Raw genomic sequence first — 47,187 nt, forward strand, 5'->3', positions numbered from 1 at the left:
ACCTGAGGCCCGGGGCCGGGTTCCTGGCGAAGGTCCTGCCCGACGACATGAAGGACTTCGACCCCGCGTCCCTGGCCAGGACGATGAACGAGCAGAGCCAGGAGGCCGTGCAGGGCCTCGTCGGCGGCGAGGACTCCGAAGCCCGGGGCGAGGATTCCCCCGGGATGAAGGAAAAATCCATGGAATTGTTGCAGAAGATGGGCGACGTTCTGAAAAATCTCAAAAAAGACGACAGCAAGTAGACATGACCGCAGCAAAGGATGAATCGGCCCCCGAGGCCGGGGCCGCCCTGCAGAAGCTCATGGGGGTCATCGACTCCCTGCTGGGCGAGGGCGGCTGCCCCTGGGACAGGGAACAGACCCCCCAGACACTTACCGACTACATCATCGAGGAAGCCTTCGAACTGGTGGAGGCCATCCGCGCCGACACCCCGGAGCGCTCCACCGAGACGACCCGCGCCGAGGTCATGGAGGAGCTGGGCGACGTGGCCTTTCTCCTGTTGTTCGTGGCCGCGCTGCACGAGCGGGCGGGCTCCTTCACCCTGGCCGATTCCCTGCGCTACGGCGCGGCCAAGATGATTCGCCGCCATCCCCACGTGTTCGCGGACCTGCATCTCAATTCCCAGGAGGAGCTGCTCTCCAACTGGGAGCGCATCAAGCGCAACGAGAAGACCAGCGAGGACGAGGCGCCCAAGCGCGTGTACGGCAGCCTGCCCAAGGGCCTGCCGCCCATGCTCAAGGCCTACCGCATCCATTCCAAGGCCGCGCGCGCGGGCTTCACCTGGGAGAACGATCAGGACCAGGAGGGCCAGCTGGCCGACGAATGGCGGGAATGGAAGGAGGCCGAGGCCTCGGGCGACGCCGCGCGCATGCAGGAGGAGTTCGGGGACTACCTGTTCAGCCTGGTGGAATACGGGCGCAGGCGCGGGCTCAAGGCCAACATGGCCCTGGACGTGGCCAACAACAAGTTCCTGGCCCGCTTCAACGCCATGGAGGAGATCGTGCGCGCCCGGGGCAGGGACGTTGCCGATCTCAGCCTGGACGAACTCAACGCCGTGTGGGACGAGGTCAAGGCCGGTTGACCCGGCCGGAACCTGGTTCGCACTCCCGGAGACCGCATATGAAGCTCATGAGCTCCTCATTCGACGAGGGCCAGCACATCCCCCTGCAGTACACCTGCGACGCCAGCGACTTTTCCCCGGCCCTGGAGTGGGATGACGCGCCCGAGAACACGCGCTCCTTCGCGCTCATCTGCGACGACCCGGACGCGCCGGGCGGCACCTGGACCCACTGGGTGATCTACGGCATCCCCGGGGTGGTCTTCCAGCTGGCCGCCAAGATGCCGCGCATGGACGCGCATCCCTCGGGCCTCAAGCAGGGGCTCAACTCCTGGGGACGGCTGGGGTACAACGGCCCCTGCCCGCCGCCCGGGGCCCCGCACCGCTACTTCTTCACCCTCTACGCCCTGGACGCGGACCCGGGCCTCAAGCCCGAGGCCTCGCGCGAGGAGCTGGAGGCCGCCATGCAGGGCCACGTGCTGGCCACGGCCCAGACCATGGGCACCTACAAGCGCTGAGCAAGGCGCGAGAGAAAACGCAAAGGCCCCGCCGCGCGATGCGCGGCGGGGCCTTTTTGCGCGGAAAATGCCGGAAGACTCAGTCGGCCAGGGCGAATTCCACGGCGGCCAGGGCGTGCTCGCGCGTGGTGTCGATGAGCGGCAGGCACGAGTCCCCGGGGCCCACCAGGAGCGGGATTTCCGTGCAGCCCAGGACCACGGCCTGGGCACCGCGCCCGGCCAGATCCGCTATGATCTCCACGTAGCGGGCGCGGGAGTCGTCCCTGAGTTGGCCCTTGACCAACTCGCCGAAGATCACCCGGTCCACGAAGGCGCGATCCGCGTCGTCCGGGACGAGCACCTCCATGCCGTATTCCTTGGCCAGCCGCCCGGCGTAGAAGTCCATCTCCATGGTGAAGCGGGTGCCGAGCAGCCCCAGGCGTTCGTATCCGGCCGCCCTGGCCGCGGCCCCGGCCGCGTCGGCGATGTGGATGAGGGGCACGGAGAGCGCCGCCTGCACCGCGGGGGCCACGTTGTGCACGGTGTTGGTGCAGATGAGCACGCAGTCGGCCCCGGCCCGCTCCAGGTCCCGGGCCGCGTCGGCCACGCGGTCGGCCAGCCCGTCCCAGTCCCCGGCGTGCATGGGGTCGTAGATGGTCTGGAAGTCGAAGGAGCGCATCAGGATGTCCGCCGAATGCACGCCGCCCAGGCGCGCGGCCACCTCGCGGTTGATGATGCGGTAGTATTCCACGCTGGATTCCCAGCTCATGCCTCCCAGGAGTCCGATGGTCTTCATGGCTGCTCCTTGGTTTGCGGATGCTCGTTCTGCACCACGTCCACCCATGTGGCGTCGGCCAGCTCGGCCAGCCGGAGGGTCTCGATGCGCACGGCCGCGTTGGGCGCGCCGCCCGCCGGGAAAACCTCCTGGAAATCCTTGAGGGATTCGTCGCAGTAGATGGCGAAGGGCTCCTTGAGGCCGAAGGGGCAGACCCCTCCCACGGGGTGCCCGGTCCTGTCCTCCACTTCCGAGGCCTCCAGCATCTTGGCCTTGGCGCCGAATTGCTGCTTGTACTTGCGGTTGTCCAGGCGGGCGTCTCCCCTGGTCACCAGGATGATCACGTCGTCGCCCAGGCGCATGGACAGGGTCTTGGCGATCTGCCCCTCGGCCACGCCCAGGGCCTTGGCCGCCAGGGGCACCGTCGCGGTGCTGGCGTCGAATTCCACGACCTCGAGGTCGGGCGCGTTCTCGGCGAGATAGTGTTTCACTGATTCCACGCTCATGAATCGTCTCCGGCGAAGTGTACGGTTTCAGGTGGCGGCGGAGCGGAGTGCGCAGCCGTGTGGCCCCATGTCATCCCAGGAAATAGTAGGCCGCGCCCACCACGATGATGGTGGCCACGCGCAGGCTCTGGTTGGCCGCGATGAGGCGCACGGCCACGCGCGGGCGGAAGATGCCCGCGTAGTAGGGGAACTGGTGGCGGAAGGCGCGCATGGGCGAGGACAGCACGTTGCCCAGGAGCAGCGCCAGCACGATCTCCCGCGTGCCCAGGCTGCCGTCGGCCAGAAGCGCCCCGGCCGTGGCCAGCCCGGCGGTGAACTCCGCGGCCACGTGGAAGACCACGATGCCCAGGGCCTTGGGCGGCAGCCAGGAGAACACGGACACGTGCTCGGCCATGAACCGCTCCAGGAACGAGAACGCGCCCAGATCGTTCAGGAAGAAGATCAGGATGTAGATGGGCACGGTGATGCGCAGGATCTTCCTGATGCGCTTGGTGAAGCGCTCCCAGGTGCGCGTAAGCGCCTCGCGCCAGGTGCGGGACTGCTGCTCGTCCAGGCGGCAGACCACGCAGCCCGGCTCCAGGGGCGGCAGCAGCGCCCGGGACAGGACCACGATGCAGGCCGTGCGCAGGAACGCCGCGCCCAGGGTCAGGCCCACGTAGACCACGGCCGCGTGGCCGATGAAGGGCGCGGTGATGAAGAACATGGTGGGCAGGTGCAGGAAATAGGTGGGCAGGCTGTTGAAGAGGTTGGACAGGGTCAGCTCCCTGTTGGTCAGCGTGCCCTGCTCGTGGGCCTCGGCCAGCATGGTGTTGGCCGTGACGCCGGAGAAGAAGGCGATGGAAAAGGCCGCGCCCGTGACGTCCTTCAGGCGCGCCACGCGCGTCAGGGGCTCGGCCACGCGCGCCACGGCGCGGGTCCAGTTCAGGGCCTCGATGAGGTTGCCGACCATGAGCCCCACGGAGATGAAGAAGATCAGGCGCAGAAGCGGCCAGCCCAGGCCGTGCCACAGGGCGGGAAGGGAGAGGTCCATGGCCGCCTAGTCTTTCTTGGGTTCGGGTTGGCCGGGCATGGGGAAGCTGTGCTCCGGGCCGGGGAACACGCCGTCCTCCACCTCGCGCTTGTAGGCCTGCATGGCCTGGATAGCCAGTTCGCCCAGCTCGGCGTAGCGCTTCACGAAGCGCGGGGTGAAGCGGTCGAAGAGACCGAGCACGTCCTGGGCCACCAGCACCTGGCCGTCGCAGTGCGGCCCGGCCCCGATGCCGATGGTGGGGATGGACAGGGCCTCGGTCACGGAGCGGGCCAGGGGCGCGGGAACGGCCTCCAGCACCAGGCTGAAGCATCCGGCCTCCTCCAGCATGCGCGCCTCGCCGAGCAGGGCGTCGGCCGCGTCGCCGGTCCGGCCCTGGACCTTGAAGCCGCCCAGCTTGGCCACGCTCTGGGGCGTGAGGCCCAGGTGGCCCATGACCGGGATGTCCGCCGCCGCGATGGCCCGGATGCGCGACAGCACGCGCGCCCCGCCCTCCAGCTTCACGGCCTGGGCCCGGCCCTCGGCCAGGAAGCGGCCCGCGTTCAGGACGGCGGCCTCGTCGCTCTGCTGGTAGGACAAAAAGGGCATGTCGCCCACCACCAGGGAGTCGCCCGCGGTCGAGGCCACGGCCTTGGTGTGGTGGATCATGGCCTCCATGCCCACGCCCAGGGTGTCGGGCTGGCCCAGGGCCACCATGGCCAGGGAATCGCCCACCAGGATCATGTCCATGCCCGCGGCCGAGGCCAGGCGGGCGAACACCGCGTCGTAGGCCGTGAGCATGGTCAGCTTGCGGCCGCCCTTGCGCGCGGCCACGCCGGGCACGGTCATTTTCTCGCCCATGGCTTCCTCCTTGGTCTGGATGGTAGCAGCGGCGCGCGGCTTCCGGCAAGCCGGGGCGCGTCAGTCCGCCCGGGTCACGGCCATGATGGCCTCGAACACCCCGTCGATGTCCAGGGCGCCGGTGTCGATGATCTGGGCGTCGTCGGCCGGGCGCAGGGGGGCCACGGCGCGGGTGCGGTCCTGGTGGTCCCGGGCGCGGATCTTCTCGGCGATCTCGTCGATGTCGGCTTCCAGGCCCATGTCCCGCAACTGGCAGGCCCGGCGCTGGGCGCGGATCTGGGCGGCGGCGTCCAGGAACACCTTGCAGCGGGCCTCGGGGAAGACCACGCTGCCCATGTCCCGGCCTTCGGCCACCAGGGAGGTGTCCCGGCCCACGGCGCGCTGCGCGTCCTTCAGGTACGCGCGCACCACGGGCATGGCGCCCACGGCCGAGGCCAGGGCGGCCACCTCCTCGGTGCGGATCTCGTCGCCCAGGGCGCGGCCGTTCATGGACAGCACGCTGTCCGCGCCGGAGCCGGACAGGGAAAAGGACAGGCCCGCCAGGCGGCGGGACAGCTCGTCCTCGGGCAGTTGGTCCGCGCCCGGGCCCAGGAACAGGCCCACGGCCCGGAACATGGCCCCGGTGTCCAGGTAGGAGATGCCCAGGGCCTCGGCCACGCGCTTGGCCAGGGTGGTCTTGCCCACCCCGGCGGGGCCGTCCAGGGTCACGATGTACGGCGCGCCGCTCATGCCAGAAGTTCCTTCATGGCGGCGATCAGGGCGCTGTTCTCCGATGCGTCGCCCACGGTGACGCGCAGGGAATGGGGCAGGCCGTAGCTGGTCAGGGGGCGCAGGATGATGCCCCGCTCCAGGAGCGACTGGAACAGCTCCCCGGCGTCCGGGCCCGTGCCCGGCAGGTCGAAGAGCATGAAGTTGGCCCCCGACGGGTGCACCGTGCAGCCCAGAGCCGCGAGCTCGTCCGCGAGGTAGGCGCGCCCCGCGTCCACGGCCTCCAGGGTGGCGTTCACGTAGGTGGCGTCCGAGAGGGCGGCGATGCCCGCCAGCTCGGCCAGCACGTTCACGGAAAAGGGCAGCTTCACGCGCAGGCAGTAGTCCGCCAGCCATTCGGGCAGCACCCCGTAGCCCAGGCGCAGCCCGGCCATGCCGTAGAGCTTGGAGAAGGTGCGCAGGATGGCCACGTTGTCGAATTCGCCCAGGCGCGGCAGCAGGGAATAATCCTGAAGGGGCCGGGCGAAGTCCATGTAGGCCTCGTCCACCACCAGCAGGCACTGGGGCGGCAGGGCCCGGGCCAGGGCCTCCAGGTCGGCCACGGGCGGGGTGAAGCCCGAGGGGTTGTCCGGCGTGGTCACGAAGCACAGGGCCGTGTTTTCGTCGGCCAGGGCCAGGAGGTCGTCCCAGGGGAAGGAGAAGTCCGGGGCCACCGGGGCCTGGCGGAATTCCACCCCGCAGAGGCGGGCCTGGATCTTGTAGATGGAGAAGCACGGGGAAAAGGCGATGATGTTGTCACTGCCCGGGCGCGCCTTGATGCGCACCAGGAGGTCGATGATCTCGTCGGAGCCGTTGCCCGCCACCACGCGCGAGGCCGGAACGCCCAGATGCGCGGCGATGGCCGCGTTCAGGCGCGGGGTCCCGGCCTGGGCGTAGCGGAAGGCCAGGCCCGCGTTGTCGCGGATGACCTGCTGCACCACGGGCGAGGCGCCCAGGGGGTTCTCGTTGCTGGCCAGCTTGATGACCTTGCCCAGGTTGTATTTCTCCTGGATTTCCTCGATGGCCATGCCGGCGGTGTATTTTTCGAAGTCCGGAATCTCCGGGCGCACCGTGCGCAGGTCGTTCATGGGGGCGCTCCTTGTATCGTCAGGGCCCCGGGCCGTGACCCGGGGGAAATTTATGTGGCTGTCGGGTGCGAAGGGTCTCCCGACATCATAATTCATTCTTCAGGCTGTTCAAAAATGTGCGGGCGCAAGGCGCAAGGGAAATTGTCGGTCAGCCTTCCTGGCTGGCTGCCCTGCGGGCGACGCGCTACGCCGCGTCGACCAATTTTTCTTCCTCCGAAAAATTGTCAAGTCCGACGCGTATCCCAACACGCGAGGGTTTTAATTTTCCGCAGCAACGCGGCGAACGTGCGTTTTTCAACAGCCGGCTACTTTTCGCGTAGAATTCCATGCACGTGGGTGGCCATCCAGTCCATGACCAGGGCCGGATTGGCCGGGGTGGACAGGCTCAGGGCGTCCTGGGCGTGGGCCAGGGTCAGGTCCACCTGCTTCAGGGGCCCGGGGGCCATGCGCGCGAAGCCCCGGCTCATGTCCGTGGCCGCGTGGCCGGTGAGGGCCCGCGCGTATTCGCGCTGGCAGGAGAGCACCAGGCGCATGGCCAGGGTCTTGTCCAGGGCGCCCTTGGTCCCGCTCAGCTTGAACCAGCCCTTGCCCGTGCGCCAGAACTGCATCAGGGCGTCCTTCCAGCGGGCCACGTCCTCGGGCTCCCCGGCGGCCCGGGGCCAGGCCAGGGTCAGGACCCAGCTGCGCGAGACCAGGGTGGGCAGCAGCCACTCGCGCTGCGGCGTGAGCAGCATGAACACCGTGCCCTGGCAGGGCTCCTCCAGGGATTTGAGCAGGGCGTTGGCAGCCGACGGGGTCAGCTCCTGGGCCTCGTGGAAGATGACCACCCTGCGGCCGTCGCCGCGCGGGGGCTGGCCGAACAGGGGCTTGAGCTCGCGCACTTCCTCGATCTTGATCTTGGCCTCGCGGCCGTCCAGGATGCGCAGGTCCGTGTGCGCCAGGTCGCGGATCTGCACGCAGGACGGGCACGTGCCGCAGGCCCCGTTCCCGCACGTGCAGTTCAGCAACTGCGCCCAGTACAGGGCCAGGGCCTCGCGCTCGTCCGGGGTGCCGCCCTCCAGGAGCAGCACCTGGGGCGGGTCCTGGGCCAGCCTGTCCATGAGCGTGGCCACGCGGGCCTGGTGTTCGGGTATCTGCATGGGTTTGTCCTCGGCGCGTTCCGCCTTCCGGGAATTACCCCAGCCGGGGTTGTATGGCAAACCCGGGATTGATAGGTTGGGGGCATGACGGATGCCCTGAACGAACTGATTGCGGACCTGGGCCGGTCGCTTGCGGCGCGCGGCCTGTGGCTGGGAACCGCGGAATCCTGCACCGGCGGGCTCATCGCCGCGTCCCTGACGGACGTGGCCGGGAGCTCGGGCTGGTTCAGGGGTGCGGTGGTGGCTTACGCCAACGAGGTCAAGCAAGGCCTGCTGGACGTGCCGCCCGGGGACCTCGCCGCCCACGGGGCGGTGAGCGAGCCCGTGGTCCTGGCCATGGCCCGGGGGGCCTGCGCGGCGCTCGGCGTGGACTGCGCCGTGGCCGTGTCCGGCGTGGCCGGGCCCGGCGGCGGCACTCCCGACAAGCCCGTGGGCACGGTTTGGATCGCCTGGAAGGCGCCGGGCCGGACCTGGGCGAGGCGTTTTTCCTTTGCCGGGGACCGGGCGGCCGTGCGCCGGGCCACGGTGGAGGCCGCGGTCAGGGGGCTGTGCGGGGCACTGGAGGTGGAGCATGGGGACCATGCGCCTGTTCACGGGGCTGGGGCTGCCGGGTGAGTACCAGGAGATCCTACGGAACATGACCGGGCGCTGGGATCCGCGCCTGGAATCCCGGGTGACCTGGACCAGGCCCGGCAACTGGCATCTGACCTTGAAATTTCTGGGCGACGCGCCCGAGGAGGCCGTGGCGGACATCCGCGCGGCCCTGGCCGGGGTGGCCTTCGGGCCCTTCAGCGTGCGCGCCGGGGGCGCGGGGTATTTCCCGCCCCGGGGGGAACCGCGGGTCTTCTGGGTCGGCCTGGCCCTGGGGGCCGAGGCCGTGGCCGGGCTGGCCGGAGAGGTGGAGCGGGCGCTGGCGCCCCTGGGCTTCGAGCCCGAGAGCCGGGCCTACAGGCCGCACCTGACCCTGGCGCGGGTGCGCCGGGCGCGCGGCGACGACTGGAGCGGGATGTCGCGGGAGGCCTCTGAAATGCGATGGCCCGCATTCGAGGTGCGGGCCTTCACGTTGTGGCAAAGCGTTCTCGGACCCTCCGGGCCCTCGTACCGTGTGATCGCCGACTTCGGGGCCACGTCCCTGTAGTCCCCGCGCCGGCCGGCCGGTCCTGCCCCGCCGTCCTGGAGGGGCGGTCCGGGTTTGCGGGCTAGATGTAGTCTCCGCGGTTGAACTTGATGCGTTCGGTGACGGCGAGGATCTCCACCTCGTCCAGGACGGCCTTGAGTTCGCCGTCCGCGTCCTTACCGGACATGGTCTCCTTCAGGGAAGCCACCTCGCTCTCGATGTTCTCCAGGGCGCCGTTGGCCTGTCGCAGGCTGGCGCCGCCGGCGGAGCCGAGGCTGGAGGCGTAGGTTTCCCAGTCGCCCAAGAGACTCTCCAGACGTTCCATGACTTCTTGCCCTGATTCCGAAGGTTCGCCCGAGGCTGCCTGCGCCGCAAGGATGTTTCCGGAGAGCGCCGTTCCTCCCAGTGGCGGGAGGGCCGCGCTCCGGGCCGCGTCGCCCGACGCGCTTCCTTCGACTTCCCTGGCGAGCAGCTCCCCGAAGCCCTTGTCGGCCTGCTGGGCAGACTTGGACTTGGCCTGCTCCTGTTCCAGGGCCTGCAATTGATCAGGATGGATCTTCATCTTGCTACTCCTATCCTGCTGGTTTCCAGAGGTGCTGCAAAAGCCTTGCCAAACGTCTTGAGTTTTTATGACAGCGAAATTCTTTGCTTTTTCATTTCGGCCCCCGGCATTTTTTACCGGCCTGCCCGGGGGGCCTCGTGCGTGCAAAGCAAAACATACGTGAGAAAAAACCCCTTGTCTAATGAGCCCGGCGGCGGTACAGATTGGCTAGGAGAGGAGAATTTTGTTCATGGATTATGGGCATATTCTAGGTGGGAAGCGGACCGGACCAAGGTCCGGCCAAGGAGGACAGCATGGCTGAGATCAAGAAGATTCTATGCGCCATAGATTTTTCCGATTCCAGCGTCCAGGTCGCGGAATACGCGGCCCATCTCGTGACCAAGCTGAATGCGGAATTGGTGGTCCTGTACGTGGCGCCGTCCCTGAACCAGTACGTGGGCTTCCACGTGCCGCCGTCGAGCATCGAGAACTTCGTGGGCGGCATCGTGGACGGAGCCGAGCAGACCATGGAGGTGTTCATCCAGGACAATTTCCAGGGCCTCGGCGTCAGTGGCAGGGTGGCCACGGGCTACGCGGCCGAGGAAATCCTGGGCATCGCCAAGGAGGAAGGCGCGGACATGATCGTCATGGGCACCCACGGCCGCAGGGGCATCGACCGCATCCTGTTCGGCTCGGTGGCCGAGAAGGTGGTCAAGAGCGCGGAGATTCCCGTGCTCACCATCCGCCCCAGCTAAGGGCGGAGGTTGGTTTCGCACGCAGGGCCGCCGGTTTCCGGCGGCCTTTTTCATGGCTTTTCGGAGGGCGCGGACGCATAGACGCAGGCCGGGGGGCCGTCCTGGCGCGGCCTGGGGGCCACGGTGCCGTAGCAGTGGTCCTCGCGCAGGCCGATGTCCATGCAGAGGATGAAGTCGTGGCCCTTGGCGTCGGTAAATGGCGAGGAGATGGTGATGCACAGGTTGCCGCTGGCCAGGGAGATGTAGGGCTCGGTGGTGAAGCGGGGCAGCCCCGCGCGCAGGGGCAGGTAGTATTCCTTGAGGGAATGGTCCGCGCCCTTGGGGGCCGGCTGGTAGAAGAAGCGGCGCTGGAGCGGGATCGCGTCCGGGTTGCAGAGGGTGGTGCTGACCTGGCGGCCCTGGGTGTTGAGCACGTAGAGGCATTCCAGGTCCGGGTGGCTGCCCAGGGCCGAGGCCAGGCAGGCGTCGAACTGCGGCGGGCGCGCCCGGCCCAGCTCGCCCAGCACGTGGGCCAGGGCCTTGCCGTAGGCCGTGTGCATCTCGCCTCTGCGGCTGATGGCCTCGATGGTCAGCTTGCGGAAGCGCTTGGCCACGTCGGCCAGGCGCGGGGGGCGGACCGGGGGCAGGCCGTCGGACACGGCCGGGGGGCTGAAATAGAATCCCTGGAAGGTGTCCACGCCCAATTCCAGGAGCCTGAGGACCTCCTCCTCGCGTTCCACGCCCTCGGCCACGATCATGGCCCCGATGCTGCGGCCCAGGCGGGTCAGGGCGCGGGCGATCTCGAACTTGTGGTATTCCTTGTGGATGTCCTTGATCAATCCGCGGTCGATCTTGATGATGTCGGGTTTGATGACGAAGATGCGGTCCAGGTTGGAGTGCCCGGCGCCGATGTCGTCCAGGGCGATGAGAAAGCCCTTGGCCCGGTGGGCCTTGATGAAGTTCACCAGCGCGCCCATGTCCCTGACCCTCGACTCGATGATCTCGATGACCACGTTCTCCGGGGGCAGGCCCGCGCCCCGCGCGGCCTGGGAGAAGCGGCCGGACCCCAGGGCCCTGCGGTCCACCAGGGACATGTCCAGGTTCACGGTGAGCAGCAGGTCGCGCCGGGCGGTGTGCATGGGCGCGAAGCGCAGCATGGCGGTTTCGCGGCACAGGCGGTCCAGCTCCAGGGCCTGGGCGGCGTCCTCGGGCAGGCTGAAGAGCTTGTCCGGCGTGAGCACCGCGCCGTTGCCGGGCAGGTAGCCCCGGGACAGGGCCTCCACCGCGATAACCCGTCGGTTCTTGATGGACACGATGGGCTGGAACAGGGTCTGGATGTGCTCCGGCCTGGCGATGGTCTGGTAGTCGATGGCGAGTGGGGGCATGGCGTTGGCGGGTTTGTGTGGTTCGCCCCCGAAAGGGGGTCCGGACCGGCGGGTGGGGTCGCCGGTCCGGACCGGGGTGGGGTATGGAGTGTTAGGGAGCGGTCCTGGTGGCGCCCACGGCGTCGATGTCCGTTTCACCCGTGCGGATGCGCAGGGAGCGGCCGATGTCCAGGACGAAGACCACGCCGTCGCCTTCCTTGCCGGTCTTGGCGCCATCCTGGATGGCGGCCAGGGCGGGCTCGAGGAAATCCTCGTTGACGCCGATCTCCAGGCGAATCTTTTTCAGGAGGTTCACTTCCATGACCACGCCGCGGTAGGTCTCGGTAAAGCCCTTCTGGCGGCCGGAGCCGAGCACGTTGGTCACGGTCAGGCTGTAGATGTTTTTGGCGTACAGAGCCTGCTTCACCGCGGTGAGGCGCTCGGGCCTGATGTATGCAATGATGAGTTTCATAGTTCTTGTCCCTCGCTTACTCGTTGGAGAAGATCTGGAAGCCGCTGTAAGCCTCCATGCCGTGTTCCGTGATGTCGAGACCCTTGAGCTCTTCCTCTTCGGTCACGCGCACGCCCATGATGGCCTTGACCACGGAGAAGGCGATCCAGCCGGCGCCGAAGGCCCAGACGAAGACCGCGGCCACGCCGATGAGCTGGGTCACGAGCTGCCCGGCGCCGCCGCCGTAGAACAGGCCGGTGATGCTGCCGAAGCCCGGGGCCGCGAACAGGCCGACCATGATGGTGCCGTAGGCGCCGCACACGCCGTGCACGGAAATCGCGCCCACCGGGTCGTCGATCTTCAGGACCTGGTCGACGAAGACCACGGACAGGACCACCAGGATGCCGGCGCCGAGGCCGACGACCAGGGAGCCCATGGGGGACAGCTCGTAGCAGCCCGCGGTGATGGCCACCAGGCCGGCCAGGGCGCCGTTGAGGGACATGGACGGATCGGGCTTCTTGAACTTGATCCAGGAAGTGAGCAGCGCGCCGAGCATGCCGGTGCAGGCGGCCAGCGAGGTGTTCACGGCGATGTAGCCGATGGTGCCGTCGGCGGTGGTGGTGGAGCCGGGGTTGAATCCGAACCAGCCGAACCAGAGGATGAACACGCCCAGCGAGGCCATGGGAATGTTGTGGCCGGGAATGGCGTTGGCCTTGCCGTCGGGGGTGTACTTGCCGATGCGCGGTCCCACGACCATGGCGCCGGCCAGGGCAACCCACGCGCCCACGGAGTGGACCACGGTGGAACCGGCGAAGTCGGCGAAGCCCATGGCTTCGAGCCAGCCGCCGGACTCGCCCCAGAGGCCGCCCCAGCACCAGTGTCCGGAGATGGGGTAGATGATGCCGGTGACGATGATGCTGATGATGATGTAGGAGCCGAACTTGGTGCGCTCGGCGATGCCGCCGGACACGATGGTGGCCGAGGTGGCCGCGAACACGGACTGGAAGAACCAGAAGGTCAGGGTCCACATCCCATCGGCCGTGGTGGCGTCGGCGCCGCCCAGGCCGAAGCCCGTGCCGCCCACGAACCCGCCGATGGAGTTACCGAACATCAGGGCGAAGCCGAACAGGAAGAAGGCCACGGCTCCGGCGGAGAAGTCCAGGAAGTTCTTCATGATGATGTTGCCGGCGTTCTTGGCGCGGGTGAAACCGCACTCGACCATGGCGAACCCGGCCTGCATGAACATCACCAGGACGGCGGCGAGCAGGGTCCAAAGAATGTTGGCGTTGTCCTGCGACAGCATGGCAGGGGCGTCCTGCGCCAGGGCATAGCCCGGGGCGGAAAAAAGGGTGGCGAGGGCTGCGGCCGTGAAGAACGGCTTTGACAGCGGCCGGTTCCAATGAAAACGTTTCTTGAGCATCTGAGACCTCCTCATGCTGGCGACAGCGTGGATTTGAAATGTGCTGGGCACGGCAGCCAAGAGGCAAGACCAGTGCCAAACAGCGCAAAAGGCTGTTTTTACAGGACAAGGTGTTTCAAATGTCGGAACGTGACTTGCAAAAGTATTAAAATTGGCAAAAATGTAGCTATTCATTTTAGGTTTTCTCTTCAAAAATGTTAATTATATGCTTTTGACAAGCCGAAAGCTTGGGGTTGTGTTGCCAGTTTTATCATATTTGTTAATCTAAGGCCTTTTTTCGGGCTCAGATCCAGGGACTGGCCCAACCTGCCCGCTACGCGGGCCAACATATGTGTCCGGGAAAAAGAACTTGACAGCACATGGGGGCGGCGGATAGTTCACTGCCCATGATGAGCTTCACCCTGTCCGTCACCCGCTTTGCGACCTCCGAAAACACCGGGATCTTTTCCTGGCTGTATTTTTGGTTTTTTATGCGGGCCTGCGGTCAGGGTGCGGATCGTCCGTAGTTTACGGATACAAAAAGAGATTCCACCAGGGCCGCGGGCAGACAAGCTCGCGGCCCTTTTTGTTCTTCGGCCGCCTGCTGACCGACCGCCGCCCCCGGTGGGCAAGGGAACCAAAAGGAGAACAGCAATGATCCTGGGCAAAGTCGTTCGATCGGAAAGGATATTCAACCGCAACACCGGCCGCACCATCATCGTGCCCCTGGACCACGGCGTCACCGTGGGGCCCATCTACGGCATCATCGACCTGCGCGACACCGTGAACCAGATCGCCGAGGGCGGGGCCAACGCCGTGCTCATGCACAAGGGCATGCCCCGCTGCTCCCACCGCGGCTCGGGCAAGGACGTGGGCCTGATCATCCACCTTTCCGCCAGCACTTCCCTGTCCCCGTTCCCCAACGCCAAGACCCTGGTGGGCACGGTGGAGGACGCCCTGCGACTGGGCGCGGACGGCGTGTCCCTGCACATCAACCTGGGCGACGAGACCGAGCGCGACATGCTGAGCGCCCTGGGCGAGGCCACCACCCAGGCCTCCTATTGGGGCATGCCTGTGCTGGCCATGGTCTACGCGCGCGGCCCGCGCATCAAGAACGAGTACGACCCCGAGGTGGTGCGCCACTGCGCCCGCGTGGGCCAGGAGCTGGGCGCGGACGTGGTCAAGGTGCCCTACACCGGCGACATCGAGAGCTTCTCCACGGTCACCGAGAGCTGCTGCATCCCCGTGGTCATCGCCGGCGGCCCCAAGCTGGACTCCACCCGCGACCTCTTGCAGATGGTCCACGATTCCATCCAGGCGGGCGGCTCCGGCCTGTCCGTGGGGCGCAACGTGTTCCAGCACAAGAACGTCACCCGGCTGCTCAAGGCCCTGAACGGCATCGTGCACGAGGACTGGGACCTGGACCAGGCCGAAGACTTCATGGGCGAGGACATGTAGCCATGAAGGAAGTTTTTGTTCAGTGCATCCCCTTTGACAAGAAGGTCGTGACCCTGGCCCTGGAGTCCGGGGTGGACGGCCTCATCGTGGAGCCCGGGGACGTGGACAAGGTCCGCGCCCTGGCCAAGGCCCGGGTCCTGACCCCGGCGGACTTCGCGGTCGTCGCGCTCGCGTCCAAGGACGACGAGGCCGCCGCAGTCAAGGAACTGCAGGCGGGCCGCCGGGTCATCCTCAAGAAGGGATGGGAGATCATCCCCGTGGAGAACATCCTGGCCCAGGGCGAGGGCCTGGGCCTGGAGGTCGCGGACCTGGACCAGGCGCTGCTGGCCGCGGGCATCCTGGAGCGGGGCGTGGATTTCGTGGTCGCCCTGCCCGAGGCCGTGGCCGACGTGAAGGCCATGGTGGCGCAGCTCAAGCTCAGCCAGGGAGTCCTGGAGATGGAAAAGGCCGTGATCACCGGCATCGAGAACGGCGGGCTGGGGCACCGCGTGTGCGTGGACACCACCAGCATGCTGGCCACGGGCCAGGGCATGCTGGTGGGCAATTCCAGCGCCTTCACCTTCCTGGTGCACGCGGAGACCGAGTCCAACCCCTACGTGGCCGCGCGCCCCTTCCGCATCAACGCGGGCGCGGTGCACGCCTACGCCGCCCTGCCCGGGGACAAGACCTGCTACCTGGAGGAGCTGGCCGCGGGCCGCGAGGTCCTGGTGGTGGGCGCGAAGGGCGAGACCTCCCTGGCCGTGGTCGGCCGGGTCAAGGTCGAGGTCCGGCCCATGCTGCTCATCTCGGCGCGCGCTGAATCCGGCGCCGAGGGCCGCATCTTCCTGCAGAACGCCGAGACCATCCGCCTGGTCAGGCCCGACGGGTCCCCCGTGTCCGTGGTTTCCCTGGCCGAGGGCGACGAGATCCTGGTGCGCACGGACCAGGCCGGCAGGCATTTCGGCATGCGCATCACGGAAGACATCAAGGAAGGCTAGGATGGGCAAGGATACGAACAAGGCGGCGCGCATCGAGGACCTGCGCGGGGAGATCGACAGCATCGACCTGCAAATCCTCGAATTGCTCAACCGCCGCGCCAACTGCTCCCTGGAGGTCGGCCGCACCAAGGCCGAGGCCAGGGACCTGATATTCAAGCCCTTCCGCGAGAAGGAGGTCCTGGCCGGGCTGCTCAAGGCCAGCAAGGGGCCGCTTCCCGAGGAGCACCTGCGGGTCATCTACCGCGAGATATTCTCCTCCTCGCGCCGTCTGCAGCGGCCGCAGCAGGTGGCCTACCTGGGGCCCGAGGGCACGTTCTCGTATTTCGCGGGCGCCGAATTCCTGGGCCACAGCGTGGACTTCCTGCCCATGCCCGGGTTCCCGGAGATCTTCGAGGCCGTGGCCCACGGGGACACGGAGCTGGGCATCGTGCCCCTGGAGAATTCCCTGCACGGCACCGTGGGCCAGAGCCTGGACCTGTTCCTGCGCCACGAGGTCTACATTTTGTCGGAGCTGTTCTGCAAGATCAGCCACAACGTCCTGTCCCTGGCCCCGCGCCTGGCGGACGTGAAGCGGGTCTACTCCCACCCGCAGCCCCTGGCCCAGTGCGAGCGCTGGCTGCGCAACAACCTGCCCAGCGCCACCCTGATACCGGTGGAGAGCACGGCCGCCGCCGCCCTGCGCGTCACCGACGACCCCGAGGCCGCGGCCATCGGGCACAAGAGCCTGGCCGCCATGTTCGGCCTGGGGGTGCTGGCGCGCGGCGTGGAGGACCTGCCGGACAACTGGACCCGCTTCGTGGTCATCGGCCGCGCCCCGGCCACCGAGGGACACCGCGACAAGACCTCCATGGTCTTCACCCTGCCGGACAAGCCCGGCTCCCTGGTCAAGGTGCTCTCGGTCATCGCCTCGGGCGACATCAACATGAAGAAGCTGGAATCCCGTCCCCTGCGGGGCGAAAAATGGAAATACGTGTTTTTCGTGGATGTGGAGTGCGACCTCGGGCTCACGGAATACGCCCGCGCCCTGGCCGAGGTCGAGGCCAATTGCCATACCCTGCGCATCCTCGGCAGCTATCCGGCCGGGCCGTCCCTGGACGTGTCCGCGGCCGAAGCCGAATAATTCAACAGGCCCAGGCCGAGCCGGGGCGCAAAGGAAACCACTGATGCAAGTGCATTACGACCCCGCCAACGACGTGCTCAAGATCGTGCTCTCCTCCACCCCGGTGAAGAAGTGCGAGTACGACATGCCCGGCGTGATCCTGGGCTACGGCGGCGACGGCTCTCTGGTGAATTTCGAGATCCGCGAGGCCTCGCGCCGCGTGGACGACCCCAAGACCGTGGACCTGTGCGTCAACGGGCGCAGCGTCCAGGGCATGAAGCTCCTGTAGGCGAACCATGAACAGCGTCGTCACCATCCAGGCCCCGGCCAGCAAGTCCATGTCCCACCGCGCGGTCATGGCCTCGGCCCTGGCCCGTGGCCGGAGCCTGCTCTCGGGCGTCCTGGACAGCGACGACCTGACCCGCACCATGGGCTGCCTCGCGGCCTGCGGCGCGGGTTTCGAGCGGCGGGCCGACGGCCTGCTGGTCACGGGCGTGGGCGGCAGCCCACGGGGCGGAGCGCCCGGGGAGGAGCCGGCGGACCTGTACATGCACGAGTCCGGCACCACCTGCCGCCTGATGACCGCCGTGGCCGCGGCCGGGACCGGTTCGTTCCGCGTGCGCGGGGTGGCCCGCCTGCACGAGCGGCCCATCGGCGCCCTGGCCCGGGCCCTGGAGGCCCAGGGCGTGGTTTTCCAATGGGAGGGCGGCGCGGGCTTCCCGCCCTTCGTGATGCGCTCCTCCGGTCTTTCCGGCGGCCAGGTGGCCGTGGACGTGGGCGAGTCCAGCCAGTATCTTTCGGGCCTGCTGCTGGCCGCGCCCTGTGCAGCGGCCGAGACGGTGATCGGCATCGTCGGCGACAAGGTCGTGTCCTGGCCCTACGTGGCTCTGACCCTCGCGACCCTGGAGGACTTCGGCATCGACTTCGCGGTGCGCAGCCTGGAGTCCGGCGAGCCCCGGGAGGTCCCCTGGAGGGACGTGACCTGCGTGCGCCCGGGCAGCCATCAGTTCCTGGTGCGCCCCGGGGCCTACGCGGCCGGGCCGCGCCGGGTGGAGGGCGACTGGAGCAACGCCTCGTATTTCCTGGCCGCCGGGGCCGCGGGCCTGAGGCCCGTGCGCGTGGAGGGCCTCAGGCGCGACTCCCTGCAGGGCGACATGGCCATCCTGCTTATCCTGGAGCGCATGGGCGCGGGCGTGGAGTGGGACGGCGACGCCGTGACCGTGTCCTCGGGGGCCGGGCTTCGCGGCGTGGACGTGGACATGGGCGCCTGCCCGGACATCGTGCCCACGGTGGCGGCCCTGGCCGCCTTTGCCGAGGGGCCCACGCGCATCAGCGGTGCCGCGCACCTGCGCATCAAGGAATGCGACCGCCTGGAAGGCACGGCCGAGACCCTGCGCCGCGCCGGAGCCGGGGTGGACGTGACAGCCGACGGCCTGGTGGTGCATCCCGCCCCTCTGGACGGGCAAGGCGAGTTGGCCGTGGCCACCCAGGGCGACCACCGCATGGCCATGAGCGCGGCCCTGTTCGCCCTGGCCGGGCGCACGGTGGTCTGCGACGATCCCGGGTGCGTGGCCAAGTCCTTCCCGGGGTTCTGGGACGAATGGAACAAGATTGTTTCGTAACTTTTAATGACATTACGAATGGTTGAAGGTGTTATGAACATTGGCGACATGGTCATAGTGGGCTCGGAGGGCCGCATGGGACGGATGCTCGGTGCGCGCGCCGAGGCCGCCGGACTCGCCGTGCGCGGCGTGGACCGGCCCCTGACGCCCGAGTCCGTGGCCCGGGCCGTGCGCGGCGCGGACCTGGTGCTGTTGGCCGTGCCCGCCGAGGTCCTGGGCGAGGTGGCCGACCTTTGCGCCTCGGCCATGGAGCCTGGCCAGGTGCTGGCGGACATTTGCTCGGTGAAGGCCCTGCCTCTGTCGCAGATGCTGGCCGCGCATTCCGGGCCCGTGGTGGGCACCCATCCCCTGTTCGGGCCCGAGCCCCAGGGCGACGACCTGCGCGTGGCCGTGGTGCCCGGGCGCGACGACCATGCCGCCGAGGCCGTGGCCGCGCTGATGCGCACCCTGGGATTCACGCCCTTCGCCGCCGAGGCCAAGAGCCACGACAAGGCCATGGCCCTGATCCAGGGCCTGAACTTCGTGACCACGGTGTCCTACCTGGCGACCCTGGCCAACCATCCCGAGATCGTGGACTTCGCCACCCCCAGCCTGCACCGCCGCCTGGACGCGGCGCGCAAGATGCTGACCCAGGACAGCGAACTCTTTTCCGGCCTGCTGGAAGTGAACCCCTACACCCAGGAGGCCGTGCGCGGCTTCCGTTCCATGCTCAACATCGCCGCCGGCGGAGACATCGAGCTCCTGGCCGAGCGGGCCAACTGGTGGTGGCAAAACGAGCATACGAGGGGAGACGTGTAACCAAAAAACACGCCGGTCTAGGTCTTGAAGCCGCGTCTCCCCCAAAGGAGGCGCGGCTTTTTCTTTTATAATGTTATAAAAACCTTATTCCAGGTGGTTCCAAAATGTGCGGATGCAAGGCGCAAAAGAAATTCAAGGCCGACGCGTATATGGACATACGCGAGGGTTTGAATTTCTTGCAGCAACGAAGCAGACGTGCGTTTTGGGGCCGCCTGCGGTGAAAACCGGATCTTAGAAGGAGGAACCCATGGAACCGGTGAGACTCAAGCAGCACGGCACGTGGCTGCCGGCGGACATCCAGACCCCCATCAGCCTGTTTCTGGGGCTCGTGGGGCACAAGCAGGGCATCCTGTTGGAGAGCGCGGAGGTGGACGGGCGCTTCGGCCGCTATTCCATCATCGCCTACAACTTCGCCCTGCGCCTGTCGTGCAGGGACGGCAAGCTGGACGTGGGCGTTCGCGACGCGCGCCTGGAGGGGCTCAAGGCCTTCAAGGACATGCCCTTCATGGACGGGGTGCGCGAGGTCATGCGCCATCTGACCATCGAGCCGGGCGAGGGCTTCGAGGACCTGCCGCCCATCACGCGCAGCCTGGCCGGGTACTTCGGCTACGGTGTGGCTGGCATGTTCGAGCCCAAGCTCTCCAGGCTGCTGGACCCCAGCGACGCCGAGGCCTGCCTGGTGCTGCCGGGCAACGTGGTCATGTTCGACCACCTCTACCACAAGCTCTGCTTCCTGACCCTGAACAAGGGCGTCAAACCCCAGGCGGACCTGGGCAGCATCACCCGCCAGCCCGTGCCCACGGACATCGGCGAGACCAAGGCCGTGACCGGCGAGGCCGCGTACAAGAAGGCCGTGGCCGACGCCATCGAGCTCATCCGCCAGGGCGAGTGCATCCAGACCGTGCTCTCCACGCGCTTCAGCGCGCCGTTCTCGGGCGACTCCTTCACCCTCTACAGGCGGCTGCGGCAGATCAACCCCTCGCCGTACATGTTCTACATGCGCCTGCCCAAGGTGGAGCTGTTCGGCTCCTCGCCGGAGATGCTGGTGCGCTGCCGGGGCGGCGAGCTGACCACCTGCCCCATCGCGGGCACCCGGCCCAGGGGCGAGAGCCCGGCCGAGGACGAGCGCCTGGCCGAGGAGCTCTTGGCCGACCCCAAGGAGCGCGCCGAGCACGTGATGCTCGTTGACCTGGGGCGCAACGACCTGGGCCGCCTGGCCGAGCCGGGCAGCGTGACCGTGGACAAGTTCATGCAGGTGGAGCGCTTCTCCCACGTGATGCACATGACCTCCTACGTGAGCGCCAAACTGAAGCCCGGGCAGGACGCCCTGGACGTGCTCGGGGCCACCTTCCCGGCGGGCACGGTGTCCGGCGCGCCCAAGGTGCGGGCCATGGAGATAATCTCGGACCTGGAGCGCCTGCCGCGCGGGCCGTACGCCGGGGCCATCGGCTGGATGGGCCTGGACGAGGGGCGCGTGGACCTGGACACGGGCATCACCATCCGCAGCATGTGGGTGCGCGACAACGTGCTCTCCTGGCAGGCTGGGGCGGGCATCGTGTTCGACTCGGACCCGGACAAGGAATGGGCGGAATGCATGGGCAAGTCCCAGGTCATCCGCGAGACGCTGAGCGGAAAGGGAGGCTGTGATGTTCTTGCTGGTTGATAACTACGACTCCTTCACCTTCAACCTGGTGCAGGCCTTCCAGCGCCTGGGCAAGGACCCCCTGGTGCTGAAGAACGACGACCCGCGCATCCTGGACCTGGCCGCGTCCGGGGACCTGGACCTGGCCTGCCTGTCCCCGGGGCCCAGCCGCCCGGAGAACGCGGGCCTGTGCCTGGAGTTTCTGGCCCGGCTGCCGCACACGGTGCCCACGCTGGGCGTGTGCCTGGGGCACCAGACCCTGGGGCACTTCGCGGGCGCGCCCGTGGTCCAGGCCGAGCGCATCATGCACGGCAAGATCTCCATGATCGAGCACGACGGCCAGGGGCTGTTCGCGGACATGCCCAACCCCGTGGAGATCGGGCGCTACCATTCGCTGCTGGTGGACGTGGACGCCGCGCCCGAGGAGGCCAAAAAACTCCTGCGCGTCACCGCGCGGACCAGGGAAGGCGAGGTCATGGCCATGACCTACACGGACCGCCCCTGGGCGGGCGTGCAGTTCCACCCCGAGTCCGTGCTCACGCCCGAGGGCATGAAGCTGCTGGCCCGGTTCCCGGAAGGCTTGGCGTAGGAAGAAGTTTGCCTCCGGCGGGCGGGGTGAATGATTCCCCCCGCACCCCCTCAAGGGGGCGCATGGATAGAACCACCCACCCCATATAAGGATTCTCAAGGGGATTATCCCCTTGAGCGAGGAGCGCGAGGGGTGGAGCCCCTCGCAAAAAAAGGAGACGAAAATGGCGATGCATATGGCTGACGTTCTGGAGCTTCTGGCCTTCCACAAGGACCTGCCCCAGGACATGGCGGACGAGAGTTTTTCGCGGCTCATGGACGGCACCATGACCCCGGCCCAGGCCGGGAGCTTTCTCATGGGCCTGAAGACCAAGGGCGAGACCGCCCTGGAGCTGACCTCGGCGGTGAACGCGGCCCTGGGCCAGGCCCGGCTGGTGCCGGGGCTGGGCGGCCCGCGCATCGACACCTGCGGCACGGGCGGCGACGGCACGTCGAGTTTCAATTGCTCCACGGCCGTGGCCCTGACCCTGGCGGGCATGGGGCACCAGGTGGTCAAGCACGGCAACCGATCGGTGTCCAGCACCTGCGGCAGCGCCGACGCCCTGGAGGCCCTGGGCCTGTCGCTGACCACCAAGCCCGAGGACGTGGCCGGCGAGCTCGCGCGCTGCAAGTTCGCCTTCCTGTTCGCCCCGGGCTACCACCCGGCCTTCAAGCACATCATGCCCGTGCGCCAGGAGATCGGCTGCCGCACCCTGTTCAACCTGCTGGGCCCGCTGCTCAATCCGGCCCGGCCCACGCACCAGCTCCTGGGCGTGGCCATTCCGGGGTTCGTGGCGCGCATGGCGCGGGTGCTGGCGGACACGGGCGTGGGCCGCGCCTGCGTGGTGCACGGCGCCGGAGGATTCGACGAGCTGACCCCCTTTGGTGTAAACCACGTCGTGTGGGTTCGCGACGGCTGGTTGCGCGAGGAGGACCTGGACCCCGCGAAGCTGGGATTCGCCGTCTCCAGGCCCGAGGACGTGGCCGTGAAGGACAAGGACAGCGCCGTGGCCGTGCTCAAGGATATCCTGGCTGGCGGCGGCCCCGAGGCCATGCGCGACATGGTGGTCCTGAACCTGGGCGTGTGTCTGCACCTGTTGGAAGACGGGCTGGAACTGGCCCCGGCCATGGACAAGGCGCGCGCGGCCCTGGCCTCGGGCGCGGGAAGGAAGGTCCTGGATGCTTAGGAAGTTCGCCGACGCCAAGCGTTCGGAGATCATGGACCTCCTGACCCTTGACGCGCGCGGGGAGATGCCCGCGCCGCAGGCGGGGCCCAGGCCGTCCTTTTCCGGGGCGCTCAGGGCCGCCGGACCCGGCGCGGTCATCGCCGAGTACAAGCGGGCTTCGCCCAGCCGCGGGGTCATCAACCTGAACCTCACGGCCGGGGACGTGGCCCGGGCCTATGCGGACGCGGGCGCGGCCTGCGTGTCCGTGCTCACGGAAACGGATCACTTCCAGGGCTCCCTGGACTATCTGGACCAGGCGGCCCCGGCGGGGATTCCCTTGCTGCGCAAGGACTTCCTGTTCCATCCGCTGCAGGTGCGGCGTTCCGCCGCCACCCCGGCCTCGGCCATCCTGCTCATCGCGCGCATGATGGAGGGCCGGGAGCTCGCCGACCTTCTGGCCCTGTGCGCCGAACTGGGGCTGGAGGCGGTGACCGAGGTCTTTGACGAGTCCGACCTGGTCATGGCCCGCGAGGCCGGGGCCGGGATCATACAGGTCAACAACCGCGACCTGGACAAACTGACCGTGAACCTGGACGTGTCCCGGTCCCTGGTGGGGGGCAAGCGTCCGGACGAATTGTGGATCACGGCCAGCGGTATTCACCACGGGTCTCAGATCGCGGAACTCGTGGCTTTGGGGTTCGACGCCGCCCTGGTGGGCACCTTCCTCATGGAGGGGGACGATCCCGGAGCCGCGCTCGCCAAACTGCTGGAGGAACGAGACTCATGACCCAGACTTCTCCGCTCATCAAGATCTGCGGCATCACTCGCCAGGCCGACGCCGACGCCTGCGTGGCCGCCGGCGTGGACATGATCGGCTTCATCTTCCACGAGGACAGCCCGCGCAACGTGCAGCCCGGACAGGCCGAAGCCCTGTCCACGGGCGGGGCGCTGCGCGTCGGCGTGTTCGTGCGCCAGACCCAGGCCGAGGTGCTGGATATCATGCACCGCGCGCGCCTGGACCTGGCGCAGCTGGCCGGGGACCAGGACTGGTCCTTTTGCCGCGCCGTGGGGGCCGAGAGGGTGATGCGCGTGTTCTGGCCGCAGCGCCACAGGGTGCGCGTGGCCCTGGAGGATGAGCTGAGAAGATTCGAGGGTTTCGCGGGGTTCGCCCTGCTGGACGCCGGGCTCTCCGGCGGCGGCCACGGCCGGGCCCAGGATTTCGGGTTCCTCAAGGGGCTGTCCTGCCCCATGCCCTGGCTGCTGGCCGGGGGCCTGTCGCCCGAAACCCTGCCCCAGGCCATGGACCAGTGCTCGCCCGTGGGCTTCGACCTCAACTCGGGCCTGGAAAGCTCGCCCGGGGTCAAGGACCCGCAGCGCATCGCGCGCGCCGTGGAGATGATCCGCGCCCGGCCCTAAGCCGCAACCACAACCAACCGGGCCCCGAGGGGCCCAAGGGATAGATCATGAAACAAGGCTATTTCGGCGAGTTCGGGGGACGCTTCTCCCCCGAGCTGCTCATGCCGCCGCTTCTGGAAGTCGAGGACGCCTACAAGACCATCGCCAAGAGCAAGCCCTTCCTGCAGGAATTCGGGCGCATCCTGGCGGAGTACGTGGGCCGGTCCACGCCGCTGACGTTCTGCCCGACCCTGTCCGAGGAGCTGGGCTTCAACCTGTACCTCAAGCGCGAGGATCTGGCGCATACGGGCGCGCACAAGATCAACAACTGCATCGGGCAGGCGCTCCTGGCCAAGCACATGGGCAAGAAGGTGCTCCTGGCCGAGACAGGGGCGGGCCAGCACGGCGTGGCCACGGCCACGGCCGCGGCCTACATGGGGCTCAAGTGCATCATCTACATGGGCGCCACGGACGTGGAGCGCCAGGCCCACAACGTGCGCCGCATGCGCCTCTTGGGGGCCGAGGTCCACGCCGTGGAGTCGGGCACCAAGACCCTCAAGGACGCCATCAACGCGGCCTTCCGCTACTGGATCGCCAACCAGGCCGACACCCACTACTGCTTCGGCACGGCCGCCGGGCCCCACCCCTACCCCTCGCTGGTGCGCGACTTCCAGTCCGTCATCGGCCACGAGGCGCGCCAGCAGGGCGTGGAGCTGTTCGGCTCCCTGCCCGACGTGGTGGTGGCCTGCGTGGGCGGCGGATCCAACGCCATCGGCATCTTCTCGGCCTTCTTCGAGGACCGCGAGGTGCGCCTGGTGGGCGTGGAGGCGGGCGGCACGGGCGAGCCGGGCTGCTACCATTCCGCGGCCATCGGCAAGGGCACGCCCGGCGTGTTCCACGGCGCCCGCACCGAACTCCTGCAGACCGAGGACGGCCAGATCGAGCCCTCGCATTCCATCGCCCCGGGCCTGGACTATCCGGGCGTGGGCCCGGAGCACGCATGGCTCAACGCCTCGGGCCGCGCGGAATACGTCACGGTCTACGACCACCAGGCCCTGGCCGCCTTCCAGAAGCTGGCCCGGGCCGAGGGCATCATCCCGGCCCTGGAGTCCTCCCACGCGGTGGCCTACGTGCTGGAGCACCGCGAGGACATGGACCCCGGCTCCAACGTCATCGTCAACCTCTCGGGGCGCGGCGACAAGGACATGGGCATCATCGAGGAAAAGCTCGGCTAACCCGCTACCCGGCCGGTATTCCCGGCATGGAGATATATCATGGCATCAAGACTGACCCAGGCCATCGAGAAGGCCAACAGCGAGGGCCACAAGGCGCTCATCCCCTATCTTCCCGCTGGGTTCCCGGACCTGGACGCCTTCTGGGAAGCCCTCAAGGAACTGGACAGGAGCGGGGCCGACGTCATCGAGATCGGCGTGCCCTTCTCGGACCCCGTGGCCGACGGCCCCACCGTGGAAATGGCGGCTCTGGAATGCCTGGAGCGCGGGGTGACCCTGCGCTGGATCCTCGCGGAGCTCAAGAAGCACCGGGCGGAGATCGACGCGGCCATCGTGCTCATGGGCTACCTGAACCCCTTCCTGCAGTACGGGCTGGACAACCTGGCCCGCGACGCGGCCGAGGCCGGGGTCAACGGGTTCATCGTGCCCGACGTGCCCCTGGAGGAGAGCGGGGATTTCAAGGCCGCCATCGCCCCCAAGGGCATGGACTTCGTGTACCTCGTGGGCCTGAACACCCCGGCCGAGCGCCTCGAGGCATACGGCGCGGCCGCCTCGGGCTTCGTGTACCTGGTGTCCGTGATGGGCGTCACGGGCGCGCGGGACAGCCTGCCCACGCAGGTCAAGGACAAGATCGCCGAGGTCAAGGCCGCCATCCACGCGCCCCTGGCGCTGGGTTTCGGCATCAAGACCCCGGACCAGCTCAAGCAGTTCGGCCAGGGCCCCGACGCCGTGGTCATGGGCTCCGGGCTCATCGACCACATGCGCGCGGGCGGCGCGCCCGCCGCGTTCCTCGCGCCCTGGCGGGCGTAGGGCGGGGAGGGATCGGGGGGCGCCGCCCCCCGGCCCCCCGGCAAGGGGGTAACCCCCTTGCATCCCTGTAGGGGTTGTGTTTTTGTTTGCGCCGGGCGACTGGTCCGCCCGGCGCAAAAAATAAGGATTCCCAAGGGGATTATCCCCTTGGGCGGGGGTATGGGGGCGGAGCCCCCATTGCCTCAAAATGGAGAGAGACGATGCTGCCGACCTACGACCTGCACCACTGGCTGACCTTTTTCACCGCCGCAGTCCTGTTGAACCTGTCGCCGGGGCCGGATTTGGGCTTTATTTTGGCGCACACGGTGCGCCGGGGCCGCGCGGGCGGGTTCGCCGCCATGTTCGGCATCTGGGCCGGGGCCATGGGCCACGTGCTGTTCGCTGCGCTCGGCCTCTCGGCCATCATCGTGGCCTCGGCCACGGCCTACGGCGTGGTCAAGTACGTGGGCGCGGCCTACCTCATCTGGCTGGGCATCCAGGCCCTGCGCTCCAAGGGCGGATTCCACGTGGACGCCCAGGCCGTGGAGCCCTCGCCCCTGTCGAAGATATTCACCCAGGGCGTGCTCATCGACCTCCTGAATCCCAAGGTGGCCATCTTCTTCTTGGCCTTCTTGCCCCAGTTCGTGGAGCCCGGCGCGGGGTCCGTGCCCATGCAGCTGATGCTGCACGGGGTGCTGATCATCGTGGTGGCGGCGTTCATCGAGCCGTTTTTCATCCTCTTGGGCGACCGCATCGGCGGCGGCCTGCGCACCAACCCCCGCGTGGCCCAATGGCTGGATCGCGGATTGGGCGGCTTCTTCGCCTTCCTGGGCCTGCGGCTGGCCTTCTCGGAGCGCTGATAATCCCTATCCCAAATGGAAAAAGGTTTGGGGAGAGAGGGGATGGGGGTCCGGGGGAAGGGGGGAGAGGGGGATTTCCTGAAAATCCCCCTCTCCCCCCTTCCCCCGGCGGCTAGACGACCCGCAGGTACCACATGAGCACGTCCCGGCCCCAGAGGATGGCGAGGACGGCGGCGGCGCAGAGGAACGGGCCGTAGGGTACGGGGGTTTGCAGGGCGGAGAGTTCGTCGTAGTCGATGTCGTCGTCCTCGAAGGTGTCCGGGCGGTGGCGCAGCATGACCACGCTGGCCAGGATCAGGCCCACGCCGCTGACCATGACCACGAAGGGCAGGTTGGCCACGCCCACCAGCGGGCCGATGAGGAGCATCAGCCAGATGTCGCCCTCGCCCAGGCCCTCGACCCCGCGCAGGCGCTTGTAGAGGAAGCGCACCAGCCAGAAGCCGCCCGCGCCGAGAGCCGCGGCCAGGGCCGCGTCGGACAGGGGGATGTCCAGGACCAGGGGCGCGCAGGCCAGGGCGGCGGCCGCGCCCGCGATCATGGGGTACAGGGGCAGGGTCATGGTGGCCAGATCGATGAAGGCCAGCACCAGCAGCAGCCCGCAGAACCCCGTGTAGGCCACGAATTTCAGCCCCGGGCCGAAGCGCACGGCCAGGGCCAGGCAGATGAGCCCGGACAGGGCCTCCACCAGGGGGTAGCGCGGGGAGATGGGCGCCTTGCAGCCGTGGCAGCGGCCGCGCAGCAGGGCGTAGGAAAGGAGCGGGATGTTCTCCCACCAGGTGAGCGTGCGGCCGCACAGGGGGCACTTGGAGCGCGGCGGGTCGACCACGGATTCGCCGCTCACGGTGCGGTGGATGCAGACGTTGTAGAAGCTGCCCAGCACCAGGCCGAGGATCACGGCCAGGATGCGGAACGGGAGCGTGTCGTTCATGCCGCGCGCCTCGGGTTGAAGGGTGGGGTGATTTGGGGCATGGTGTTCCGGCTTTGCCGGACCAGGGATACTGGATTTTCCCGGCGCGAACAAGGGTGCGCGCCGCAGGGCGGAGCAAGAAAGGCCCAAACAAGGAGTGGCCGAGATGGAATACAAGGACAGGTTCATCCCGCTGCTGAGCGAGGAGCAGATCGCCGAGCGCCAGGCCGAGGGCCTGAAATGGACCGTGCGCCACGCCTATGCGGGCAGCCCGGCGTACCGCGCCCGGCTGGACGCGGCGGGGATCAAGCCTGACGACATCAAGGGGCTGGACGACCTGGCGAGCCTGCCGTTCACCTCGGTGGAGGATTTGCGCGACGGCTATCCCATGCCGCTGTTGTCCGTGCCCGAGGAGGAGCTGGTGCGCATCCACGCCTCCAGCGGCACCACGGGCAAGCGCAAGGTCCTGGTCTACACCCAGGGCGACGTGGACGCCTGGAAGGTGATGATGGCCCGCTGCTTCGAGCTGGCCGGGCTCTCGCGCAGGGACCGGGTGCAGATCTGCGTGGGCTACGGCCTGTGGACCGCGGGCGTGGGCTTCCAGATGGGCTGCGAGCATTTCGGGGCCACGGCCGTGCCCGTGGGGCCGGGCAACCTGGAGATCCAGATGCAGCTCATCGAGGACATGGGCACCACCTGCCTCTGTTCCACCGCGAGCATGGCCCTGCTCCTGGGCGAGGAAGTGGAGAAGCACGGGTTGCGCGACAAGCTGAAGCTCAAGCGGTGCATCTTCGGGGCCGAGGCGCACACGCCCAAGATGCGCCGGCGCTTCGAGGAGATGCTGGGGCTCGAGCACAGCTTCGACATCTCGGGCATGACCGAGCTCTACGGCCCGGGCGCGGGTCTGGAGTGCGAGGCCCACGACGGCATCCACTACTGGGCGGACTATTACATCCTGGAGATCCTCGACCCGGCCTCGGGCAAGCCCGTGGCCCCGGGCGAGGTGGGCGAGATGGTGGTCACCACCCTGTGCAAGGAGGGCTCGCCGCTGATCCGCTACCGCACCCACGACCTGACCAGGATCATCCCGGGGCGCTGCTCCTGCGGCGTGACCATGCCGCGCCACGAGCGCATCATGGGCCGCAGCGACGACATGATCATCTTCCGCGGCGTGAACATTTACCCCGGCCAGGTGGCCGAGGTGCTGGAGGGCTTCCCCGAGGCGGGCAGCGAATACCAGGTGCGTTTGACGCGCTCGGGCGGGCGCGACAGCATGCGCATCAAGGTGGAGCGCGCCAAGGGCGCCACGGCCGGCGGCGACCAGGCTCTGGGCGAGGCCGTGGCCGACACCCTGCACCGGCGCATCATGGCCCGGGCGTCGGTGGAGATCGTGGACTTCGGCTCCCTGCCCCGGTCCTTCGGCAAGACCAGGCGCGTGGTGGACGAGCGCGACGAATAGCTGCGGTCTCGGGCGCGAAAATTAAGGCCCCCGTCCGGCACGCTGCCGGGCGGGGGCTTTTGCTTCGTGGAAGAGGGGGCTAGTTGGGTCTGGATTCCCCGAGAATCCGCATGGTCCAGTCCATGGCCTCGGTGTACAGGGGCGTGGCCTTGTCCGCGGACACGTTGTGCCCGCCCAGCAGCTTGGTCGCGGTGGGCAGGTCCGCGCGTTCCAGGGCCATGGCCAGCTCAAGGCAGTCCTCGAACTCGTTCTTGGTGCCCGTGAGCGCGGCGGCCACGTTCTCGTCCAGGGGCACGTGGGTCAGGATGTCCTGCATGGGCTGGCCCAGCAGGGCGTCCAGGAGCGAGAACAGGCCCAGCAGGAACATGGTCTCCGGGGCGTGGCTCTCGGGACAGTGGCGGGCCAGGAGCTCCAGGAAGCGCGCCCTGTGCACGGAGAGGAAGGCCACTTCCTGGCCTTTCCGGCTGGGCGCGAGGTCGGACATGATGACCACCCTGAGCCACTGGGAGAGCTGGCGCTGGCCGAGCAGGGTGATGGCCCGGGTCACGGATTCCACCTTGTTGGCCACGCCCATGCCCACGGAGTTGATGTAGCGGAACAGGCGGTAGGACAGGGACGGGTCCAGCTGGATGATCCTGGACAGCCGGTCGACCTCGAATTCCGGGGATCCCAGTTCCTTGAGCAGCTGGAGCTTGGATATCTCGTTGGAGGAGATTTTCTTGCCCGGGATGATCTCCGGCTTGGAAAAGAAATAGCCTTGGAACAGGGTGAAACCAAGCTCCTTGCACAGCTCGTAGACGTCGTTGTCCTCCACCTTTTCGGCCAGCAGCCGTCCCGTGAAGTTGCCGCCCACGGTGCTCATGATCGTGCGCAGCCTGTCCGCGTTGGCCGCGCCCTCGGGACCCAGGATGCCCAGGATGTCCACCTTGAGGATGTCCGCGATCTCCAGGAAGGGCACCAGCTCGGGCTCGCCCATGAAGTCGTCCATGGCCACGGTGTAGCCCGCCTCCTTGAACTCCCTGAGGGCGTCCATGACCTCGGGCTCCGGGCGCACGTCCTCCAGGATCTCCACCACGGCGATGTCGCTGGGCAGGGCGAAGGCGAACTGCTGCAGGATCAGGTTCTGGGGGAAGTTGATGAGCGCCCGCTGGCCGGGGCGCATGCCCGACGCGGCCATGACGAAGCCGTCGGCGATGACCTTGGCCGTGGCCATGTCCTCGTCCGTGACCTCGGCCTGCAGCGCTTCACCCGAGGCGCGGAACAGGAGCTCGTACCCCCAGACCTCCAGGTTGTCGTCGAAGATGGGCTGCCTGGCCACATAGATGGACTCGTATATTTCGTCCGAAGCTTTTTGTGTCATGGCGTTCCTGTCCTGAGCGAGGGGTGTCCCATGCTGTGCAGGGAATTGTGCAGATAAGCTACACGATACCAAGGGTGATGTTTTTTGCACAGCGGATTTTTTCCGCACGGGGAGTAGGGGATTCACCGGACGGAAGAAAGAACAAGGGCGCGGGCAATGCCCGCGCCCTTGTTGAAGGCTGTTTGCGGCGCGCCGTCAGGGCACCAGGGGGACGAAGTTCAGCCCGCTGTCCACGGGCAGGCCGAGCATCAGGTTGGCGTTGGCCACGGCCTGGCCCGAGGCGCCACGGCAGAGGTTGTCGATGGCCGCCACGGCGATGAGCCGCCCGGTGCGCGGGTCGGACACCAGGCCGATGTCGCAGAACATGGTCCCGCGCACGTGCTTGGTCTCGGGCAGCTGGCCCGGGGCCAGCACCCGCACCCAGGGCGCGCTAGCGTAGGCCTCGCGGTACAGGTCCACTGCCTCGGCCGTGTCCGCGCCGCGCGTCAGCGTGGCGTAGCAGGTGGACAGGATGCCCCGGTTGAGGGGCAACAGATGCGGGTTGAAGGACACGGTCAGCGCCGAGCCCGCCGCCAGGGACAGCTCCTGCTCGATTTCCGGGGTGTGGCGGTGCGTGCCCAGGCCGTAGGCCTTGAAGCTGTCGGACACCTCGCAGAACAGGGAGCCCACCTTGGCCCCGCGCCCTGCGCCCGTGGCCCCGGACTTGGAGTCGATGACGATGCCCTCGGGCCGGATCAGGCCGGTTTTCAGGGCCGGGGCCAGGGCCAGGATGGCCGAGGTGGGGTAGCAGCCAGGGTTGGCCACCAGCCGCGCCCCGCGCACCCGGTCCGCGTAGAGCTCCGGCAGGCCGAAGACCGCGTCGGCGATGAGCTCGGGTTGGCGGTGTTCGAGGCCGTACCACAGGGCGTAGACCCCGGGGTCGCGCAGGCGGAAGTCCGCGGACAGGTCCACCACGCGCGCGCCGTGCTCCATGAGTTCGGCGGCCATGTCCATGGCCGTGCCGTGGGGCACGGCCAAAAAGACCACGTCGCAGGTCCTGGCCAGGTCCGCCGCATCCGGCTGGCTGACCACGAGCCCGGCCAGGGGCGTGCCCGCCAGGCCCGGGAACAGGTCCGCCAGGGACTTGCCGGCCTCGGAGCGCGACGTGGCCCGCACCAGCTCGATGTCCGGGTGCCAGGCCAGGATGCGCGCCAGTTCCATGCCGGTGTAGCCGGTGACGCCCACCAGCCCGGCCTTGTATTGCTTCGCCATGGTCGTGTCCTACTTCTTCTTCATCACGTACTTCATGCGCAGTTCGTAGAGCAGGCCCTCCAGGAGCTTGGCCTCGTCCGCGTCCAGGCCCTTGGCGGTCTTCTCCTTGAGCATGGAGAGGATGTCGATGGTGTGCTTGGCCACGGGCAGGTTCACGCCCACCGCGCCGGTTTCGGGCTCGGGCACTTCGCCCAGCTGCACCAGGGCCGAGGAGGCCAGGGACATGACGAAGGTGGAGAAGGTCACCTGGGGCAGGGTGCAGCCCAGGGTCTCCGCCGCGCCCTCGGGGCATTCTTTCTCGTGTTCTTCGGGCATCTGTCGCCTCCGTTATGCTTTGGCAGGCCGCCCGGAAACCGCAATTCCCGGACGGCCCGCGCAAGATGGCTATTGCAACGGTCCGCTAGAGCGTGGGGGCTCCCGCTTCCATGGCGGCCTCGTAGGCGGCCATGGCGCGTTCCATGTAGTCGTCGGATCCGCAGTGGCCTCCGGCCAGGACCAGGCCCCGGCCCATGGCGTAGAGCCCGGCCAGCACGTCGGCGAAGTCCACGTAGCCCATGTGGCCCAGGCGCACGATCTTGCCCTTGAGGGCGTCCTGGCCGCCGGCCATGACCACGCCGTACTGCTCCATGGCGACCTTGAGCACCACCCCGGCGTCCACGCCGGCGGGCATCCTGATGCTGGTCAGGCCCCAGGTGTAGTTCTCCTTGGCCAGCAGCTCCAGGCCCATGGCCTCGGCGCCCGCGCGGGTCATCTGGGTCAGGGCCCACTGGGTGGCGTAGAGGTTGTCCAGCCCGCGCTCGCGGAACAGGCCCATGCTGGTGGACAGGCCCATGAGCAGGTTGATGGCCGGGGTGAAGTTGGTCTGGCAGTTCTTGTCGATCTTGGCCTTCTCGCCCAGCAGGTTGAAGTAGAAGTTTGTGGGCTTGACCTCGGCCACGCGCTCCCAGGCGCGGGCGGACAGGGCCAGGAAGGCCAGTCCCGGAGGCAGCATCAGGCCCTTCTGGGAGCCCGTGAGCAGGCAGTCCACGCCCCACTCGTCCATGGGGCAGGGGGAGATGCCCACGGCGGAGATGCCGTCGGCCACGAGCATGATGTCCCGCTCGCGGGTGTAGGCCGCGATCTCGCGGATGGGATGCAGTACGCCCGTGGAGGTCTCCGACGCCTGGATCAGGATGCCCTTGGTGTCCGGGTGGTTGTCCAGGGCGGTCTTGATCTTGTCCAGGGTCACGGTCTGGCCCGAGGGCACCGTGAGCTCCAGGACGTCCAGGCCGTGCTGCTGGGCGATCTTCACCCAGCGCTCGCCGAACTTGCCGCCGTTCACGGCGATGACGCGCTCACCCGGGGCGAAAAGATTGGTCACGGCCGCGTCCATCGCTCCGGTGCCGGAACAGGCCATGGGCACCACGGGCTGCTCGGTGCCGAACAGCCAGCGCAGGTCCTTCTGGACTTCCTGCAGAAGCTTGGTGAAGCCTTCCTTGCGGTGGTGCACCATGTCCAGGGCAAGGGTCAGGCGGACGGATTCGGGCAGCGGCGTGGGGCCCGGGGTCAGGAGTCGTGTCTTCATGGTGATGCCTTTGTTCCTCGGGGGGCTCTCCCCCCGGCCCTCGCGATCCCGGCCGCTTTGGCGCGGGCGTGCGGGGGGTTGGATGTTCGTGGCCTCGGGCCCCGGCTAGTGGGCCTCGGCCCAGGTGGCCCCCACGCCGTGGTCCACGGCCAGGGGCACAGTCAGGTCATAAATCCGGGCCATGATTTCTTCAAGTCTGCGTGCGGCGGCCCGGGCGTTTTTCTCCGGGGCCTCCAGGAGCAGCTCGTCGTGCACCTGCAGGATCAGCCCGGCGTCCAGGGCGGCCAGTTCCTCGTCGCGGTCCACGGCCAGCATGGCCAGCTTGATGAGGTCGGCGGCGCTGCCCTGGATCAGGGTGTTGATGGCCTGGCGGCGGGCCTGGGCCTGCAGGTTCTGGTTGCGGGAGTTGATGTCCGGCAGCAGGCGGCGGCGGCCCGCCAGGGTGGTCACGAAGCCGTGCTCCCGGGCCCCGGCCTCCACGGATTCGTAGAAGGCCTTGAGCCCGGCCAGGCGCTCGAAGTAGCGGGCGATGAACTCCTTGGCCTCGGCCAGCTTGATGCCCAGGTCCGCGGCCAGCTTCTGGGGGCCCATGCCGTAGATCAGCCCGAAGTTGATGGTCTTGGCCGTGCCGCGCTGGGCGCGGGTCACGTCCCCGGGCGCGGTGTCGAAGATCAGCGCTGCCGTGCGCGCGTGGATGTCCTGGCCCTGGCGGAAGGCGTCCAGCAGGGTGGGCTCGGCGCTGAAATGGGCCAGCACGCGCAGCTCGATCTGCGAATAGTCCGCGCCCACCAGCAGGTTGCCGGGGTCGGCCGTGAAGCAGGCCCGCATGCGCAGGCCCATGTCGCTGCGGATGGGGATGTTCTGCATGTTCGGGCCGGAGCTGGAGAGCCGTCCCGTGGCCGTGGCCAGCTGGTTGAAGGCGGCGTGGATGCGCCCGTCGGGCCCGGCGGCCCTGGGCAGGGGCTCCAGGTAGGTGGAGCGCATCTTCTCCAGCTTGCGCCAGGCCTGGATGTCCGCCACCACCGGGTGATCGGCCTTGATCTTCTCCAGCACGGCGAAGGACGTGGAGGGCACCCCGCCCGGGGTCTTGCCGCGCGGCTTGAGCCCCAGGTCCGTGAACAGGACCTCGGCCATCTGCTGGCTGGAGCGCAGGTTGAATTCGCGGCCCGCGCCCTCGTAGATTTTCGCGGTCAGGCCTTCCAGGTCGCGGCTGACCTCGTCCAGGAAGGCGGCCATGGCCTGCTGGTCGATGCGCACGCCGCGCTCTTCCATGCGCGCCAGCACCGGGATGAGGGGGGTCTCCAGGTCGCGCATCAGGTCCCCGAGCCCGGCGCTTTCCAGGCGCGGGCGCAGGGCCTCGGCCATGGCCCGGGCCGTGTTGCCCTGCCCGGCCACGGGCGCTTCCAGGACCTCCGGGGCCAGGCGGCGGGAAAGGTGCTCCCAGGAATAGCTGCGGTCCTCGGGGGAGAGCAGGTACGCGGCCAGGCCCAGGTCGAACCAGGCCGCCTCGGGCACGGCCCACCAGGCCGCGTCCGCCCTGAGCAGGCTTTTCACGTCGGGCGCGGCCACGCTGGCGGCCTTGGCCAGGGCCGGGGCCAGGGCTGCGGCCGGGCCGGTGTATAAATGTTCCTCGCCGTCCAGTCCCAGATAGAAGCCGCCCTCGGCGGGCACCAGGCCCACGGCCCTGCCCGCCAGGTCCGGCAGGTCCCCGGCCGTGGCCGCGCGGCGGATGTCCGCCTCGGGCGCGGGGCTCGTCACCGGGCTCATGTCGAAGAGCGTGCCCTGGGACTGGCCCGCGGGCGCGGGCCTGGCCGGGGCCTTGTCCGCCGCCGCCTTCGGGGGCTCGGGAGCCGGGGCCTCGGCCAGGCCCGGCGGCACCACGCGCGGCAGCTCCCTGAGCAGGGTGCGGAATTCGTATTCCTCCAGGAAGGCCTGCACCCGGCCGTGGTCCGCGGGCGCGCGCCGCAGGTCCGCGAGGGTCACGCCCGCGCAGGCCGTGAGGTCCAGGCGCGTGAGCTTGCGGTACAGAAAGGCGTCCCCCAAGTGCGTCTCCAGCTGGCGGCGCACGGACTTGGTGAAGTCGCCCCTGCCCTCGACCACGGCGGTCTGCAGCTCCTCCAGGGTGGGGAACTGCTCCATGATCTTCACGGCGGTCTTGGGCCCGATCTTGGGCACTCCGGGGATGTTGTCCGCGGAGTCGCCGATGAGGGCCTGGAAGTCCGGCCACTGTTCCGGGGTCAGGCCCGTGTCCGCGTTGAAGTCCGCGAGGCTGGTCAGGGATTCCTTCTTGGAGCCCGGATCCCAGAGGTACACGCCCTCGTCCAGGCACTGCTTGAGGTCCTTGTCCGCGCCCACGATGACCACGGGGCGCTCGGTCTTGAGGCGGGCGGCCAGGGCCGCGATGCAGTCGTCGGCCTCCACGTTCTCGGACACGGTGACCGGGAAGCCCATGACCTCCACGGCCCGGCGCACGGGCTCGCTCTGCGCGGCCAGGTCCTCGGGCATGGCCGGGCGCTGGGCCTTGTAGGGCGTAAACATCTCGTGGCGGAAGGTCTTGCCCTTGCCGTCGAAGAAGAACCCCGCGTAGACCGGGTCCTCGTCGCGCACCAGGCCGAAGAGCATGCGCAGAAACATGTAGATGGCGTTGGTGGGAAAGCCGTCGGAGCGGCGCATGTCGCCGTAGGCGTAGAAGAAGCGGTACAGGAAGGCGTGCCCGTCAACAAGGAAGACGGGATCCTTGTCCAGGCCGAGGCGGTCCTTGAGGGACATGAACTACTCCTGGTCGGGCCGCGGCGCGTCGTTTTTCCTGGCGCGGGCCTTTTTGGTGTGCAGGCGTTTCCAGAGAAAGGATTCGGGCGAGGGCGAGTCGATGGCCGAGAGCGGAATCTCCGCGCGGGCCGCGCCCTTGTGCCCCCCGGCGGAACCGACGTCCCCGAGGCAGCGGGCCGCGAACTTGCCCATGTCGCGGCGCAGGCCGTCGCCCCGGAAGATGGCCACGACCTTGTCGCCCGCCACCCCGCTGACCACGGTCCAGGACGCGCCGTGCACCCGCAGGAACAGGTCCGCGATGATGACCAGGATGTCCGGGCTTTCCACGTGGTCCAGGTGGGCGAAGATGCCCTGGCCCAACAGCCGCATCTTGAAATAGGCCTGGCAGAAATAGCGCAGCCACTCCATGTGGAATTCGCTGCGGTAGATCTTGCGCAACAAGAGCGGGCTGGCGAACTTGTTCAGGAACTGGAAGGCCCTGAGGTCCGCCTCGATGAAATCGCGCTCGAATGACGAGGTGTCTGTCTTGATGCCGTATTGCAGGGCCGTGGCCAGGAGCTTCCCGGGCCGGATGTCCAGGTTGTAGAGGTATTCCGTGAACAGGCTGGAGGTGGCCCCGTAGGTGGGCTCGATGTGCTTGAAGGCCGCATTCACGGGGTGCTCCGCGGACAGGGGGTGGTGGTCGATGACCACGGAGAAGTCCAGGCCCGCGAGCCCCTCGTGGTGGTGGGGCTGGGAGTCCACCAGGGCGAAATGGTCGTACTGCGCGCACAGGGTGGGGGTCAGCTTGCGCGTGGGGATGCGCAGGGAGTGGATCATCTCCAGGTTGTCGGGCCGGGAGATTTCGTTGACGCGGGCGATGCCCACCTCCTGCGTGCGGTGGGCCATGATGCGCTTGAGCGCCATGGCCGAGGCCAGGGCGTCGGGGTCGGCCACCACGGCGATGAGCCAGCGGTCCTGCTTGCGCAGCAGGGCCAGCAGGTCCTCCAGCCGGGGCAGGGTGCGGAAAAAGGCCATGCGTCTACTCCGGGAGCCTCAGGGCTCGGCCCGCCACCACCAGCTCCACCACGGAGCACAGCGCGGCTAGGCGTCTGTTGAGGCGTCCCATCCCGCGCACAAAGGCCCGGGTTTCGGCGTCGGCCGCCACCGGCCCGAGGCCGGTCTCGCAGGACACCAGGATCAGCCCGGTGCCCGCGGCGCCGCGCACCGCGTCCTCCAGGGCCTGGATGCGTTCTTCCACGCGGTCCGCCATGGCGCAGGCATAGAGCCAGTAGTCCAGGCCCTCGGCCAGGATCGTGGCGTAGGTCCCCTTCGCCTCGGCCAGGGCCTCGGGCAGCTCCAGCCCCACCTCGCGCACGGGCGTCTCCGGCCCGCGCTCCACGCGGTGGCGCATGATGCGTCGCCTGAATTCCGGGTCCAGGGCCTGGGCCGTGGCCACAAGCAAACGCGGGCCCGGGGCCGAGGCCAGGAGGTCCAGGGCGCGGTCGGACTTGCCGGACCGTTCGCCGCCGAGCACGAGGCGCTTCACGCCGGGTTCCATAGGGCCGTCCATTCTGCCAGCAGCCGTGCGGAGTCCATCAGCCCCCGCTTCTGGAACACCTCCAGAGTCACGGTGCCCCCGGGGCGCAGGCTGCGCACAAGGGTTTGCAAAAGCGTTTGGCCGTCCGCATCCAGTTCCATGAGGGGCAGGTGACGGTGGCCTTTTCTGTCCTCGGGCCGTGTCTCAAGTTTCCATGGCGCGTAGACATGCAGCATGCGTACGCGCTCCCAATCCACGGCCTGCGGCAGGAAGTGTTGTTCATAAGCCATCAGATGCCCCAAGTCCAGGCACAGCCCCAGGCCCAGGCCGTGCGCCGCGTCCAGCACGGCGGACAGGTCGTTGCCCTCCACGTTCTCCAGAAGCAGGCCGCCGGGCGTGTGCCCGGCCCCGGTCCAGAGGCGCGCGAAGCGGGCCAGCTCGTCCGGGGTGGCCGGGGGGTGCAGCACGTAGCAGCGGGGCTCGAGGTGCGCGACCTTGGCGGCCACGGCCAGGGCCGCGCGGGCGGCGGCCTCCGGGCCCCGGCCCCAGGGCAGGTCCAGGGGCAGGTGGGCGTGGAAGGTCAGGTTCGGCGGGGCCTCGGCGGGCAGGTCGTCCGGGCCGTAGGCCAGGCAGGCCCCGGTCTCGTACAGGCACAGCCCGACCTCGGGAAACAGGCCGCGCAGGAAGCGGCAGTTTCCGGCCACGGTGTCCGGGACGACGAAGGATGGGGCCGCCACGGTAAAGGGCAAACCCTTCAGCTTCCCGGCCGTGGACCGATAAGAAGGGTAGGAACTTCCTGCTGCGGATTTTGCCGGGTTTCCGGCGCCGGACTGCTGGCTCATGCGGGCCCTGTGGCGGAAGTCGTTCAGGAGTTTCGGGAAACGGTCCGGGGCATGGAATTTGCTGCTGCATTCCCGACCGGACGGAGAAGAGTATGGCGGTATTCAGACGCTTCCTGCAACATCATTTCAATCCCCTGCACGTGTACTGCAGGCTCCGCGACGTGGGCGTGCGCCCGCGCCTGACCACCCGCGTATGCACGCTCTACGAGCGCTGGGTCTACAGGTTTCTTTCCCTGTAGTCCTGTCGGGGGGAATCCTTCCTTGGCTGAAATCCCTATTTCAGGCCCGCTCGCCGCGCGCGGCGTGCGTTTCCCAGTAGCCTAGAGCAGCCCGAGCTGCTTTTCCTGGCGCACCTTGCGGCCCACGAGCCTGGTGCGGGCGAATCCGTCCTCGGGCAGCTCGGCCAGGTAGCGCGAGGGATCCAGGGCCAGCTCCTTGCCGTACAGGGTGCGCTGTATGGCGTGGGACAGGTAGAGGCGGGTCTTGGCTCGGGTCATGCCCACGTAGAGCAGGCGGCGTTCCTCGTCCTCGGCCCCGGGCTCCAGCTCGATCCGCGCGTGGTTCCCGGCCGTGAGCGCGGCCCCGGCGAAGGGCAGGATGCCGTCCTCCAGGCTGGGCAGGAACACAGCCTCGAATTCCAGGCCCTTGGACGCGTGCAGGGTCATGATCTGGACCTTCTCGGCCTTGGCCCGAACCGTGTCCAGCTCGCTCTGCAGGTGCACCTGGTTCAGGAGCTCGGGCCAGCCTCCGCATTCCGCGTGCATTTTTGAGAGCTTCTTGAACTCCGGGCCGGTCCAGAAAAGATGGTCGAAGGGCGGGTTGCTCTGCAGGTACGCGGCCAGGGCCACGGGGCCCCGGAAGAGCACGCGCTCGGGGATGTCCAGGCCCGCGTCGGCCTCGTCCTCCTCGTCCTCCTCGGCCCCACCCGCGATGCCCAGGGTGCGCCCGGCCGCCGCCAGGATGGCCGCCACGCGGGGCTCCAGCCAGAAGGCCTCGGCCTCGGGCACGGAGCAGGGCAGACCCAGGCGGTCCAGGGTCGCGGCCAGGGGGGCCATGAGGCCCTTGAAGCGCACCAGCACGGCGATGTCCCCGGGGGACAGGCCGCCGCCGCTTTCCCCGCCGTCGGCCAGGGAATGGCTGGTGGAGCCGATGAGCTCGCGGATGCGTTCGCCTATCCAGGCCGCCTCGCGCCCGGCGCTGGGCGCCTTGAACAAATGGATGTCGGCCTTGACCCGGCGGTGGGCCAAGAGGCGCGGGGCCGAGGGCGCCAGGGGGGCGGAGGCGTCCAGCACGCCCTGGGCGCTGCGGTAGTTCTCGTCCAGGCCCACGACCTGCGTTTCCGGCCACCACTCCCTGAAGCGCGCGGCCACGTCGGCTTCGGCGCCCCGGAAGGAATAGATGGACTGGTTGGGGTCGCCGATGGCGAACACGCCCTTGCCCCCGGGGCAGGCCAGGGCGTGCACCAGCTTGAGCTGCAGGGCCGAGAGGTCCTGGACCTCGTCCACCAGGATGTGGGTGTAGGGGTTGGGCCAGATCTCGGCTTCGATCTGTTCCAGCCAGAAGGTCAAGAGATCCGTGTAGTCCGCCAGGTTCCAGGATTCCTTGGCCTTGGTGTAGAAGTGGAAATGCTCGGCCAGGTCCGGCCCGGGCTCCCGCATGCGCTCGCGGGCCAGGCCGATGGCCTCGTGCACCCGGCGCAGCTCGCGCCCCGTGAGCCCCGTGGCCTCGGACAGCACCCGGCGCGAGGCGTCCTCCGTGAGCACGGTGGGCATCTCGCCGTAGGCCTCGGTCCAGCATTCGTAGGCCAGGGCGTGCATGGTGTCGGCCCGTGGCAGGGCCTCCTTTTCCCCGCGCAGGCCGAGCAGGCGCTGGGACAGTTCCCCGGCGGCGCGGCGCGTGAAGGTCAGGGTCAGGATGTGGCGCGGGGTCTCGCCCTGGGCCAGGAGGCGGTCCACCCGGCCCATGAGGGTCTGGGTCTTGCCCGTGCCCGGCCCGGCCACCACCAGCACGGGGCCCGGCCCGGCGTCGATGGCCTTCTGCTGCGCCGGGTTGTAGCGCACGCCTCCGTCCTCCAACAGGGACAGGGGGCTGGCCATGGGCTCGGGTTCGGCCGCCGGCACGGGCCTGGGCGCGGCCGCCTTGGGCCGGGGCAGGGGCATCAGCGACCCTCCGCCCGTGATCTCGGCCCGCTCCTGGGGCGTGAATACGGAAATGGTGCCGTACTGGCCGTCGAATCCGGGCTGGCGGTAGACCTCGCCCTTGCGCATGCGGCCCACGCCCTCGGCCAGGGGCGCGGAGACCTTGGCCAGGGCTTCCAGGGGCACGTCCTGGAGGATGCCCAGCTCGGACCCGAAGCGTGCGATGAGCCGCCCGTAGAAGGCCTTGACCCGCTTGGTGTTCGGGCCGAAGCCGAGGATTTCGCCGACGATCTCGGGCAGGGGGATCAGGGAGCTGAATCCGGGCGCGTCCGCAGGTTGCCTGGGCTCCTGGCGGTCCGCCAGGTCCATGATGCGGTGCAGCACGCCCACGGTCAGCGGCTTGCCGCACACCGGGCAGATGCCGCCCCGGGACAGGGTCTCCCCGGGCTCCATGACCACGCCGCAGGCCCGGTGCCCGTCCAGGTGGTATTTGCCCTCCTCGGGGAAGAATTCCAGGGTGCCCAGGAACTTGTGCCCCAGGGCCTCGCCCCTGAGCGCGCGGTAGATGCCCTCGTAGGACGGCTCGCCCGAGAAGATGTTGGCCTCGCGGGCCAGCTTTTCGCCGGAGTGGGCGTCGGAGTTGGAGATCAGGCGGTAGCGGTCCAGGGCGGACCACATCCAGTTCATCTCCGGGTCCGAGGACAGGCCCGTCTCCATGGCGAAGATCTCCCCGGCCAGGTCTCCGAAGCATTCCTCCACGCTGTCGAAGCCGCTCTTGGACCCGAACAGGGCGAACCACGGGGTCCAGATGTGCGCGGGCACCACGAAGGCCTGGGGCCCGGTCTCCAGGACCATCTCCAGCAGGTCGCGGGAGTCCAGCCCCAGGATGGGCCTGCCGTCCGAGGCCAGGTTGCCCACCTGCTCCAGCCTGCGCGTGAAGGCCTTGGCCATGTCCAGGTTGGGCATGAACACCAGGTTGTGGACCTTGCGGGTCTGGCCGTGGCGCTTGTAGATGGAGCTGATTTCCGTGACCAGCATGAAGCGCGTCTGCCCGGCCAGGGGATAGCCCTCCAAAAAGGGCACCTCGCGCTCCAGGCGGCGGCTGTCCTTCAGGGTGAACAGGCCGGAGCCGTCGGGCACGAGCCGGTCTTCGATCTCGGCCAGCCATTCGGGGTGCGTGAAGTCGCCCGTTGCCAGCACGTCCAGACCCTTGACCCTGGCCCAGGCGGCCAGAAGCCGCAGGTCCAGCTTCTTGCTTGTGGCCCGGGAAAACCGGGAGTGGATATGCAGATCGGCCCGAAAGAGTTCCATGGCTAGCCGTGCGAAAACGGTGTTTGGGGTTGGAATTCCCGGACTATAGACTCCCGGGCAACGCGGGGCAAGCGCAAAGGCGGGGGCTGGGCCGGGCGGGTCAGGACCGGCTGGCGAAGCTCTTGAAGTCGGCCAGGGCCCTGTCCTGCGCCAGGACGCGCACGGCGTTCAACTCCTCGAAGTTGCGCGTAAGCAGCGATACGGCCTCCGGGTCCAGGGCGTTTTCCACGGCCATGGACTTGAGCACCTTGAGGGCGGCTTCGCGGTTCATGCCCGCGCGGTAGGGTCTGTCCTCGGTGAGGGCGGTGAACACGTCGGCCACGGCCATGATGCGCGAGCCCCGGTCCAGGGCCGGGGCGTCCAGGTGGCGCGGGTAGCCGCGCCCGTCCAGGCGCTCGTGGTGGTTGCCCGCCCAGGCGGCCACGGTCTCCAGGCCCGGTATGCCCGAGAGCACGGCCAGGGTGTGGTCGGCGTGGGCGCGCATGCGCGTGAATTCGGCGTCGTCCAGGGGCCCGGGTTTTTCCAGGATGGCCTGGGGCACGGCCAGCTTGCCCAGGTCGTGGAGGTTGCCGGCCACGGCCATGGTGCGCAGGGACAGGCCGTCCCCGCCCGCCAGGCGCAGGAGCGCCCCGGCCGAGGCGGCCACGCCCCGGGAATGGGTGGCCGTGAAGCGGCTGCGGAAGTCGATGATCTGGGAGAAGAGTTCCGAGAAGCGCAGGGCCCCGGTCATGTCCAGGCTTTCGTCCAGGGGCGCGGCCAGGCCCTTCAGGAAGGCCCGTTCGTCCTCGGCCCGCATGCCCTGCAGGAAGTCGGGGCCGGCGGCCAGTTCGCCCAGGGCCTCCACGTGGGCCGGGGCGAACCACGTGCCCGCATGGGGGGCCAGTATGGCGTGGATGCTCGCCAGGTCCGAGGGGGCCTGGGGGCTTCTGAGGCGCACGTCCACCCGGTCCGCCAGGTGCAGGAGCTTGGCCGCGTCCAGCACGTCCGGGGCGGCGTCCGCTTCCGCGCTCTGGTCGTGGCGCAGGTGGTGGTGGCGGATGATGCCCGCGATGCGCTCGAATCCCGGAAAGGAGCGCAAGAGCCGCCAGCCCACCTCGGCGTGCATGACCTGATCGGTCTCGAACTCCAGGGCGTCCAGGCGCACGCGCAGGGAGAACGCGCCGATGTCGTGGGTCAGCCCGGCCAGGGTCAACTCGGCCAGGGCCATGGGGTTGAGCCCCAGCACCTGCCCCAGGCGCGCGGCCACGGCCGTGACGCGTGTGTGGTGGTCCACCACTTGCGGGCTGATGAGGTCCATGGCGCTGGACAGCCCCCCCACGAGATCGAAGAGGGAGATACCGTCGGGTCTGGAACCGGGCGTGAGGTCTGGCGAGATGTGTTCGGTCATGGTCGGTGTATCCCGGAAACGGGACAATAGACGGGACGAAGGGGAAAGAAAAGCTTTAGTGGCGGGGCGGCCCGGGAATCGTCCCGGGCCGCCGCCAAAGGGTCATGCGGGGGCCTGTATGGAGCCTTCGGAGAGCATGCGTTCGATCTGGGCCACGTCCTTGTCGCCGCGCCCGGAGAGGTTGACCAGCACGATCTTGTCCTGCCCCAGGGTGGGGGCCAGGCGCATGGCGTGGGCCAGGGCGTGGGCCGACTCCAGGGCCGGGATGATGCCCTCGGCCCGGGACAGGGCGAAGAAGGCGTCCACGGCCTCGGCGTCGCTGGCCGTGAAGTATTCGGCGCGGCCGATGTCCTTGAGGTAGCTGTGCTCCGGGCCCACGCTGGGGTAGTCCAGCCCGGCGGAGATGGAGTACACGGGCGCGGCCTCGCCGTTCTCGTCCTGGAGCATGTAGGACGTGAACCCGTGCAGCACACCGGGGGTGCCCAGGCTCAGGGACGCGGCGTGGTTGCCCGGGGTCAGGCCCCGGCCCGAGGGCTCCACCCCGTGCAGGGCCACGGAGGGTTCGCCCAGGAAGTCCGCGAACAGGCCGATGGCGTTGGACCCGCCGCCCACGCAGGCCACCAGATAGTCGGGCAGGCGGCCCTCCAGCTCCGTGATCTGCTCGCGGGCCTCGCGGCCGATGACGGCCTGGAAGTGCTTGACCATGGCCGGGTAGGGGTGCGGTCCCACGGCCGAGCCCAGCAGATAGAAGGTGTTGGCGGCGTCCTCGATCCAGGCGCCCAGGGCCTCGTCCACGGCCTCTTTGAGGGTGCGCTGGCCGCTCATGGCCGGGCGCACCTCCGCGCCCATCATGCGCATGCGGAAGACGTTCAGCTTCTGGCGCTCCATGTCTTCGGCGCCCATGACGATGACGCAGTCCATGCCCATGAGTGCGGCCGTGGCGGCCGTGGCCACGCCGTGCTGGCCCGCGCCGGTTTCGGCGATGATCTTCTTCTTGCCCATGCGCTTGGCCAGCAGGATCTGGCCGATGGTGTTGTTGACCTTGTGCGCGCCCAGGTGGTTCAGGTCCTCGCGCTTCAAGTATATTTTGGCCCCGCCCAGGGTCTTGGTGAGGTTCTCGCAGAGATAGACCGGCGAGGGGCGGCCCGTGTAGTGGCGTTGGTAATAGGCCAGCTCCTTGAGGAATTCGGGGTCGTCCTTGTAGCGCGTGAACGCCGCGTTGAGCTCGTCCATCACCGCCACGAGTTCCGGGGGCAGGAACTGGCCGCCGTGGGCGCCGAAGAAACCTTTGGAATCGGGAAGCTGGGTCATGTGCTCGCTCCTTTGGGCCGGCCCCGGCGGCGGGCATGAAAAAACCGCGGCCGGATTTCCAGCCGCGGTTGTGATGTTGCCTTGTTATTGTGCGCAGTCCAGGCAAGATCGTGCGGCTCTGACTAGCAGAGCCACCACCAGAATCGAAACGTGGGGGTGATGCCGTTGGTGCGCATGGACCGAAACATGCACAGCCGCGTCCCGATTGTCAAGGTTTGGCGTCGGTCTCCATCTTCAGGGCGTCGTAGGAGTACTCCGAAAGGTAATCCAGGAGATCCTCGGACGCGGCCTCGGCCTTGATGACCTCGCCCTTGGCCACGGCGCGCATGATGGTCGCGTGGTGCGTGGCCCCGTCCGCGAGGGAGCCGCCGTTTCTGAGGTTCACGATCCAGAAGCGGCGGGACAGGCCCTGCACGGAGCCCATGACCCGCTGGAAGTATTCGTTGTTCGTGGCCTCGGCCAGGAGGTCGTGGATTTCCCGCATGGCCTCCAGGGTGCCCTGGGCGTCGTTCGCCTCGGCCGCCTTGAGGATCTCGTCGGCCAGCTGCAGCATGCGCCGTTTCTGGGCGACGTCGCCGCGAAGCGCCGCGTAGCGCACACACAAGGGCTCCAGGCCCCGGCGCACCTCCAGGAGCTTGAGCTGGCTCTCGGCGGTCACGGGCGGGAACTGGACCCCCCGGCGCGGATGCACCACCACCATCTTGTCGTGGGCCAGCCGCTGCAAGGCCTCGCGCACGGGCGTGCGCCCCATGTCCAGCATGGAGGCCAGCTGCTTTTCGGAATACATGTCCTGGGAATTGAGTTCCTCGAACACGATCATGCGCTCCAGCATGGAGCGGGCCTTTTCCGCCAGGCTCGTGGTTTGCTCTTCCATTCCTCCCCCCGGAGTATTGAGTCTGCCATATAAGATACAAGAAAACACGGCCCATGGCAATTGCCGGCTGGCGAATAGGGACAGATTGGGGCATTTTGCGGGGGTAGGCTTCGCAATCGGAGGGAAAAGAACCATGGTAATCTGCTTTTTCGGAGATTCTTTGGTGGGGGGCACGGGCGATCCGGCCTTCCTGGGCTGGCCCGGCCGGGTCTGCGTCTCCCTTGCGGCCTCGGGCCGCGCCTTGACATGCTACAACCTGGGCGTGCGCCAGGACGCCAGCCCCCGTCTGGCCGCGCGCTGGGAGGACGAGGCCGCGCGCAGGCGCATGGAAGGCTGGGAAACGCGGCTGGTCTTCTCCTTCGGCACCGCGGACACGGTGATCCGCGACGGCCGACGCGCCGTGGCCCTGGAGGATACGGAAAACAACGCCCGCGCCATTCTGGCCAAGGCTGCGGCCGACCACCCCGTGCTGTTCGTCGGCCCTCCCCCGGTGGCCGGGGAGGAGCATTGCGCGCGCAACGCCGAGGTCAACAGCCGCCTGGGCACGGTGTGCGCGGAACTGGGCGTCCCTTATCTGGATTTGTATTCGCGGCTGGTGGGCGCGGAGCCGTATTTGGCGGACGTGCGTGCCGGGGATGGGGTGCATCCGCGCGCCGCGGGATACGGCATCATCGCCGAGATGGTTGGGGAGTGGCCGGCTTGGGGCGAATGGTTTGAATGAGGAAGGGGTGCTAAAGGGACGTTTGCGGTGTTGCGGGGGCTCGTGTGTTTTTGTCGTGGCGCAAAACCACTTGTGCCCTCCCGCCCGCCCACCGCGTTCCCTCGCGGGTAGGGCGTTGGTTTGTCGGGAGTGTTGGAATGGGTGGCGCGGCCGCGCCCCATGCGGGTACGAGGGGCTTCGCTTCGCTGATTACCATCACAGCCGCTACGCCCCCCGCACCCGCATGGGGCGCTGGAACGTCACTGTGGTGCGGTCCTCCGTTGATTTCTCCCCTCGTGTCGCGGCACAGGTGATGCCGCCCCGTCGCACGAGCCCGGCTTCGCTTCGCTGATTTCCATCACAGCCGCTACGCCGGGCAGCGCGCCGGGGCTTGGGGAGCAACTGGTGCAGTGCCGTAAATAGCACTGCACCATGGGGCCAAGTATGATTTCAGCCCGCGTCCCTATCGTCAGGTAGGATACTTCTTCTTTTCCCCGTCGCGTTCTCGGATCGGGAGGCTTTCCGCCGGTGACTCGGCGCGTGGCGCGGGAGAGGCTCGCGACCGCCTGGATTTGTCCCGCCCCTGCGGCGCAGCCGCGCGGCGGGGGAAATCCTTCGAAGGGAGCGCGCCTCTCCCGCGTTACGCGCCCGCAGCGCTACAAACCCTCCCCCAAAACCACCCCCTCATACCTGTTGCGGAACGCGGCGGGAGGGCGGGTGGGCACGGTTGGTTTTGCGTTACAGCAGACTGGCGTTCGCCCAATCAAATCATCGGGGCGACGCGGAGGCGTATCGCGAAGCCCCGCCAAAGCCCCTGCCCCGCCGACACGCGCGGCCTTCTTGGGAAGACAAACCTTGGCGTTACCCATGGCTCTAAGGGTGCGGTATCGCCTCCACTTTAAGAGGGG

Annotated in this window: 47 protein-coding genes (1 of these 47 running past the window's edge); 23 read left to right on the top strand and 24 right to left on the bottom strand. The window is 68.3% G+C overall.

What is annotated here, in order from left to right; translation table 11 throughout:
* The 3 genes in view from ACYYG1_RS07735 to ACYYG1_RS07745 are tightly spaced (at most 38 nt apart) and all read left to right on the top strand, a layout consistent with a single transcriptional unit that may run on beyond the window.
* Nucleotides 1–242, top strand: the end of a protein-coding gene (locus ACYYG1_RS07735; RefSeq protein ID WP_461209721.1) for a CvpA family protein. The gene continues 418 nt to the left of window position 1, outside the view; 242 of the gene's 660 nt are visible here — the last part of the coding sequence; its start codon lies beyond the left edge, outside the window; it ends in the stop codon at nucleotides 240–242.
* Nucleotides 243–244: 2 nt separating this feature from the next.
* Nucleotides 245–1,081, top strand: a complete 837-nt coding sequence (gene mazG, locus ACYYG1_RS07740) for a nucleoside triphosphate pyrophosphohydrolase (protein ID WP_461209722.1) — start codon at nucleotides 245–247, stop codon at nucleotides 1,079–1,081.
* 38 nt (nucleotides 1,082–1,119) lie between these two features.
* Nucleotides 1,120–1,575, top strand: a complete 456-nt coding sequence (locus ACYYG1_RS07745) for a YbhB/YbcL family Raf kinase inhibitor-like protein (RefSeq protein WP_461209723.1) — start codon at nucleotides 1,120–1,122, stop codon at nucleotides 1,573–1,575.
* Between the two features lie 79 nt (nucleotides 1,576–1,654).
* On the opposite strand, the gene ACYYG1_RS07750 is transcribed toward ACYYG1_RS07745, so the two are convergent.
* The 7 genes from ACYYG1_RS07750 to ACYYG1_RS07780 form a co-directional block, all read right to left on the bottom strand.
* Nucleotides 1,655–2,350, bottom strand: a complete 696-nt coding sequence (locus ACYYG1_RS07750; protein ID WP_461209724.1) for an aspartate/glutamate racemase family protein — start codon at nucleotides 2,348–2,350, stop codon at nucleotides 1,655–1,657.
* Nucleotides 2,347–2,835, bottom strand: a complete 489-nt coding sequence (locus ACYYG1_RS07755) for a YbaK/EbsC family protein (protein WP_461209725.1) — start codon at nucleotides 2,833–2,835, stop codon at nucleotides 2,347–2,349. Before ACYYG1_RS07755 ends, ACYYG1_RS07750 begins: the two co-directional genes overlap by 4 nt.
* 70 nt (nucleotides 2,836–2,905) lie before the next feature.
* Nucleotides 2,906–3,865 (bottom strand): hypothetical protein, encoded by a 960-nt coding sequence (locus tag ACYYG1_RS07760; RefSeq protein ID WP_461209726.1) that lies wholly within the window; start codon nucleotides 3,863–3,865, stop codon nucleotides 2,906–2,908.
* Nucleotides 3,866–3,871: 6 nt separating this feature from the next.
* Nucleotides 3,872–4,702, bottom strand: a complete 831-nt coding sequence (gene panB / locus ACYYG1_RS07765) for a 3-methyl-2-oxobutanoate hydroxymethyltransferase (RefSeq protein ID WP_461209727.1) — start codon at nucleotides 4,700–4,702, stop codon at nucleotides 3,872–3,874.
* A 60-nt stretch (nucleotides 4,703–4,762) separates the two neighbouring features.
* Nucleotides 4,763–5,431 carry a (d)CMP kinase gene (cmk, locus tag ACYYG1_RS07770; RefSeq protein WP_461209728.1) on the bottom strand — a complete coding sequence of 223 codons (669 nt, stop codon included), beginning with the start codon at nucleotides 5,429–5,431 and terminating at the stop codon, nucleotides 4,763–4,765.
* Nucleotides 5,428–6,537, bottom strand: coding sequence for a histidinol-phosphate transaminase (gene hisC, locus ACYYG1_RS07775; RefSeq protein WP_461209729.1), 1,110 nt, complete (start codon nucleotides 6,535–6,537; stop codon nucleotides 5,428–5,430). Before hisC ends, cmk begins: the two co-directional genes overlap by 4 nt.
* Nucleotides 6,538–6,842: 305 nt before the next feature.
* Nucleotides 6,843–7,676, bottom strand: a complete 834-nt coding sequence (locus ACYYG1_RS07780; RefSeq protein WP_461209730.1) for a DNA polymerase III subunit delta' — start codon at nucleotides 7,674–7,676, stop codon at nucleotides 6,843–6,845.
* 84 nt (nucleotides 7,677–7,760) lie between these two features.
* On the opposite strand from ACYYG1_RS07780, the gene ACYYG1_RS07785 reads away from it, so the two are divergent.
* Nucleotides 7,761–8,291 carry a CinA family protein gene (locus tag ACYYG1_RS07785; protein ID WP_461209731.1) on the top strand — a complete coding sequence of 177 codons (531 nt, stop codon included), beginning with the start codon at nucleotides 7,761–7,763 and terminating at the stop codon, nucleotides 8,289–8,291.
* Nucleotides 8,248–8,814 (top strand): RNA 2',3'-cyclic phosphodiesterase, encoded by a 567-nt coding sequence (gene thpR / locus ACYYG1_RS07790; protein ID WP_461209732.1) that lies wholly within the window; start codon nucleotides 8,248–8,250, stop codon nucleotides 8,812–8,814. The genes ACYYG1_RS07785 and thpR overlap by 44 nt, the downstream gene beginning before the upstream one ends.
* 61 nt (nucleotides 8,815–8,875) lie before the next feature.
* On the opposite strand, the gene ACYYG1_RS07795 is transcribed toward thpR, so the two are convergent.
* Nucleotides 8,876–9,355: a hypothetical protein gene (locus ACYYG1_RS07795; RefSeq protein WP_461209733.1), complete on the bottom strand. Its 480-nt coding sequence runs from the start codon at nucleotides 9,353–9,355 to the stop codon at nucleotides 8,876–8,878.
* A 293-nt stretch (nucleotides 9,356–9,648) separates the two neighbouring features.
* Here ACYYG1_RS07795 and ACYYG1_RS07800 point away from each other — a divergent pair, with 293 nt between their 5' ends.
* Entirely contained in the window at nucleotides 9,649–10,089 is a 441-nt protein-coding gene (locus ACYYG1_RS07800) for a universal stress protein (RefSeq protein ID WP_461209734.1), read from the top strand.
* A 50-nt stretch (nucleotides 10,090–10,139) separates the two neighbouring features.
* Here ACYYG1_RS07800 and ACYYG1_RS07805 read toward each other — a convergent pair whose 3' ends face one another.
* From ACYYG1_RS07805 to ACYYG1_RS07815, 3 genes are all read right to left on the bottom strand, one after another.
* Nucleotides 10,140–11,453 carry an EAL domain-containing protein gene (locus tag ACYYG1_RS07805; RefSeq protein ID WP_461209735.1) on the bottom strand — a complete coding sequence of 438 codons (1,314 nt, stop codon included), beginning with the start codon at nucleotides 11,451–11,453 and terminating at the stop codon, nucleotides 10,140–10,142.
* Between the two features lie 91 nt (nucleotides 11,454–11,544).
* Nucleotides 11,545–11,904: a P-II family nitrogen regulator gene (locus tag ACYYG1_RS07810; protein ID WP_461209736.1), complete on the bottom strand. Its 360-nt coding sequence runs from the start codon at nucleotides 11,902–11,904 to the stop codon at nucleotides 11,545–11,547.
* A gap of 16 nt (nucleotides 11,905–11,920) precedes the next feature.
* Nucleotides 11,921–13,303 carry an ammonium transporter gene (locus ACYYG1_RS07815; RefSeq protein ID WP_461209737.1) on the bottom strand — a complete coding sequence of 461 codons (1,383 nt, stop codon included), beginning with the start codon at nucleotides 13,301–13,303 and terminating at the stop codon, nucleotides 11,921–11,923.
* Nucleotides 13,304–13,936: 633 nt separating this feature from the next.
* Between ACYYG1_RS07815 and ACYYG1_RS07820 the strand changes: the two genes are divergently transcribed.
* The 14 genes from ACYYG1_RS07820 (at nucleotide 13,937) to ACYYG1_RS07885 (ending at nucleotide 26,887) form a co-directional block, all read left to right on the top strand.
* Nucleotides 13,937–14,740 carry a 2-amino-3,7-dideoxy-D-threo-hept-6-ulosonate synthase gene (locus ACYYG1_RS07820; protein ID WP_461209738.1) on the top strand — a complete coding sequence of 268 codons (804 nt, stop codon included), beginning with the start codon at nucleotides 13,937–13,939 and terminating at the stop codon, nucleotides 14,738–14,740.
* 2 nt (nucleotides 14,741–14,742) lie between these two features.
* A complete protein-coding gene (locus ACYYG1_RS07825; protein WP_461209739.1) occupies nucleotides 14,743–15,717 on the top strand; it encodes a 3-dehydroquinate synthase II family protein in 975 nt (324 codons plus the stop codon).
* Between the two features lies 1 nt (nucleotide 15,718).
* A complete protein-coding gene (pheA, locus tag ACYYG1_RS07830) occupies nucleotides 15,719–16,837 on the top strand; it encodes a prephenate dehydratase (RefSeq protein WP_461209740.1) in 1,119 nt (372 codons plus the stop codon).
* A gap of 43 nt (nucleotides 16,838–16,880) precedes the next feature.
* Entirely contained in the window at nucleotides 16,881–17,105 is a 225-nt protein-coding gene (locus tag ACYYG1_RS07835; protein WP_461209741.1) for a DUF2283 domain-containing protein, read from the top strand.
* Nucleotides 17,106–17,112: 7 nt separating this feature from the next.
* Nucleotides 17,113–18,438, top strand: coding sequence for a 3-phosphoshikimate 1-carboxyvinyltransferase (locus ACYYG1_RS07840; protein ID WP_461209742.1), 1,326 nt, complete (start codon nucleotides 17,113–17,115; stop codon nucleotides 18,436–18,438).
* A 33-nt stretch (nucleotides 18,439–18,471) separates the two neighbouring features.
* Entirely contained in the window at nucleotides 18,472–19,236 is a 765-nt protein-coding gene (locus ACYYG1_RS07845; RefSeq protein ID WP_461209743.1) for a prephenate dehydrogenase/arogenate dehydrogenase family protein, read from the top strand.
* Between the two features lie 247 nt (nucleotides 19,237–19,483).
* Nucleotides 19,484–20,899 carry an anthranilate synthase component I family protein gene (locus ACYYG1_RS07850; RefSeq protein WP_461209744.1) on the top strand — a complete coding sequence of 472 codons (1,416 nt, stop codon included), beginning with the start codon at nucleotides 19,484–19,486 and terminating at the stop codon, nucleotides 20,897–20,899.
* Complete coding sequence (locus ACYYG1_RS07855; protein WP_461209745.1) at nucleotides 20,883–21,467, top strand: anthranilate synthase component II; 585 nt, start codon at nucleotides 20,883–20,885, stop codon at nucleotides 21,465–21,467. Before ACYYG1_RS07850 ends, ACYYG1_RS07855 begins: the two co-directional genes overlap by 17 nt.
* Before the next feature lie 163 nt (nucleotides 21,468–21,630).
* The gene (trpD, locus tag ACYYG1_RS07860) at nucleotides 21,631–22,632 is read left to right on the top strand and encodes an anthranilate phosphoribosyltransferase (RefSeq protein WP_461209746.1); all 1,002 of its coding nucleotides are present in this window, start codon (nucleotides 21,631–21,633) and stop codon (nucleotides 22,630–22,632) included.
* Nucleotides 22,625–23,398, top strand: coding sequence for an indole-3-glycerol-phosphate synthase (locus ACYYG1_RS07865; protein WP_461209747.1), 774 nt, complete (start codon nucleotides 22,625–22,627; stop codon nucleotides 23,396–23,398). Before trpD ends, ACYYG1_RS07865 begins: the two co-directional genes overlap by 8 nt.
* Nucleotides 23,395–24,027 (top strand): phosphoribosylanthranilate isomerase, encoded by a 633-nt coding sequence (locus tag ACYYG1_RS07870; protein ID WP_461209748.1) that lies wholly within the window; start codon nucleotides 23,395–23,397, stop codon nucleotides 24,025–24,027. Before ACYYG1_RS07865 ends, ACYYG1_RS07870 begins: the two co-directional genes overlap by 4 nt.
* 47 nt (nucleotides 24,028–24,074) lie before the next feature.
* Nucleotides 24,075–25,241: a tryptophan synthase subunit beta gene (gene trpB / locus ACYYG1_RS07875; protein WP_461209749.1), complete on the top strand. Its 1,167-nt coding sequence runs from the start codon at nucleotides 24,075–24,077 to the stop codon at nucleotides 25,239–25,241.
* A 39-nt stretch (nucleotides 25,242–25,280) separates the two neighbouring features.
* On the top strand, nucleotides 25,281–26,048 hold the full coding sequence (gene trpA, locus ACYYG1_RS07880; RefSeq protein WP_461209750.1) for a tryptophan synthase subunit alpha: 768 nt from the start codon (nucleotides 25,281–25,283) through the stop codon (nucleotides 26,046–26,048).
* A 200-nt stretch (nucleotides 26,049–26,248) separates the two neighbouring features.
* Nucleotides 26,249–26,887, top strand: a complete 639-nt coding sequence (locus ACYYG1_RS07885) for a LysE family translocator (RefSeq protein ID WP_461209751.1) — start codon at nucleotides 26,249–26,251, stop codon at nucleotides 26,885–26,887.
* Nucleotides 26,888–26,999: 112 nt separating this feature from the next.
* On the opposite strand, the gene ACYYG1_RS07890 is transcribed toward ACYYG1_RS07885, so the two are convergent.
* Complete coding sequence (locus tag ACYYG1_RS07890) at nucleotides 27,000–27,815, bottom strand: prepilin peptidase (protein ID WP_461209752.1); 816 nt, start codon at nucleotides 27,813–27,815, stop codon at nucleotides 27,000–27,002.
* Nucleotides 27,816–27,960: 145 nt separating this feature from the next.
* Here ACYYG1_RS07890 and ACYYG1_RS07895 point away from each other — a divergent pair, with 145 nt between their 5' ends.
* Nucleotides 27,961–29,253 carry a phenylacetate--CoA ligase family protein gene (locus tag ACYYG1_RS07895; protein ID WP_461209753.1) on the top strand — a complete coding sequence of 431 codons (1,293 nt, stop codon included), beginning with the start codon at nucleotides 27,961–27,963 and terminating at the stop codon, nucleotides 29,251–29,253.
* A gap of 79 nt (nucleotides 29,254–29,332) precedes the next feature.
* On the opposite strand, the gene ACYYG1_RS07900 is transcribed toward ACYYG1_RS07895, so the two are convergent.
* The 8 genes from ACYYG1_RS07900 to cbiR form a co-directional block, all read right to left on the bottom strand.
* Nucleotides 29,333–30,613, bottom strand: a complete 1,281-nt coding sequence (locus ACYYG1_RS07900; protein ID WP_461209754.1) for an EAL and HDOD domain-containing protein — start codon at nucleotides 30,611–30,613, stop codon at nucleotides 29,333–29,335.
* A gap of 195 nt (nucleotides 30,614–30,808) precedes the next feature.
* Nucleotides 30,809–31,864, bottom strand: a complete 1,056-nt coding sequence (gene argC, locus ACYYG1_RS07905; protein ID WP_461209755.1) for an N-acetyl-gamma-glutamyl-phosphate reductase — start codon at nucleotides 31,862–31,864, stop codon at nucleotides 30,809–30,811.
* Between the two features lie 9 nt (nucleotides 31,865–31,873).
* Nucleotides 31,874–32,179, bottom strand: coding sequence for a DUF1844 domain-containing protein (locus ACYYG1_RS07910; RefSeq protein ID WP_461209756.1), 306 nt, complete (start codon nucleotides 32,177–32,179; stop codon nucleotides 31,874–31,876).
* A gap of 85 nt (nucleotides 32,180–32,264) precedes the next feature.
* Entirely contained in the window at nucleotides 32,265–33,434 is a 1,170-nt protein-coding gene (locus tag ACYYG1_RS07915; RefSeq protein ID WP_461209767.1) for a pyridoxal-phosphate-dependent aminotransferase family protein, read from the bottom strand.
* 99 nt (nucleotides 33,435–33,533) lie between these two features.
* The gene (gene polA / locus ACYYG1_RS07920; protein WP_461209757.1) at nucleotides 33,534–36,197 is read right to left on the bottom strand and encodes a DNA polymerase I; all 2,664 of its coding nucleotides are present in this window, start codon (nucleotides 36,195–36,197) and stop codon (nucleotides 33,534–33,536) included.
* A 3-nt stretch (nucleotides 36,198–36,200) separates the two neighbouring features.
* Nucleotides 36,201–37,214, bottom strand: coding sequence for a DHH family phosphoesterase (locus tag ACYYG1_RS07925; RefSeq protein WP_461209758.1), 1,014 nt, complete (start codon nucleotides 37,212–37,214; stop codon nucleotides 36,201–36,203).
* Nucleotides 37,215–37,218: 4 nt separating this feature from the next.
* Nucleotides 37,219–37,737, bottom strand: a complete 519-nt coding sequence (locus ACYYG1_RS07930; RefSeq protein ID WP_461209759.1) for a bifunctional adenosylcobinamide kinase/adenosylcobinamide-phosphate guanylyltransferase — start codon at nucleotides 37,735–37,737, stop codon at nucleotides 37,219–37,221.
* Nucleotides 37,722–38,465 carry a cobamide remodeling phosphodiesterase CbiR gene (gene cbiR, locus ACYYG1_RS07935; RefSeq protein WP_461209760.1) on the bottom strand — a complete coding sequence of 248 codons (744 nt, stop codon included), beginning with the start codon at nucleotides 38,463–38,465 and terminating at the stop codon, nucleotides 37,722–37,724. Before cbiR ends, ACYYG1_RS07930 begins: the two co-directional genes overlap by 16 nt.
* Nucleotides 38,466–38,650: 185 nt before the next feature.
* Between cbiR and ACYYG1_RS07940 the strand changes: the two genes are divergently transcribed.
* Complete coding sequence (locus ACYYG1_RS07940) at nucleotides 38,651–38,797, top strand: hypothetical protein (RefSeq protein WP_461209761.1); 147 nt, start codon at nucleotides 38,651–38,653, stop codon at nucleotides 38,795–38,797.
* An 81-nt stretch (nucleotides 38,798–38,878) separates the two neighbouring features.
* Here the strand turns inward: ACYYG1_RS07940 and ACYYG1_RS07945 are convergent, their stop codons facing one another.
* The 4 genes from ACYYG1_RS07945 to ACYYG1_RS07960 form a co-directional block, all read right to left on the bottom strand.
* Nucleotides 38,879–42,007: a UvrD-helicase domain-containing protein gene (locus ACYYG1_RS07945; RefSeq protein ID WP_461209762.1), complete on the bottom strand. Its 3,129-nt coding sequence runs from the start codon at nucleotides 42,005–42,007 to the stop codon at nucleotides 38,879–38,881.
* Between the two features lie 100 nt (nucleotides 42,008–42,107).
* Nucleotides 42,108–43,394, bottom strand: a complete 1,287-nt coding sequence (locus tag ACYYG1_RS07950; RefSeq protein ID WP_461209763.1) for an HD domain-containing phosphohydrolase — start codon at nucleotides 43,392–43,394, stop codon at nucleotides 42,108–42,110.
* A gap of 102 nt (nucleotides 43,395–43,496) precedes the next feature.
* Entirely contained in the window at nucleotides 43,497–44,705 is a 1,209-nt protein-coding gene (trpB, locus tag ACYYG1_RS07955; protein WP_461209764.1) for a tryptophan synthase subunit beta, read from the bottom strand.
* Between the two features lie 208 nt (nucleotides 44,706–44,913).
* Nucleotides 44,914–45,579 carry a GntR family transcriptional regulator gene (locus ACYYG1_RS07960; RefSeq protein ID WP_461209765.1) on the bottom strand — a complete coding sequence of 222 codons (666 nt, stop codon included), beginning with the start codon at nucleotides 45,577–45,579 and terminating at the stop codon, nucleotides 44,914–44,916.
* A 133-nt stretch (nucleotides 45,580–45,712) separates the two neighbouring features.
* On the opposite strand from ACYYG1_RS07960, the gene ACYYG1_RS07965 reads away from it, so the two are divergent.
* Entirely contained in the window at nucleotides 45,713–46,300 is a 588-nt protein-coding gene (locus ACYYG1_RS07965; protein ID WP_461209766.1) for a GDSL-type esterase/lipase family protein, read from the top strand.
* The last annotated feature ends 887 nt before the right edge of the window (nucleotides 46,301–47,187 follow it).

Source organism: Desulfocurvus sp. DL1XJH-121 (genome assembly GCF_054819825.1).

Bases quoted from the DNA above. Each gene is read 5' to 3' on its own strand.
- mazG (WP_461209722.1), top strand. From the start codon at position 245: ATGACCGCAGCAAAGGATGAATCGGCCCCCGAGGCCGGGGCCGCCCTG.
- ACYYG1_RS07745 (WP_461209723.1), top strand. From the start codon at position 1,120: ATGAAGCTCATGAGCTCCTCATTCGACGAGGGCCAGCACATCCCCCTG.
- ACYYG1_RS07750 (WP_461209724.1), bottom strand. From the start codon at position 2,350: ATGAAGACCATCGGACTCCTGGGAGGCATGAGCTGGGAATCCAGCGTG.
- ACYYG1_RS07755 (WP_461209725.1), bottom strand. From the start codon at position 2,835: ATGAGCGTGGAATCAGTGAAACACTATCTCGCCGAGAACGCGCCCGAC.
- ACYYG1_RS07760 (WP_461209726.1), bottom strand. From the start codon at position 3,865: ATGGACCTCTCCCTTCCCGCCCTGTGGCACGGCCTGGGCTGGCCGCTT.
- panB (WP_461209727.1), bottom strand. From the start codon at position 4,702: ATGGGCGAGAAAATGACCGTGCCCGGCGTGGCCGCGCGCAAGGGCGGC.
- cmk (WP_461209728.1), bottom strand. From the start codon at position 5,431: ATGAGCGGCGCGCCGTACATCGTGACCCTGGACGGCCCCGCCGGGGTG.
- hisC (WP_461209729.1), bottom strand. From the start codon at position 6,537: ATGAACGACCTGCGCACGGTGCGCCCGGAGATTCCGGACTTCGAAAAA.
- ACYYG1_RS07780 (WP_461209730.1), bottom strand. From the start codon at position 7,676: ATGCAGATACCCGAACACCAGGCCCGCGTGGCCACGCTCATGGACAGG.
- ACYYG1_RS07785 (WP_461209731.1), top strand. From the start codon at position 7,761: ATGACGGATGCCCTGAACGAACTGATTGCGGACCTGGGCCGGTCGCTT.
- thpR (WP_461209732.1), top strand. From the start codon at position 8,248: ATGGGGACCATGCGCCTGTTCACGGGGCTGGGGCTGCCGGGTGAGTAC.
- ACYYG1_RS07795 (WP_461209733.1), bottom strand. From the start codon at position 9,355: ATGAAGATCCATCCTGATCAATTGCAGGCCCTGGAACAGGAGCAGGCC.
- ACYYG1_RS07800 (WP_461209734.1), top strand. From the start codon at position 9,649: ATGGCTGAGATCAAGAAGATTCTATGCGCCATAGATTTTTCCGATTCC.
- ACYYG1_RS07805 (WP_461209735.1), bottom strand. From the start codon at position 11,453: ATGCCCCCACTCGCCATCGACTACCAGACCATCGCCAGGCCGGAGCAC.
- ACYYG1_RS07810 (WP_461209736.1), bottom strand. From the start codon at position 11,904: ATGAAACTCATCATTGCATACATCAGGCCCGAGCGCCTCACCGCGGTG.
- ACYYG1_RS07815 (WP_461209737.1), bottom strand. From the start codon at position 13,303: ATGCTCAAGAAACGTTTTCATTGGAACCGGCCGCTGTCAAAGCCGTTC.
- ACYYG1_RS07820 (WP_461209738.1), top strand. From the start codon at position 13,937: ATGATCCTGGGCAAAGTCGTTCGATCGGAAAGGATATTCAACCGCAAC.
- ACYYG1_RS07825 (WP_461209739.1), top strand. From the start codon at position 14,743: ATGAAGGAAGTTTTTGTTCAGTGCATCCCCTTTGACAAGAAGGTCGTG.
- pheA (WP_461209740.1), top strand. From the start codon at position 15,719: ATGGGCAAGGATACGAACAAGGCGGCGCGCATCGAGGACCTGCGCGGG.
- ACYYG1_RS07835 (WP_461209741.1), top strand. From the start codon at position 16,881: ATGCAAGTGCATTACGACCCCGCCAACGACGTGCTCAAGATCGTGCTC.
- ACYYG1_RS07840 (WP_461209742.1), top strand. From the start codon at position 17,113: ATGAACAGCGTCGTCACCATCCAGGCCCCGGCCAGCAAGTCCATGTCC.
- ACYYG1_RS07845 (WP_461209743.1), top strand. From the start codon at position 18,472: ATGAACATTGGCGACATGGTCATAGTGGGCTCGGAGGGCCGCATGGGA.
- ACYYG1_RS07850 (WP_461209744.1), top strand. From the start codon at position 19,484: ATGGAACCGGTGAGACTCAAGCAGCACGGCACGTGGCTGCCGGCGGAC.
- ACYYG1_RS07855 (WP_461209745.1), top strand. From the start codon at position 20,883: ATGTTCTTGCTGGTTGATAACTACGACTCCTTCACCTTCAACCTGGTG.
- trpD (WP_461209746.1), top strand. From the start codon at position 21,631: ATGGCGATGCATATGGCTGACGTTCTGGAGCTTCTGGCCTTCCACAAG.
- ACYYG1_RS07865 (WP_461209747.1), top strand. From the start codon at position 22,625: ATGCTTAGGAAGTTCGCCGACGCCAAGCGTTCGGAGATCATGGACCTC.
- ACYYG1_RS07870 (WP_461209748.1), top strand. From the start codon at position 23,395: ATGACCCAGACTTCTCCGCTCATCAAGATCTGCGGCATCACTCGCCAG.
- trpB (WP_461209749.1), top strand. From the start codon at position 24,075: ATGAAACAAGGCTATTTCGGCGAGTTCGGGGGACGCTTCTCCCCCGAG.
- trpA (WP_461209750.1), top strand. From the start codon at position 25,281: ATGGCATCAAGACTGACCCAGGCCATCGAGAAGGCCAACAGCGAGGGC.
- ACYYG1_RS07885 (WP_461209751.1), top strand. From the start codon at position 26,249: ATGCTGCCGACCTACGACCTGCACCACTGGCTGACCTTTTTCACCGCC.
- ACYYG1_RS07890 (WP_461209752.1), bottom strand. From the start codon at position 27,815: ATGAACGACACGCTCCCGTTCCGCATCCTGGCCGTGATCCTCGGCCTG.
- ACYYG1_RS07895 (WP_461209753.1), top strand. From the start codon at position 27,961: ATGGAATACAAGGACAGGTTCATCCCGCTGCTGAGCGAGGAGCAGATC.
- ACYYG1_RS07900 (WP_461209754.1), bottom strand. From the start codon at position 30,613: ATGACACAAAAAGCTTCGGACGAAATATACGAGTCCATCTATGTGGCC.
- argC (WP_461209755.1), bottom strand. From the start codon at position 31,864: ATGGCGAAGCAATACAAGGCCGGGCTGGTGGGCGTCACCGGCTACACC.
- ACYYG1_RS07910 (WP_461209756.1), bottom strand. From the start codon at position 32,179: ATGCCCGAAGAACACGAGAAAGAATGCCCCGAGGGCGCGGCGGAGACC.
- polA (WP_461209757.1), bottom strand. From the start codon at position 36,197: ATGTCCCTCAAGGACCGCCTCGGCCTGGACAAGGATCCCGTCTTCCTT.
- ACYYG1_RS07925 (WP_461209758.1), bottom strand. From the start codon at position 37,214: ATGGCCTTTTTCCGCACCCTGCCCCGGCTGGAGGACCTGCTGGCCCTG.
- ACYYG1_RS07930 (WP_461209759.1), bottom strand. From the start codon at position 37,737: ATGGAACCCGGCGTGAAGCGCCTCGTGCTCGGCGGCGAACGGTCCGGC.
- ACYYG1_RS07940 (WP_461209761.1), top strand. From the start codon at position 38,651: ATGGCGGTATTCAGACGCTTCCTGCAACATCATTTCAATCCCCTGCAC.
- ACYYG1_RS07945 (WP_461209762.1), bottom strand. From the start codon at position 42,007: ATGGAACTCTTTCGGGCCGATCTGCATATCCACTCCCGGTTTTCCCGG.
- ACYYG1_RS07950 (WP_461209763.1), bottom strand. From the start codon at position 43,394: ATGACCGAACACATCTCGCCAGACCTCACGCCCGGTTCCAGACCCGAC.
- trpB (WP_461209764.1), bottom strand. From the start codon at position 44,705: ATGACCCAGCTTCCCGATTCCAAAGGTTTCTTCGGCGCCCACGGCGGC.
- ACYYG1_RS07960 (WP_461209765.1), bottom strand. From the start codon at position 45,579: ATGGAAGAGCAAACCACGAGCCTGGCGGAAAAGGCCCGCTCCATGCTG.
- ACYYG1_RS07965 (WP_461209766.1), top strand. From the start codon at position 45,713: ATGGTAATCTGCTTTTTCGGAGATTCTTTGGTGGGGGGCACGGGCGAT.